At 36.4% G+C, this 57,671-nt stretch carries 54 protein-coding genes (2 of these 54 only partly in view); 47 read left to right on the forward strand and 7 right to left on the reverse strand.

Going from position 1 to position 57,671, the window contains the following annotated elements; all coding sequences use genetic code 11:
* Window positions 1-601, reverse strand: partial view of an MATE family efflux transporter gene (locus tag JDW14_01950; GenBank protein QQD65910.1) — the start only. Its footprint begins 773 nt before the window's first position; 601 of the gene's 1,374 nt are visible here — the first part of the coding sequence; it begins with the start codon at window positions 599-601; its stop codon lies off the left edge, out of view.
* A gap of 178 nt (window positions 602-779) precedes the next feature.
* On the opposite strand from JDW14_01950, the gene gorA reads away from it, so the two are divergent.
* Both gorA and JDW14_01960 read left to right on the forward strand, forming a co-directional pair.
* On the forward strand, window positions 780-2,126 hold the full coding sequence (gene gorA / locus JDW14_01955) for a glutathione-disulfide reductase (protein QQD65911.1): 1,347 nt from the start codon (window positions 780-782) through the stop codon (window positions 2,124-2,126).
* A gap of 159 nt (window positions 2,127-2,285) precedes the next feature.
* On the forward strand, window positions 2,286-2,528 hold the full coding sequence (locus JDW14_01960; protein QQD65912.1) for a GlsB/YeaQ/YmgE family stress response membrane protein: 243 nt from the start codon (window positions 2,286-2,288) through the stop codon (window positions 2,526-2,528).
* A gap of 81 nt (window positions 2,529-2,609) precedes the next feature.
* On the opposite strand, the gene JDW14_01965 is transcribed toward JDW14_01960, so the two are convergent.
* The gene (locus JDW14_01965) at window positions 2,610-3,455 is read right to left on the reverse strand and encodes a DegV family protein (GenBank protein QQD65913.1); all 846 of its coding nucleotides are present in this window, start codon (window positions 3,453-3,455) and stop codon (window positions 2,610-2,612) included.
* Between the two features lie 359 nt (window positions 3,456-3,814).
* Between JDW14_01965 and JDW14_01970 the strand changes: the two genes are divergently transcribed.
* The 20 genes from JDW14_01970 to glgA all read left to right on the forward strand — a co-directional run bounded on the left by JDW14_01970 (window position 3,815) and on the right by glgA (window position 26,964).
* Window positions 3,815-4,438, forward strand: a complete 624-nt coding sequence (locus JDW14_01970) for a hypothetical protein (protein ID QQD65914.1) — start codon at window positions 3,815-3,817, stop codon at window positions 4,436-4,438.
* A gap of 220 nt (window positions 4,439-4,658) precedes the next feature.
* Window positions 4,659-5,330, forward strand: coding sequence for a YutD family protein (locus JDW14_01975; protein QQD65915.1), 672 nt, complete (start codon window positions 4,659-4,661; stop codon window positions 5,328-5,330).
* 28 nt (window positions 5,331-5,358) lie between these two features.
* Window positions 5,359-6,135 (forward strand): TIGR01457 family HAD-type hydrolase, encoded by a 777-nt coding sequence (locus tag JDW14_01980; GenBank protein QQD65916.1) that lies wholly within the window; start codon window positions 5,359-5,361, stop codon window positions 6,133-6,135.
* Window positions 6,132-6,746, forward strand: coding sequence for a TIGR01906 family membrane protein (locus JDW14_01985; protein ID QQD65917.1), 615 nt, complete (start codon window positions 6,132-6,134; stop codon window positions 6,744-6,746). Before JDW14_01980 ends, JDW14_01985 begins: the two co-directional genes overlap by 4 nt.
* 79 nt (window positions 6,747-6,825) lie before the next feature.
* Window positions 6,826-7,863, forward strand: a complete 1,038-nt coding sequence (locus JDW14_01990) for a Gfo/Idh/MocA family oxidoreductase (GenBank protein ID QQD66473.1) — start codon at window positions 6,826-6,828, stop codon at window positions 7,861-7,863.
* A 51-nt stretch (window positions 7,864-7,914) separates the two neighbouring features.
* Window positions 7,915-9,177 carry a DEAD/DEAH box helicase gene (locus JDW14_01995; GenBank protein QQD65918.1) on the forward strand — a complete coding sequence of 421 codons (1,263 nt, stop codon included), beginning with the start codon at window positions 7,915-7,917 and terminating at the stop codon, window positions 9,175-9,177.
* Window positions 9,178-9,253: 76 nt separating this feature from the next.
* A complete protein-coding gene (locus JDW14_02000; protein ID QQD65919.1) occupies window positions 9,254-9,946 on the forward strand; it encodes a response regulator transcription factor in 693 nt (230 codons plus the stop codon).
* Entirely contained in the window at window positions 9,939-11,252 is a 1,314-nt protein-coding gene (locus tag JDW14_02005; protein ID QQD65920.1) for a GHKL domain-containing protein, read from the forward strand. The genes JDW14_02000 and JDW14_02005 overlap by 8 nt, the downstream gene beginning before the upstream one ends.
* Window positions 11,253-11,387: 135 nt before the next feature.
* Window positions 11,388-11,963: a PepSY domain-containing protein gene (locus JDW14_02010; protein ID QQD65921.1), complete on the forward strand. Its 576-nt coding sequence runs from the start codon at window positions 11,388-11,390 to the stop codon at window positions 11,961-11,963.
* A gap of 144 nt (window positions 11,964-12,107) precedes the next feature.
* Window positions 12,108-13,100 carry a LacI family DNA-binding transcriptional regulator gene (locus JDW14_02015; GenBank protein ID QQD65922.1) on the forward strand — a complete coding sequence of 331 codons (993 nt, stop codon included), beginning with the start codon at window positions 12,108-12,110 and terminating at the stop codon, window positions 13,098-13,100.
* 194 nt (window positions 13,101-13,294) lie between these two features.
* Window positions 13,295-14,215: a sugar ABC transporter permease gene (locus tag JDW14_02020; GenBank protein ID QQD65923.1), complete on the forward strand. Its 921-nt coding sequence runs from the start codon at window positions 13,295-13,297 to the stop codon at window positions 14,213-14,215.
* Window positions 14,216-14,226: 11 nt separating this feature from the next.
* Window positions 14,227-15,114: a carbohydrate ABC transporter permease gene (locus JDW14_02025; GenBank protein QQD65924.1), complete on the forward strand. Its 888-nt coding sequence runs from the start codon at window positions 14,227-14,229 to the stop codon at window positions 15,112-15,114.
* A 30-nt stretch (window positions 15,115-15,144) separates the two neighbouring features.
* Window positions 15,145-16,749 (forward strand): ABC transporter substrate-binding protein, encoded by a 1,605-nt coding sequence (locus tag JDW14_02030; GenBank protein QQD65925.1) that lies wholly within the window; start codon window positions 15,145-15,147, stop codon window positions 16,747-16,749.
* A gap of 11 nt (window positions 16,750-16,760) precedes the next feature.
* The gene (locus JDW14_02035) at window positions 16,761-18,185 is read left to right on the forward strand and encodes a glycoside hydrolase family 32 protein (protein ID QQD66474.1); all 1,425 of its coding nucleotides are present in this window, start codon (window positions 16,761-16,763) and stop codon (window positions 18,183-18,185) included.
* 181 nt (window positions 18,186-18,366) lie between these two features.
* Window positions 18,367-19,233 (forward strand): ROK family protein, encoded by an 867-nt coding sequence (locus JDW14_02040; GenBank protein ID QQD65926.1) that lies wholly within the window; start codon window positions 18,367-18,369, stop codon window positions 19,231-19,233.
* 132 nt (window positions 19,234-19,365) lie between these two features.
* A complete protein-coding gene (locus tag JDW14_02045; protein ID QQD65927.1) occupies window positions 19,366-20,829 on the forward strand; it encodes a glucose-6-phosphate dehydrogenase in 1,464 nt (487 codons plus the stop codon).
* Window positions 20,830-21,262: 433 nt separating this feature from the next.
* Window positions 21,263-23,170 carry a 1,4-alpha-glucan branching protein GlgB gene (gene glgB, locus JDW14_02050; protein QQD65928.1) on the forward strand — a complete coding sequence of 636 codons (1,908 nt, stop codon included), beginning with the start codon at window positions 21,263-21,265 and terminating at the stop codon, window positions 23,168-23,170.
* Window positions 23,171-23,221: 51 nt separating this feature from the next.
* Window positions 23,222-24,379: a glucose-1-phosphate adenylyltransferase gene (locus JDW14_02055; protein QQD66475.1), complete on the forward strand. Its 1,158-nt coding sequence runs from the start codon at window positions 23,222-23,224 to the stop codon at window positions 24,377-24,379.
* Window positions 24,366-25,508, forward strand: a complete 1,143-nt coding sequence (gene glgD, locus JDW14_02060; GenBank protein ID QQD65929.1) for a glucose-1-phosphate adenylyltransferase subunit GlgD — start codon at window positions 24,366-24,368, stop codon at window positions 25,506-25,508. The genes JDW14_02055 and glgD overlap by 14 nt, the downstream gene beginning before the upstream one ends.
* 16 nt (window positions 25,509-25,524) lie before the next feature.
* Window positions 25,525-26,964 (forward strand): glycogen synthase GlgA, encoded by a 1,440-nt coding sequence (gene glgA / locus JDW14_02065; GenBank protein QQD66476.1) that lies wholly within the window; start codon window positions 25,525-25,527, stop codon window positions 26,962-26,964.
* A 50-nt stretch (window positions 26,965-27,014) separates the two neighbouring features.
* Here glgA and JDW14_02070 read toward each other — a convergent pair whose 3' ends face one another.
* Complete coding sequence (locus JDW14_02070) at window positions 27,015-27,788, reverse strand: gamma-glutamyl-gamma-aminobutyrate hydrolase family protein (protein ID QQD65930.1); 774 nt, start codon at window positions 27,786-27,788, stop codon at window positions 27,015-27,017.
* Window positions 27,789-28,025: 237 nt separating this feature from the next.
* Here JDW14_02070 and holA point away from each other — a divergent pair, with 237 nt between their 5' ends.
* Window positions 28,026-29,039: a DNA polymerase III subunit delta gene (gene holA, locus JDW14_02075; protein QQD65931.1), complete on the forward strand. Its 1,014-nt coding sequence runs from the start codon at window positions 28,026-28,028 to the stop codon at window positions 29,037-29,039.
* 81 nt (window positions 29,040-29,120) lie between these two features.
* Complete coding sequence (locus JDW14_02080) at window positions 29,121-30,104, forward strand: diaminopimelate dehydrogenase (protein QQD65932.1); 984 nt, start codon at window positions 29,121-29,123, stop codon at window positions 30,102-30,104.
* Window positions 30,105-30,153: 49 nt separating this feature from the next.
* Here the strand turns inward: JDW14_02080 and JDW14_02085 are convergent, their stop codons facing one another.
* The gene (locus tag JDW14_02085; GenBank protein ID QQD66477.1) at window positions 30,154-30,975 is read right to left on the reverse strand and encodes a kinase/pyrophosphorylase; all 822 of its coding nucleotides are present in this window, start codon (window positions 30,973-30,975) and stop codon (window positions 30,154-30,156) included.
* A gap of 62 nt (window positions 30,976-31,037) precedes the next feature.
* Here JDW14_02085 and JDW14_02090 point away from each other — a divergent pair, with 62 nt between their 5' ends.
* The 20 genes from JDW14_02090 (at window position 31,038) to upp (ending at window position 50,897) form a co-directional block, all read left to right on the forward strand.
* Window positions 31,038-31,517, forward strand: coding sequence for a transcriptional repressor (locus JDW14_02090; GenBank protein QQD65933.1), 480 nt, complete (start codon window positions 31,038-31,040; stop codon window positions 31,515-31,517).
* 285 nt (window positions 31,518-31,802) lie between these two features.
* The gene (locus tag JDW14_02095) at window positions 31,803-32,432 is read left to right on the forward strand and encodes a DivIVA domain-containing protein (GenBank protein QQD65934.1); all 630 of its coding nucleotides are present in this window, start codon (window positions 31,803-31,805) and stop codon (window positions 32,430-32,432) included.
* Between the two features lie 87 nt (window positions 32,433-32,519).
* Entirely contained in the window at window positions 32,520-32,945 is a 426-nt protein-coding gene (locus tag JDW14_02100) for a hypothetical protein (GenBank protein ID QQD65935.1), read from the forward strand.
* A 141-nt stretch (window positions 32,946-33,086) separates the two neighbouring features.
* Window positions 33,087-33,260 (forward strand): 30S ribosomal protein S21, encoded by a 174-nt coding sequence (locus JDW14_02105; protein QQD65936.1) that lies wholly within the window; start codon window positions 33,087-33,089, stop codon window positions 33,258-33,260.
* 637 nt (window positions 33,261-33,897) lie between these two features.
* Window positions 33,898-35,007 carry a pyruvate dehydrogenase (acetyl-transferring) E1 component subunit alpha gene (pdhA, locus tag JDW14_02110; GenBank protein QQD65937.1) on the forward strand — a complete coding sequence of 370 codons (1,110 nt, stop codon included), beginning with the start codon at window positions 33,898-33,900 and terminating at the stop codon, window positions 35,005-35,007.
* Window positions 35,007-35,984: an alpha-ketoacid dehydrogenase subunit beta gene (locus tag JDW14_02115; protein ID QQD65938.1), complete on the forward strand. Its 978-nt coding sequence runs from the start codon at window positions 35,007-35,009 to the stop codon at window positions 35,982-35,984. The genes pdhA and JDW14_02115 overlap by 1 nt, the downstream gene beginning before the upstream one ends.
* A 232-nt stretch (window positions 35,985-36,216) precedes the next feature.
* Window positions 36,217-37,830 (forward strand): 2-oxo acid dehydrogenase subunit E2, encoded by a 1,614-nt coding sequence (locus tag JDW14_02120; GenBank protein ID QQD65939.1) that lies wholly within the window; start codon window positions 36,217-36,219, stop codon window positions 37,828-37,830.
* 10 nt (window positions 37,831-37,840) lie between these two features.
* Complete coding sequence (lpdA, locus tag JDW14_02125) at window positions 37,841-39,247, forward strand: dihydrolipoyl dehydrogenase (GenBank protein ID QQD65940.1); 1,407 nt, start codon at window positions 37,841-37,843, stop codon at window positions 39,245-39,247.
* A 328-nt stretch (window positions 39,248-39,575) separates the two neighbouring features.
* Complete coding sequence (locus tag JDW14_02130; GenBank protein QQD65941.1) at window positions 39,576-40,154, forward strand: thymidine kinase; 579 nt, start codon at window positions 39,576-39,578, stop codon at window positions 40,152-40,154.
* A gap of 12 nt (window positions 40,155-40,166) precedes the next feature.
* Window positions 40,167-41,246: a peptide chain release factor 1 gene (gene prfA, locus JDW14_02135; protein QQD65942.1), complete on the forward strand. Its 1,080-nt coding sequence runs from the start codon at window positions 40,167-40,169 to the stop codon at window positions 41,244-41,246.
* Window positions 41,230-42,096 carry a peptide chain release factor N(5)-glutamine methyltransferase gene (prmC, locus tag JDW14_02140; protein QQD65943.1) on the forward strand — a complete coding sequence of 289 codons (867 nt, stop codon included), beginning with the start codon at window positions 41,230-41,232 and terminating at the stop codon, window positions 42,094-42,096. The genes prfA and prmC overlap by 17 nt, the downstream gene beginning before the upstream one ends.
* A gap of 4 nt (window positions 42,097-42,100) precedes the next feature.
* Window positions 42,101-43,129 carry a threonylcarbamoyl-AMP synthase gene (locus JDW14_02145; protein ID QQD65944.1) on the forward strand — a complete coding sequence of 343 codons (1,029 nt, stop codon included), beginning with the start codon at window positions 42,101-42,103 and terminating at the stop codon, window positions 43,127-43,129.
* A 139-nt stretch (window positions 43,130-43,268) separates the two neighbouring features.
* Window positions 43,269-44,486, forward strand: a complete 1,218-nt coding sequence (locus JDW14_02150) for a serine hydroxymethyltransferase (protein ID QQD65945.1) — start codon at window positions 43,269-43,271, stop codon at window positions 44,484-44,486.
* Between the two features lie 187 nt (window positions 44,487-44,673).
* A complete protein-coding gene (gene tnpA / locus JDW14_02155) occupies window positions 44,674-45,129 on the forward strand; it encodes an IS200/IS605 family transposase (protein QQD65946.1) in 456 nt (151 codons plus the stop codon).
* A gap of 277 nt (window positions 45,130-45,406) precedes the next feature.
* Window positions 45,407-46,279 (forward strand): ABC transporter ATP-binding protein, encoded by an 873-nt coding sequence (locus JDW14_02160; GenBank protein QQD65947.1) that lies wholly within the window; start codon window positions 45,407-45,409, stop codon window positions 46,277-46,279.
* Between the two features lie 18 nt (window positions 46,280-46,297).
* Window positions 46,298-47,026, forward strand: a complete 729-nt coding sequence (locus tag JDW14_02165) for an ABC transporter permease (GenBank protein ID QQD65948.1) — start codon at window positions 46,298-46,300, stop codon at window positions 47,024-47,026.
* Complete coding sequence (locus tag JDW14_02170) at window positions 47,026-48,120, forward strand: sensor histidine kinase (GenBank protein QQD65949.1); 1,095 nt, start codon at window positions 47,026-47,028, stop codon at window positions 48,118-48,120. The genes JDW14_02165 and JDW14_02170 overlap by 1 nt, the downstream gene beginning before the upstream one ends.
* A gap of 38 nt (window positions 48,121-48,158) precedes the next feature.
* Window positions 48,159-48,758, forward strand: coding sequence for a response regulator transcription factor (locus tag JDW14_02175; GenBank protein ID QQD65950.1), 600 nt, complete (start codon window positions 48,159-48,161; stop codon window positions 48,756-48,758).
* Window positions 48,759-48,903: 145 nt separating this feature from the next.
* Window positions 48,904-50,082 carry an acetyl-CoA C-acetyltransferase gene (locus tag JDW14_02180; protein ID QQD65951.1) on the forward strand — a complete coding sequence of 393 codons (1,179 nt, stop codon included), beginning with the start codon at window positions 48,904-48,906 and terminating at the stop codon, window positions 50,080-50,082.
* 176 nt (window positions 50,083-50,258) lie between these two features.
* Window positions 50,259-50,897 (forward strand): uracil phosphoribosyltransferase, encoded by a 639-nt coding sequence (upp, locus tag JDW14_02185; GenBank protein ID QQD65952.1) that lies wholly within the window; start codon window positions 50,259-50,261, stop codon window positions 50,895-50,897.
* Window positions 50,898-51,716: 819 nt separating this feature from the next.
* Here upp and JDW14_02190 read toward each other — a convergent pair.
* Window positions 51,717-52,340 (reverse strand): hypothetical protein, encoded by a 624-nt coding sequence (locus JDW14_02190; GenBank protein QQD65953.1) that lies wholly within the window; start codon window positions 52,338-52,340, stop codon window positions 51,717-51,719.
* Window positions 52,341-52,442: 102 nt separating this feature from the next.
* Here JDW14_02190 and JDW14_02195 point away from each other — a divergent pair, with 102 nt between their 5' ends.
* Window positions 52,443-53,075: an HXXEE domain-containing protein gene (locus JDW14_02195; GenBank protein ID QQD65954.1), complete on the forward strand. Its 633-nt coding sequence runs from the start codon at window positions 52,443-52,445 to the stop codon at window positions 53,073-53,075.
* A gap of 70 nt (window positions 53,076-53,145) precedes the next feature.
* Here the strand turns inward: JDW14_02195 and JDW14_02200 are convergent, their stop codons facing one another.
* The gene (locus JDW14_02200) at window positions 53,146-54,108 is read right to left on the reverse strand and encodes an asparaginase (protein ID QQD65955.1); all 963 of its coding nucleotides are present in this window, start codon (window positions 54,106-54,108) and stop codon (window positions 53,146-53,148) included.
* A gap of 70 nt (window positions 54,109-54,178) precedes the next feature.
* Entirely contained in the window at window positions 54,179-55,525 is a 1,347-nt protein-coding gene (locus tag JDW14_02205; protein QQD65956.1) for an aspartate kinase, read from the reverse strand.
* 144 nt (window positions 55,526-55,669) lie between these two features.
* On the opposite strand from JDW14_02205, the gene JDW14_02210 reads away from it, so the two are divergent.
* Together JDW14_02210 and JDW14_02215 are read left to right on the forward strand one after the other, a co-directional pair.
* Complete coding sequence (locus JDW14_02210; GenBank protein QQD65957.1) at window positions 55,670-56,851, forward strand: homoserine dehydrogenase; 1,182 nt, start codon at window positions 55,670-55,672, stop codon at window positions 56,849-56,851.
* Window positions 56,852-56,853: 2 nt separating this feature from the next.
* A protein-coding gene (locus JDW14_02215) for a homoserine kinase (GenBank protein QQD65958.1) crosses the window boundary here: on the forward strand, window positions 56,854-57,671 show its 5' portion. Its footprint extends 55 nt past the window's final position; 818 of the gene's 873 nt are visible here — the first part of the coding sequence; the start codon lies at window positions 56,854-56,856; its stop codon lies off the right edge, out of view.

Here is a 57,671-nt window from a genome sequence, read left to right on the forward strand (position 1 = left end):
CCATGTCCAATCCGGGTACATTGATAAGTGGGATTGTTTTAAAAATTAATAATGGGTCGAGAATAACATTGAGTAAAGAAGAAATGGTACTAATAGCAGTAATCATTTTTGTTTGACCCTCAGCATTTAAGACTGCTTGATAGGCAAAATAACCAAAATCAAAAAATAGACCGATAAAATTTATTTTTAGATAGGTAATGCTTTTTGTTGCAAATTCTCCGGCGCCTCCCATCCACTGGACAAAGAGTGGAGAAGCAAAATAACCAATGACTGAAAAAATAAGGCCGATAACTATTGAAAGATTGAGAGCATTTTGTGCATATTGATGTGCTTGCTGTTCTTTTTTAGCTCCTAAATTTTGAGCAATTAGTGTGGTAGCACCGACACCAATCCCCATACCCAATGAGATAAATAAGAAATTTAATGGCCAGACAAATGCAGTGGCTGCAAAATCGTCTGAAGATAGTTGGGCGACGTATAGGCCGTCTGTCAAGTTGTATAGTGTTCGAATTAAGTTATTAAGCATTAAAGGTGCCGAAATCGTTAAAATGGTTTTCGTAATCGGCCCCTCTAACATTAAATTGGGTTTTGTTTGTTTCATATTATTAATCACCAACGAGTATTATAACAACTTCGATAATTATTTGCACGTGTTAAATATTATAGTTCGCTCGGATTGGCTTGACGTCCACTTCTTGAAGTGCTTTGAGCAAAATGGTTTTTGATACTGCTGGCTTGTGTTACATTATTAATAGTGCAAAAAGGAAGAAGGAATAACAATGCGAGAATATGATTTAATTACAATTGGTGGTGGTAGTGGTGGAATTGCGACTGCTAATCGTGCAGCACAATATGGAGCTAAAGTAGCTGTAATCGAAGCCAATTTAATTGGTGGGACTTGTGTTAATGTTGGGTGTGTTCCCAAAAAAGTAAGCTGGTATGCAGCTAAAATCAATGAAGCCATTCATCATTATGGCCCTGGCTATGGTTTTACAGTAGAAAATGCTCAATTTGATTTTCAGCAATTTTTAGCAGCACGAAACGGTTATGTAGAGCGTTCACGCAATAGTTATGATAATGCCTTTACTAATAATGGGGTTGAAGTCATTGACGGTTATGCGACTTTCGTTAATCAAAATGAAGTAGAAGTAAATGGTGAGCGTATCCGTGCTAAACATATTGTAATTGCAACTGGTGGAAGACCGAGCATGCCAGATGTAAAAGGAATTGAATTAACGGATAATTCCGATGATTTCTTTGAATGGCAAGCATTGCCAGAGTCAGTATTAGTTGTTGGGGCTGGATATATTGCCGTTGAGTTAGCCGGAGTATTGCATTCGCTTGGTGTTGATACTAAATTAGCTGTACGTTATGAGCGACCACTACGCACATTTGACCGTATGTTAACGGACGGTTTAGTCGAAGCAATGGAGAAAAATGGGCCGACTTTATTGACGAATACTACGATTGATGAGTACCGAAAAAATGGGGATAAAATTGAATGTTTAATGCAGGGGAAAGTAGTGGCGACAGTAGATAAAGTGGTTGTTGCGATTGGTCGCAAACCGAATGTGGAGCATTTAAAATTAGAAAATGCAGGTGTTGCCTTAGATGAACGTGGATATATTCAAGTTGATGAACAACATCAAACTTCTACACCTGGTATTTATGCGATTGGGGATGTCATTGGAAAAGTTGATTTGACCCCAGTAGCGATTAAAGCTGGACGTCAAGTATCGGAGTATTTATTTAATCAAGCGTCAACGGCGAGTATTTCGTATGAGTTAATTCCAACGGTTGTCTTCAGTCATCCACCGATTGGTACGATTGGTTTAACAGAAGAAGAGGCATTGAAACAATTTGGCGAAGCGGATATTAAAATATATCGTAGTAAATTCTTCTCAATGTACGCATCGGCTAGTGGACATCGTGAACCTTGTTATTTTAAATTAGTATGTCAAGGACCAGATGAAGTTGTAGTTGGGCTTCATGGGATTGGTGAAGGGGTCGACGAAATGATTCAAGGATTTGGTGTTGCCATGAAAATGAAAGCCACGAAAGCAGATTTTGATGCAGTAGTAGCGATTCATCCGACTGGTAGTGAAGAATTTGTGACCATGCGTTGAGTGGATAATGAAATAAATGACTTGTCCAGTTTTAGCATAGAGAAGTGTATGCGAGTGTATATTATTTGAAAAGTCTTAAGAAATATTTTAGAATTAATATAATTAATTGATGATTTTTAGTTTTTGCAGATATATTATCGCAATAAAGGAGTGAATGAAATGATTGGATCATTAATCGTTGGTGGTATCTTAGGTTGGTTAGCCGGTGTTATTTTAGATCGTGATGTTCCAGGTGGGATTATCGGTAATATTATTGCCGGTTTCCTAGGTGGTTGGATTGGTAATCAATTATTCGGTCCGATTGGTCCGGTATGGGGTGGCTTTAGCGTGGTTTCAACTCTGCTAGGAGCTATTTTATTACTTATTGTCATGAGCTATTTATCTAGACGTAAACGTCGATAGTTTGAAAAATGGTTTAACTTACGCAATAACAAAAACATCGAGTATCACTACGGGTACTCGATGCTTTTTGTATTGAAAAAATTATGCCTTTTGATAACCAATCATTAAACCACCACGTTGTGCGTAGTAGCTGCATAGACCACTTGTTTGATTAATTTCAATGTCAGCTTGTGGATATTGTGCTAATACTAATGTTTTAAATTCTTCTGCAATAGTTTCGTTTAAACAATGTGATACGATAATTTTACCATTATCATAACCTTTTTGTTTTAATTCTTCTAATAATAATTTTAATGCACGTTTTGAGCCTTTCGACTTATGAATAACTTCAATTTGTCCTACTTCACTGCGTTCTCCGATTAAGCGAATACCTAATAAACCAATCATTGAACCAACTAGCTTATTAAGACGTCCATTTTTAACTAGATTATCTACTGATTCTAACATGAATAACAATGCTGTTTTTTCATGATAGGCTTTCAATAAATTCACTACATTGTCAAAATCTACATCACTTGTTGCTAATTCAATGGCTTTGTTAATCAATAAATCAACTTCAGAACCTGCAGAAAGCGAATCAAAAATGAAAATATTTTTTGTAGGGTCTTGTTCTAATACTGTTTCTTTGGCTAACATGGCACTATTATAACTGCCTGATAAGCCACTTGATAGAGTGAAACAAATAATATTGTCAGCATCAGCAAATGCTTTTGCATACGTATCTGGTGCAGGGCAAGCACTCGAAGAACCGAGTTTACTGCTTTCCATGGTATCCATTAAGTATGGGATTTTTTCTAGGTCATTATCGATAAATAATTCAGTACCAATATTAATTAATAATGGTACAACTTCAAAACCAACTTCTTCATTAATTTGTGAATTTAGGCGAATATTTGCGCCTGAATCTGTAACAATTTTCCATTTCATTTTGTCTACCTCCTATTTTGGATAGCTCGGGCTAACTCGGTGTCCACTTCATAATATACTCTTGTGCATTATTCGCACAATGATATTTTGCCTCGCACTATGTTCTAAGATGCGGCAAAAATGAGTATCATAGCTAAGAACACTCATTGATTATTATAAGACGTTCTTTATGAGTCATGCTCAATTTTTAGGAAACCTTTTTACCTAGTATATAAGACTTATTGTTAAACTGCAAATATTTTGAAAGTATTTACAGTGAATTTATTGAAATTGTTTTCATTTACCGTTACAATAGGCTTATAAATGTTTTTATTTGTTTAATGAGCATTTTAAACGGTGCTTAAAGGAGGAAAAGTGTCATGCTTTTAGGAGATTTGCATCCATCAAATTTACTTTTGGTATTATTTTTATTTTTTGGAACGATTGCTGTTGGATTTGCAACAATTGGTGAAACGCATTATGCGATTATTTCACTTGTATTAGCTGCGATTATTCATTTTTTCAATGATTCTTATGCGAATGCTAATCAGCGTGAGGACGCTCAAGTTGCATTTGGACTAGAATTAGAAGCATTAAGTAAAATGGTCACATATGGTTTAGCGCCAGTTAGCTTATTAATTCGCATTACAGATGGTTCTGTGGCTGCATTGGTGATTAGTGCGTTTTATCTCTTGGCTGTTGCTGTGAGAATTGCACATTTTAATCGTCCAATTGAATTGCAAGGCGAGTTAGAATTAGGAACAATTTATGGCTTACCACTTGTTTCAATTGCAATGGCATTACCGATTTTGTCATTGATTAGTTGGGCTATACCACTCAATATAGCAAGTATTCTTTGGTTACTTGTCTATGCTGTATTGTTGGTGGGATTTGTGATTAAATATCCATTACCAAAAATTCCGGCAAAGTATAAGTTTGCTTTACTGGGCTTAGGTTTGGTCGCTGTTATTTTATTAATTATTCAAGGAACGTTAATTAAATAGTTAAGTTTTACATCAAAAAAAAGTTATGGTACTCATTTTATGTAATGTGTATCATAACTTTTTTTGATGTAAAGAATAGGTTCGAAACTATATCTTCATTTATGAACGGCTAACTGTTATAATGGTAAAGAAACATGGAAGAAGTATCGGTTAAGAAACTACCTATATTGAATGATAAATTGAACAAAACGATACTTAAAGTATAAGGAGGCTGTCAATAATGAAGCATCGACCAGTTGATACAATTACGACGCAAATCGAATCGATTTTAACATCAATTACGACGGAAGCAACAGAATCTGAAAAAAATGTCTACTTAATTGATGACACAACAATACAAATTAATCAGCAAATTTATCGTGTAGTGAAAGATTATCGTGAGGGTTTTGATTTTGTGGCATTTGAAGCACGTTATCAAGATTACTTTGAAAAATTTGATTTTATTGTGGGCGATTGGGGATACGAACAATTAAGATTGCGTGGATTTTATCAATTAAATCGTCGTAAAGTACCACGTGAGCAAACGATTGATTATTTAGAAGATTACTTAAAGGAATATTGTAATTTTGGATGTAAATACTTTGTGTTGGCGAAAGAAGAGGCATTATTGAAATATAATCAATTAACGCAAGCACCAACTCAATCTACGAAACAATTAACTAAAGCTGCGACTAAACAAATTCAAACACGCAGCACGAAAGAACAAGAAATTGTTCCGTCAGTCAAAGTGAAACCAGCTAAAAAAGCTAAAGCACGAGATAATTTTCAAATTAAGCAATCGAAACACAAAAAAACACAGGCAGAGCAGTCACCGAAACCAGTTGATAATAAAGTATCGGTAGTGGCACAAACAAATAAACGTAAGTTTGTAATTAAACAACATTCAAAATAATATATAGAAACATTAAGGTGGAAAAGCGTTGAAACAGTATAAAGCATATTTAATTGATTTAGACGGAACGGTTTATTTTGGTAAAAATCGTATTCCAACAGCTGAACAGTTTATCAAAAAATTATTGGCAGCGGATATTCCATTATTATTTATGACTAATAATGCGACGAAAAGTCCGCAAGAAGTTGCTGATAATTTAGTCACTAACTATGATTTGCCAGTGACGGCAGAGCATTGTTATACTTCGGCTTTAGCATTAATCGATTATTTGAATGCACATCATTCAGATGCCAGAGTGCATGTGGTGGGGGAACCGTCCTTGGTTAATTTGATTAAAGAAGCGGGCTATACTATCGACCAAACGAATCAAGCAGATGTAGTGGTACAAGCATTAAATCGTCAAGCAACCTATGAATCGCTCGCAATGGCAGCTCAAGCGATTCGAAATGGGGCTGCTTTTCTTGTGACGAATACTGACCGTAGTATCCCAACGGAAAATGGCATGATGCCAAGTTCCGGTGCTTTAACGGCATTTTTACAATACACAACACGTGTCGAGCCGGTGGTTATGGGTAAGCCGTATCGTCCAATTTTAGATGGTTGTCTGAACCGATTAGGTCTGAATGTCGAAGATGTTTTAATGATTGGTGACAATTATGAAACGGATATTCGAGTGGGATTAGATGCTGGAATGGACACCTTATTAGTGTTAACAGGGGTGACGACAGCTGCTGATGTTTCAAATTTTCCTGTAGCACCGACCTATGTATTGAATAATTTATCGGAGTGGGAGTTGGGTGAATGAATCAAATCAGATATGCAGTAGCAGCTATTGTGAAGAGTTTGGTGATACTCAGTTTATCCATTTCGTTAGTAGTTTTGACGGGTCAGTGGAGTTACCGTTTGTTTACGACAGTCTATGATGTTGCGACACCTATGGGATTGAGCAACACTCAATTGTTTGTTAATATCGACCATTTGATGCATTATTTAATTTCGCCATTCCAAGCGACTTTGTCCTTTGCTAATTTTTCCAGTTCAGCTGGGGGATTACAGCATTTTGTAGAAGTGAAACGATTGATGCAGTGGAATTTTATGCTAAGTATTATCGGTATCGTTTATCTAATTTGGTCATTGAGAACGAAGCGAACAAAACGTATTGCGTATTATGCACAACAATGGTTAAAATTAACAGCATATTTTCCATTGATTTTACTCTTTTTTATTGTGATAGCCTTTGATAAATTGTTTGTGCTATTTCATCAATTGTTTTTCAGAAATGATTTATGGTTATTTAATCCGAATACAGACCCAATCATTAATGTGCTGCCACAATCATTGTTTATGATGTATTTTGTTTTAGCGATTATTGTCTATGAAGTGATTGTGTGGCTATATCGTAAGAGTATTAAGTAGAGATAAATTCAGTAATGTGTAAATGAGATGACCGAGTGTTATCAAGATGATTAAAAAAATTGAGAAAGAAAGGTGTATTATGCTGAATGTTGGAACCATTGGGACTTCCTGGATTACAGAACAATTTATACAAGCATTGAAATTGACACGACGGTATCATATTAAAGGTGTCTATTCTAGGAATGCTAATAGTGCCCAAGACATTGCAACCTTTTATCATGCAGATTATTATACTGACCAGCTAAATAATTTATTGTATGACCCTGAAATTGATGTCATTTATATAGCGAGTCCGAATAGTTTGCATTTTGAACAAGCTATGGCAGCCATTCGTGCTGGCAAACATGTGATTGTTGAGAAACCTGCATTTTCTTCAGTAAGAGAATGGCATGAAGCACATGAATTTGCTAAAGAACAAGGTGTTAAAATATTTGAAGCAGCGCTGCATTATCATAGTCGCAATTATCGCCGTTTGCGACAGTTAGTGCGTAATTTACAAAAAGGGCATTCACATCCTTTCGTGGGAGCTAATTTCAATATCGGGCAGTATTCGTCTAAGTATGAACAATATGTTGATTCGATGAAAGGAAAAGTGGAAGAGCCGAATGTTTTTAATCTTGATTTTTCAGGGGGCTCGTTAATGGACATCGGTGTGTATCCATTATATGTGGCATTGGACTTGTTTGGTATGCCAGAAGCAGTGAATTATCATACAGTAAAGGGTGCGAATTTAGTTGATTTATTTGGAATGGCAATTTTGACGTATCATAAGTTCCAAGTGAATATTTTTATTTCAAAAGCAGTACATTCAGTGATGCCAAGTGAAATTTATTTTGATGATGAAACGATTGTTATCGAGGGAATTACACGAATTGCGAGTGTGCGACTGATTAATAAATCGGGTCAAGAGGCAAAAGTAATTGAGTATCGTCCAGAAAATGTGATGTACGATGAATTGATTGCATTTAGTGAAATCATTGAAGAACCGGATAATATGCAGCAACAAGTGCGGTATGAAGACTGGAAACAATTGAGTCTGCAAGTAGCACAAGTAATGGAACAATTACGTCATTCTGCTGGTATCTATCTAGGGTCTGAAGAAAATTATTTAGGCTAGATATTGATGCAGTGGGCGTAAGGGATAGTCGATAAGTTCAAGGAGAAAAATATGTTGGAACAATTAAATAGTGTGTTAAAGACACATTGGCAAAACAAAGGGTTTGAGTCCGCAACAGCGATTCAAACTTTATTATATCAGCCGATTCAAGACGGAAAGTCATTAGTTGCCATTTCACCGACAGGTTCGGGTAAGACATTGGCTTATTTATTGCCAATTTTATCAACGGTTCAAGCTGACCAAAGTTTACAGGTTATCATTTTGGCACCGTCACAAGAACTTGTCAAACAAATTAGTACCGTTGTTCAAGAATGGGGCGAATTACTAGGTATTCATTGCTTGCCTATTTTAGGAAATGCTAATTTGAAACGTCAATTGGAGGCTTTAAAAGAGCGACCAGAAGTGATTGTGGCAACGCCAGGAAGACTGCAAGAGATTGCACAACAGTCGAGAAAAGTGAAGTTTCATCAAGTGAAAACAATTGTATTAGATGAGGGTGACTATTTACTAGAAGATTCGCAAGAAGAAGCAGTGAATGCGATTGTGAAACGTTTGATGCGTGATGTGCAAAAAGTATGGGTTAGTGCTACTTATGGTCCGGCATTGCAACGTATCGTTGAAGAACAGGGATTAGCATTGTATCAGCAATCTGATGAAAATACGATGAATATTAAGCATGTTGCCATTTTGACGCAAAATCGTCAGAAAGGTCAGCAATTAAAACGTCTTGCTCAAGTTGAAGGAATGCAAGCTATTGTATTTTTTGAACAGGTGAGTGAATTAGAAACCATTGCAGCGAAACTGATTTTTGAAAATGTATCGGTTGGGTTACTGCATGGGCAATTGTCAAAAATGGAACGTGAACGTTCGATTACAGCGTTTAGAAATGGCGAATTAACGTATCTGTTGACCACAGATGTTGCAGCTCGAGGATTGGATATTGCTGATTTACCGGCAGTAATTCATTTCAATCGAGTATCTGATGTTCGGACTTATACACATCGTTCGGGAAGAACTGGACGTATGGGCAAACAGGGGATGGTTATTTCATTGGTCAATGAGCAAGAATTACGTGATTTGAATGAAATGCTCGTTTCAGAAATGATTGCATTGGAACCTTATACAACGTATAAAGGGGCTTTGATGTCGGAATTAGAGCGTAATCAGTTGCGTGACGAAGAGATAAATAAGCCAGTTAAAGTGGTTAAGAAAGCAACGAAAAAACGACCAGTGGTCACTACTAATGAAAAAGTAAAGAAAAAAAATCGCCGTCGTGATACTAAAAATAAAGGTAAGCGACGTCCTAAGCAATAGATAATGAATGGAGTGTGGCTGTACGTAGTGTTGGGCTCACTCTTTTTTATCGAAATTTGAATCATGCGAGGAGGTTATGTGCGTGAAATTATTAGTTATTGAAGATGAGTTAAGTTTAGCTGCTTTTATACAAAAGGAATTGATGTTTGAAGGGTACGAAACGCATGTGATTCATGACGGTAAGGAAGCATGGGAATATATCCAAACGCATCTTGAAGAAATTGATATTTTATTGTTGGATTGGATGTTACCAGGTTATGACGGTGTGACATTAGCTCGACGTATCCGAAAAATTAGTGTGATACCGATTATTATGATGACAGCACGTGACCAGACGCATGATATTATTATGGGATTAGATTCAGGTATTGATGATTATTTGACGAAACCATTTGATGTAGAAGTATTATTTGCTCGGATTCGTGTGATTGAGCGTCGTCTGCAAACGCAATCTAAAACACAATCGCAGCTGATTTATCAAGGATTGCTCTTGGATACAGCTAGACATCAAGTGTTAATCGATGATGTGACGATTGACTTGACACCAAAAGAATTTGGAATTTTATATGAATTGATGAAAGAACCAGAAGTGGTGAAAACACGTGATGATTTGTTGAATGCTATTTGGGGTTATGAGTATGACGGACAAACTAATGTGGTGGACGTTTATATACGTAATTTACGCAATAAATTGGGTGCAGACACCTATGGGCAATTACTAAAAACTGTTCGTGGTGTCGGATATGTTATGAGGAATGAAGATGCGTAAACCAATTCAATCTGTCAAAATTATTTTAGCCAAAAAATTGACTAAGATAATGGCACTTATTATTTTACTGACGAGTTTTGTATTTAGTAGTGTTGCATTGTTTAGTATTTATCGCTATATGGGTGAACAAGCTGAAACAATCGTGGAAGCAGTCGAAGTCGGTCAATCTTCAGGAGAAAATTGGTTGGCACTAATGAATGCGTATTTAGCACACGAAGACGACAATGTGATGATGATTGAGATGAAAGACGGTCGCCGTTATTTTTCTCGAGGTGCTAGAGAGACATTTCTTGCGTTAGCGTCTAAACGAAAGTGGGGGCATTTAGTTTTTCTTGAGCAGGGTGCTTACTATATTGTTCAAGATACAAATGATGATTACCGACTCAGTGTCGCTATTGAGGCGTCAGCGTTAATGACACTGTTTTGGCGATTGTTTTGGAGTACCTTATGTTTACTGATTGTATTAATGGTAGCTGGTGCAGGATATATTTACTGGAAATCACGTGACTGGAGTGAAGAAATGCTTGATTTAACTAATCGTATTAAGCAATTATCACCGTTGACAGACGAGCATTTACCAACAGATTATGCGATTGCTGAATTGAATGATATTGCGATTGCCTTTAATTCTTTACTACAAGCTCAACGGGCAGCCGTTTTGAGAGAGCAGACCTTTGTGGTTAATGCGTCGCATGATTTAAAAACACCGATTGCGGCGATACGAGGGCATGTTAATTTAATTAAACGACGTGGGGCAAAAAATCCTGAAATTATTGCTGAATCGCTTGATTATATTGACAATGAGTCGAAACGAATGGAACAATTAGTTCAGCAATTATTATCTTTAGCAAAAGCCGAAGTTGTACAGCCGAAACAAATGGAAGCATTAGGGCAATGGATTAAAGAAGAAGTGGTTCATTTGACTCGAAATGCGTCACAAACCATTCATATTCAAGTGGATGAAACAATCTATATGGAAACTTCATTGCACTATTGGCGTCCGATTGTGTCTAATTTGATTGAAAATGCTATTAATTATTCTAAATCGAGTGATATGATTATTATTCAATTTTATGAAGATGATAATCGTCTTTACTTTATTGTTTCGGATACAGGTGAGGGAATTCCGACAGATGAGAAAGAGCGTATTTTTGACCGTTTTTATCGTGGAGAGCATTCGCAGCGTCAAGGAAGTGGTATTGGTTTGTCGATTGTAAGGGCGATGACTGAACAATTGCATGGAACTATTTCAGTGAAAGATTATCAGCCAAAAGGTGTTTCGTTTGAAGTAGTGATTCCAAAATGAAGAAATCTTCATGTTATATTTATCAAAATGAAGAGCAACAAAATGCGTTCTACCATAAAATAGGATTATCAACTCAAACAGAGTAGAACAACGAGCGTCATTTTAGCGAGTTGGAAGTAAAGGAGAACGATAAATATGAAAAAATTAGTTTTAGCAGCGTTAATGACTGGAACATTCCTAATGCCAGTACCGAATGGTATGGCGCAAGAAGCGACAACACAAGCCGTAGCGAGCAGTAATGCTACGTTGAAAACGGACGTGTTAAAAGGATTGATGACCTTTGAAGAAGTGGTAGCAGCTTATCAAAAAGAGTTTCCAAATACTGATATTCAATCAATTGAATTAGAACGTCAATTGGATAAGTGGGTAGTGAGTGTTGAGGGCTTAGATAATGATAATGAGTATGACATAAAATTCAATGCGACAACAAAAGAAGTCATCTCTAAAGGAAGTTCTCCATTAGACACTGATGAAGCGAATGGAATTGAACGTGAAAAAGAAAAAATAGAGTTAAATAAATTAAGTTCATTTGATGATGCGGCACAAGTAGCATTAGCTGAAGTTACATCAGGCGAAGTGATGAAATGGGATTTAGAACGTGATAATGGTGTTACTTACTGGGAAGTAACGATTAAAGATGGGCAACAAGTATACGAAGTTCGTTTAGATGCATATAGTAAAAAAGTATTAGAAGTAGAGATTGATGATTAATCTCTATTAATCAAACAAAGTAAAGGATTGAGCAAATAATGTACTGACATGAACGGCTCAATCCTTTTTGTTTGTGAACAAATTGAAAAGCCCTTACATTTTTTTCATAACCGTGATATAATGGCGAAGAAGTGAGGTGATTATATGGCTACGATGAAAGATGTAGCAGAATTAGCAGGTGTTAGTTTAGGGACGGTATCACGTGTTATTAATCATGCACCCGGTATTAAGCCGATAACACTTGCAAAAGTAGAGGCAGCTATTCAACAATTAGCGTATGTTCCTGATGAATATGCACGTGGTATGAAGTTGAATCGAACTAATACGGTTGCACTCATTGTTCCGACTATTTGGCATCCGTTTTTCGGAGAATTTTCTTATTATGTTGAACGAGAGTTAAGTGCACGTGAAATTAAATTATTGCTTTGTAATAGTGAGGGTGCGACAAAAGAAGTAGAGTATATTAAGATGTTACAACAAAATAAGGTGGACGGTATTATTGCGATAACTTATTCGTCGATTGAAGAGTACTTATCATCGAATATACCATTTGTCAGTATTGACCGAATGTTTCCAGGTATGGAAATTGCTTGTGTAGCATCTGATAATCAATATGGTGCAGAATTAGCAGCTCAGACACTTATTGAAAAAGGTTGTCAGCATCTAGCATTTATTGGGACACATAATGATACTGCCAATGAAACGAAAAAACGTCGATTATACTTTGAAAAAGCAGTTCGTTCGGCGAATAAAAAAATCTCGATATTGGATTTGGAAGAGCCGATTGACAACTTATCACGACATATTGAGCGGTTTTTAACAGAGCATGAAACGATTGACGGTATTTTTGCAATTAATGATTTTGTTGCGTTAGATACATTAGCGATTATTCGAAAATTACAACGGAAAGTACCAGATGAGATACAAGTAATCGGATATGACGGCATTCGTTTGGCGAGCGAACGAGAATATGTAGTGTCAACGATTAAGCAACCACTAGAACAAATGGCAAAAAAAGCGATTGATATGCTACTTAATATTATTGACCAGAAACCACACATGCAACAAATTTTAATACCGGGGGAATATATTGAAGGCCCTACTACTAAATCGAATAAAATAATTGAGAAAAAGTAGAAAAAGCTGTTGACAAAAGACACCATTTTGTATACACTTACATTGTAGTCGGGAAGCGACAGCAAATTTTTTTAAAATAAAAATGAAACGTTTCAAAAATAGGTAGATTAGTCGTGTGTTGTTATGAAAATGAGGGCACACATTTATTATTAAAATAAAAATGAAACGTTTCAAAAAAACAAGGAGGAGTAGAAATGACGCAAGTGATGCGACGAAAAGAAACATTTCTGGATAAACTGAAAAGGCAGAAAGTCTTATTATTAATGTTATTACCGGGATTGTTATTAACTTTTATTTTTAGATATATTCCGATGTACGGTGTATTGATTGCGTTTAAAGATTATAATCCAATGCGTGGTATTTTAGGTAGTAATTGGGTAGGATTTAAAGAATTTACCAAGTTTTTATCAGCCCCTAATTTAGGCTTGTTAGTTGCCAATACCTTAAAACTAAGTGTGTTCGGATTATTATGGGGTTTCTTACCACCAATTATTTTAGCGATTATGCTAAATCAATTAGGTAGTGACAAGTTAAAACGTCGAATTCAATTAATCTTATACGCACCAAACTTTATTTCGGTGGTCGTTATTGTCGGGATGATTTTCTTATTCTTCTCGATTGACGGACCAATCAATCGTTTATTATCTACTGTAGGTATCAATATTAATTTTATGACAAATCCAGACTACTTTAGATCTTTATATATCGGAAGTGGAATTTGGCAAGGAATGGGTTGGGCTTCGACTTTATATACAGCGACACTCGTCAATGTTAGTCCGTCATTAATTGAAGCTGCCAAATTAGACGGTGCGAATATTTTCCAACGTATTTGGCATATTGATTTACCAACATTGAAACCGGTAATGGTTATTCAATTTATTTTAGCAGCCGGTAATATTATGAGTGTTGGTTATGAAAAAGCATATTTGATGCAAACATCATTGAACTTGACAGCATCGGAAATTATTTCGACTTATGTTTATAAACAAGGTCTTGTATCTGGTAACTATTCATACTCAACAGCTGTCGGATTAATCAATACAGTCATCAATATTATTTTATTAGTAATTGTAAATAAAACAGTAAAACACCTTAATGACGGTGAAGGATTATAGGAGGTAGACATATGAATTCAGCAATGCAAACAGATTTTGACCGTCGTGTCTTAATTATCAATCGAATTTTAATCGGCTTAATTGTGCTGATTACTTTTGTGCCATTAATTTATATTTTAGCTGCTTCCTTTATGAATCCAACAGCACTATTAAATAAAGGGATTAGTTTTGACCCACGTGACTGGACTTTAGACGGTTATCAACGTGTATTATCAGATTCTTCAATCTTACGTGGTTTTTTCAACTCAATCTTTTATTCTGTTACATTTTCAGTTTTAACGGTTGCTGTTTCAATGTTAACAGCCTATCCGTTATCAAAAAAAGATTTAATCGGACGTAAATGGATTAACTTATTCTTAATTATTACAATGTTCTTCGGTGGGGGATTAGTTCCTACTTACTTATTGGTAAAACAATTGGGAATGTTAAATACGGTTTGGGCGATTATTATCCCTGGAGCTGTGAATGTATGGAATATCATTTTAATTCGTACTTATGTGCAAACATTACCAGAGGAATTAATGGAAGCTGCCGTAATTGACGGAGCGAATGAATTTCAAATTTTCATTAAAATCATTGTGCCACTAGCAAAACCAATTATGTTTGTGCTATTCCTATATGCCTTTGTAGGTCAATGGAACTCATACTTTGATGCAATGATTTACTTAAAAGATCCAAACTTAGAGCCATTGCAGTTAGTATTGCGTAAAATCTTAATTCAAAACCAACCAAATCAAGAAATGATTGGTACAAATACAGCGATGATAGATATTCAACGATTAGCAGAAATGATTAAATATGCAACAATTGTCATTTCAAGTTTACCATTGTTGATTATGTATCCATTCTTCCAAAAATACTTTGATAAAGGTATTTTAGTCGGTTCATTAAAAGGATAAAAATTAAAAAATATTTAGGAGGAAATTATCATGAAAATGAAAAAAGTAGGTTTATTAATGGTAAGCACTATGGTGTTAGCAGCTTGTGGGAATACAGCTCAAGGGCCGTCAAGTCCAGATTACAAATTATCAAATGTGACATTGCCATTGAAAGATAAAGTAACATTGAAAATTACGACAGGTAGCTCACCATTAGCACCTGCTGACCCTAACGATAAATTAATCTACAAACGTTTAGAAGAAGCAACAAATGTACATATTGATTGGACGAACTATTCAACGGATTATGCTGAAAAACGTAATTTAGATATTTCAAGTGGTGACCTACCAGATGCGTTCTTAAATGCTAGTGCATCTGATGTTGACTTAATTAAATGGGCGAAAAATGGTGTAATTATTCCTTTAGAAGATTTAATTGACCAACATATGCCGAATTTGAAGAAAATCTTTGATGAAAATCCACAATATCGTGCAATGGTAACAGCTCCTGACGGACATATTTATTCATTACCATGGATTGAAGAATTAGGTGCAGATAAAGAATCTATTCACAGTGTTAACGACATGGCTTGGATTAATACGGATTGGTTGAAAAAATTAGGTTTAGAAATGCCAAAAACAACGGAAGATTTAGTAAAAGTATTAGAAGCATTTAAAAATGAAGATCCAAATGGAAATGGTCAAGCAGACGAAATTCCTTTAGCGTTCATCAACAATGGTGGAAATGAAGACTTCAAGATTTTAATGGGTGCTTTTGGTATCGGTGATAATGATGACCACCTTGTTGTTGGCAACGATAAAAAAGTTGACTTTACAGCAGATAATGAAGAATACAAAACAGGTATTAAATTCATGCGTGATTTGTATGAACGTGGTTTATTAGATAGTGAAGCATTCGAACAAGATTGGAATACATATATTGCGAAAGGTTCTGAACATCGCTACGGTGTTTACTTCACTTGGGATAAAGCTAATGTTACAGGTATGAATGATAGCTATGATGTATTACCAGTTTTAGAAGGACCTACTGGTGTGAAACATATTACACGTACAAATAACTTTGGTTTCCAACGTGGTCGTGCCGTTATTACAAGTGCGAATAAAAACTTAGAATTAACTGCGAAATGGTTAGATCAAATGTATGTTCCAATTCAATCAGTTCAAAACAACTGGGGTACATATGGTGATGAAACACAACAAAACATTTTTGAGTTTGATGAAGCAACACAATCATTGAAACATTTACCATTAGACGGTACAGCACCAGGTGAATTACGTCAAAAAACAGAAGTTGGTGGACCATTAGCAATCTTAGATGAGTACTATGGTAAAGTGACAACAATGCCAGATGATGCAAAATGGCGTCTAGACTTAATGCACGCAACTTATGTGCCATTTATGAATAATGACTACAACTACCCACGTGTATTTATGGAAGCAGAAGATTTAGAAACAATTGAATTGATTGAAGCTGACTTAATGGAATATGTGAACCGTAAACGTTCAGAATGGATTGTAAATGGTAATATTGATGCTGAATGGGATGAATATTTATCTGAATTAGAACGTTTCCGTTTACCAGAATGGTTAAAAATCAAACAACAATACTTTGATGCTTATTTAGCAAATCAATAATAAGAGGAGGACTGGGCGTGACAGAAGTATATAGTGTTGAGAGAGCAAATGAATTTATTGCTCAAACTAAAGGAAATATCAATACACAATATCGACCTAAAGCGCATTTTGTTGCGCCAGTTGGTTGGATTAACGATCCGAATGGCTTTGTTTATTTCCGTGGAGAATATCATTTATTCTACCAATATTTCCCATATGATAGTGTTTGGGGGCCAATGCATTGGGGACATGCAAAGTCAAAAGATTTAGTGAATTGGGAACATTTGCCGGTAGCCTTAGCGCCAGATAAGCCATATGATATTAGTGGTTGTTTTTCTGGTAGTGCAATTGTCAAAGATGATACATTATGGTTAATGTACACAGGACATATTGTACGAGAAGACGGAACGGTTCGCCAAGTGCAAAATATGGCATATTCAAAAGATGGTATCCACTTTGAAAAATTGGCGAGCAATCCAGTATTAGATGAAAAAGATTTACCTGATGAAATTGACCCAGCAGATTTTCGTGACCCGAAAGTATTTGAACGTGATGGTAAATATTATGCAGTCGTTGCAGCGAAATATCGCAATAATGGTGGCTGTATCGTATTGGTTGGTTCAGAGAATTTAGTTGATTGGCAATTTGAGTCTATTTTCTTAAAAGGCAATCCAGAGCATGGTATTATGTGGGAGTGTCCAGATTATTTCAATTTAGACGGTGAAGATTGCTTGGTAATGTCGCCGATGCAAGTAGCACGTGACGGCTTGAAACATCATAATATTAATACTACATACTTTATGCGTGGAAAAGTCGATTGGCAGACCAAAACATTTGAGCCACAGATGATTGAAGAAGTGGATAGTGGCCATGATTTCTATGCACCACAGTCATTGCAAGATGATAAAGGACGCCGTATTATGATTGCTTGGATGCATACTTGGGGACGCCGTAATGTGACGAAAGAATTGGAACATCAATGGGCAATGGCGATGACAATCGCTAGAGAGGTTCGTATTCAAGAAGGTAAAGTAATACAAACACCGGTATTGCCACCATTAACGACGCCTGTATCATTAGATGAAGTGGTCAATCAAGCAATCGTTGTTGATGTGGATAATCAACAACAAGCGAGCTTTGAATTACATTATGGTAGTGACAATGACTTTATTAGTATTCGTTATCAAGAGAGTGATAGTGCAGTCTATATTAATCGACAAGGCTTAAAAGAACAGTTGTTGGGAGAAGAAAAAATTCCGGTTATTGAACGAGGAGTAGTTGTTAAAGAAGCAACAGTTGAAGGTTTGCGTCTAGTAATTGATACGCATTCGATTGAAGTATTTGTTAATCAAGGCTCATCAGTTTTAACTTCGAATTATTTCTTTGATTCAGCGACGCAACCACGATTACAAGTTGTAAGTGGTGAAGTTGAATTGACCGGATATATGTTAAGTTAATAGATATAAGGTGGTGTATAGATTTCTGAGTATTATTGAGAAATTTATACACCATTTTTGTAGAAAAAATAATCGCATTTCAAATAAAAATCGAGTAAAATAGTGATAATGTGCTTTAGGGTGGATAGGATAAATTGATAGATGTTCACCCAATGGAAACGAAATAAGGAGGAAAAGATAAATGATAGGAGCTTTAGAAGCTGGTGGCACAAAATGCGTTTGTGCGATGTTTACAGAAGAAGGAGAATTAATTGAGCGTGTGAGTATACCAACTCAAACGCCAGACCAATCAATTCCAGCAATGATTGAATTTTTTAAAAAATACCCTGAAATGCGTGCTTTAGGAATCGGTTCTTTCGGACCGATAGGAGTTAATGAATCATTGGATAATTATGGCTATATTACAACTACACCAAAAGCTGGTTGGCAAAATTTCAATTTTGTTGGAACATTTAAGAAAGAATTTGATGTGCCGATTGCATGGACAACAGATGTGAATGCTGCTGCCTATGGTGAAATGATGCAAGGGGCTGCACAAGGCTTAAAAAATGTTGTTTATTTAACTGTTGGTACAGGAATCGGTGGTGGATTTGTAGTTGACGGCAATATTGTCAGTGGCTATGGTCACCCTGAGTCGGGACATATTTTAATTCGTCGCCATGAGAAGGATACATTTGAAGGGACATGTCCTTATCACAAAGATTGCTTAGAAGGCATGGCTGCTGGCCCGGCTATCGAAGCACGTTGGGGTAAAAAAGGCTTTGAGTTAGAAGAAACACATCAAGCATGGGAAATTGAAGCAGATTATATTGCACAAGCCTTATACAATTATTATGTTATTTTAGGTAGTGAAAAATTCATTTTAGGTGGTGGCGTGATGAAGCAACGTCAATTATTCCCATTGATTAAGCAACGTTTTGTTGAGTTAAACAATGGCTACTTAGAAATTCCAGCGATTGAATCATTCATCGTTCCACCGGCATTAGAAGATAATGCTGGGATAACAGGTTGCTATGAGTTGGCGAAAAAACTAGTTGCATCAGCATAATTTATGCTATTGGGTAAGGTAGTAAAATCTGCCATACCCGATTTTTTTTGGCGTGATATAACCGAAAAATGAGTGATAGATTTGTATAAATTAAAATCAACATGATTGAGTTCTAAAAAAAATTAGCATATAATGAGAGAGATAGAAAAACTGGAGGGAATTGATGTGACAGAGAACCGTTTAATTTTAACTTTATTTGGTGCAACGGGTGATTTAGCTGCACGTAAATTATATCCTGCCTTGTATCGTTTATATAAAAATGGACTAATTTCAACTCATTTTGCATTAATTGGAACAGGAAGAACTGAGTGGACACATCAAGAGATGCGTCAGCGTGTATCTGACAGTGTAAAAGGTGAAGTTGAGCAGGCAGAGCATTTGAAAGAATTTTTATCTCATGTGTATTATGTATCGCATGATGTGAATGATACAACGCACTACCAACGTTTGAGAAATTTTCAAGAAGAATTGGATCAACAATATGAAACAATGGGGAATCGTATCTTCTATATTTCTTTATCCCCTAAATTATTTCCAACGATTACCGGACATTTGCGTGACCAACAGTTAATTACGGAAAATGGTTATAACCGTTTAATTATTGAAAAACCATTCGGGCATGATACAGCTTCAGCAAAGGATTTACAACAAAGTTTGAACCGTACATTTAATGAAAATCAAATATTCCGTATCGACCATTATTTAGGTAAAGAAATGGTACAAGCGATTCGTAATATTCGTTTTGATAATCGTGTATTTGCAGATAGTTGGAATAATCAAGGAATTGATAATATTCAAATTAGCTTACTGGAAGAAGTAGGAGTCGAAGATCGTGGTGAATATTATGATACTTCAGGTGCAACACGTGACATGATTCAAAATCATGCTCTACAAATCTTGGCAATGCTCGCTATGGAACAACCGAAAGAAGCGACAGCAGAAGCGATTCAAGAAGAAAAAATCAAAGTATTGGCATCGCTATATTATCCACAAGACGAGAAAGAAGTAAAAGAAAAATTTGTTCGTGGGCAATATGGCCCAAGTGAGCAATTGAAAGGCTATCGTCAAGAAGATAAAGTGAGTGCCACATCGGCTACTGAAACTTATTTTGCTGCTTGCGTCGAAATTGATTTACCACAATGGAAAGGTGTACCATTCTTTGTTCGTACTGGTAAACGACTTGATAGCAAAGCGACAACGATTGATGTGCAGTTTAAGCCGACTCAAGCAGGAGTACCGGGCAATCAATTGCATATTGAAGTTGCACCAAAAACAGGTTATCGTTTTACTGTTAATCAAAAGAAAATGGGTTATTCACATGAAACGGAAAGTATTCCATTAGAATACTATTATACGCCGGAGCAATTGGTAGCAACTCCACATGATTATGAACGTTTGATTTATGAATGTATATTAGGGGATAAGAGTCATTTTGCGCATTATTTGGAAGTAGAACATGCATGGAAATATATTGATCATCTATTTAGCTATTGGGATAAAGAGGTGCCAGAATTTCCAAATTATGAAGCAGGAAGTCGAGGTCCTGTAACTGCTGATGAGCTATTAGAGCGTTTTAATACGGCTTGGCAGCAATAATTAAAATAAGTGAGTCTGAGAAAGTCATTTTCTCAGGCTTTTTTGTATAGTAACTGAGCCAATTTTTTGACAGAATAGTTTTGGAAAAACATTAAAATTTATTGAGAAATTTAATGCGATTTAATAACATTACTGTATGTGTTGCTTAAATATTTAACTGCACCTAAAAACATATTTAATGTTTATGAGAACGTTTGCATGAAAGCGTATTATATGTTATAATATTAGCATCAACAATACAGGAAGCGTGTATTAAAAGCACTTTTTGTTGTCGAATAAATGAGCGAATTTTTTTCGATGTTATAGTGTTTCAATATTAATAAAAAAGGCAAACGTTCTGAAAAAAATATTAGATTATTTTAATAAAAACATTTGAATATTATGGCCGCATGCTATAATTAAGAAAAAAATTATGTTGGTAAGGAGGATGAGAATGCAAACATCAATCGGGTTACCGCATTTTAAGGAAGATATTTATATCTTTAATACGGGGCAACACCGTGAAGCCTATCGTTTTCTTGGAAGCAAGAAAGCTCAAGTTGGAGATATAATGGGATATCAATTTAGTGTATGGGCTCCGAATGCAGCAAATGTTTTTTTGACAGGAGATTTTAATTATTGGGGTCGCACACCGATGACGTGGCAAGAAGGTGGCGTGTGGACTGTTTTTGTATCAGAAGCACACGAAGGGCAATGCTATAAATATGGTATTGACCATGGAAATGGCTATATTGAATATAAAATGGATCCATTTGGACATCGTTTTGAAATTGCTCCTAAAGATGCGAGTATCGTGGCAGATATTCCTGAGTTTGAATGGAATGATGCAAAATGGCTGAAAAAACGTGCGAAACGAGATAAATTTAAAGCACCACTTTCGATTTATGAAGTTCATGCATCGAGTTGGCGACAGCATCCAGACGGACGGTATTATACTTTAAGGGAGTTAGCAGATAGTTTAATTCCCTATGTTGTATCCATGGGGTATACCCATATTGAATTGATGCCTTTAATGGATCATCCTCTTGAAGCATCGTGGGGCTATCAGATTACAGGGTACTACGGACTGGCTGGACGTTTTGGTACAATGGCAGAATTAAAATATTTAGTCGATTTAGCACATCAACATGATATTGGGGTGATTTTGGATTGGGTGCCAGGTCATTTTTGTCGTAATGCCTATGCACTGGCATATTTTGACGGTACACCGACTTTTGAATATCAAGATGTCAATCGTGCCAATAATATTGGCTGGGGCACTTTGAATTTTGATTTAGGAAAAACACAGGTTCAGAGCTTTTTAATTTCCAATGCCTTATTTTGGTTAAAAGAATTTCATGTTGACGGTTTGCGTGTCGATGCTGTAACGAACATGCTGTATTTGGATTTCGATGCTGGGCCATGGACGCCAAATGAATTAGGGACTAATGAAAATTTACAGGGAATTGATTTTCTACAAAAACTCAATACAACGATTCAAGAAGAATTGCCAGATGTATATATGATTGCAGAAGAAAGTTCAAATCGTGAGGGCATTACAGCACCGGTAAGTGAGGGTGGACTTGGTTTTGACTATAAGTGGAATTTAGGTTGGATGAATGATACATTACGTTTCTTTGAATTAGAACCTTATTTACGACCTAAAAATCTTACTTTGATTACCTTTGTGTTCATGTATCAATATAATGAACGATTTATTTTGCCTTATTCGCATGATGAAGTGGTACATGGTAAGCACTCTTTACTTGGTCGCATTCCAGGAAATCGCTTTGAACAATTTTCAACATTGCGATTAATGCAAGCTTACATGGCAGCACAACCAGGAAAAACATTGAATTTTATGGGGAATGAGCTAGGACAATATTTAGAATGGCGTTATTATTCAGAATTAGAGTGGATTGATTTAACAAGAGAATACAATCATGAGTATCAACAATTGGTGGCAGATGTTAATTGTTTTGTGAGAGATACAAAAGCGATGCATGAGTGGGATCATGAGCGTGACGGTTTGCGTGTTTTGGAAGCTGATGCGTATGATGACGGTTATTTAACGATGATTCGTCAAGGTTCTTCGCCACGAGATTTTGTTATTGTAGCGTGTAACTTTGAAAATAAATGGCAGCATAAAGTACCTGTTGGTGCACCGTATAAAGGGCAATATAAAGTCGTGTTAAATACGGATGATGCGAAATATGGTGGCTCCAATGCTTTACAAGAATTGGAGTATAAAACAAGTGAGCAAGAGCAAGACGGCGAGCCGTTTATGTTAACGCTGGACTTGCCACCATTATCAGTATTGTATTTGCAGCCTAAACGTATTTATGGAACAAAAACAAAATAAATGAAAAAACTGAAATAAGGAAGGAGAGCGGTTGCTATTGAGCAATCGAATATTGAGATGAAACAAGAAATGATTGCAATGATTCTCGCCGGTGGACAAGGGACGCGTTTAGGTGTGTTAACAAAGAAAACAGCGAAACCAGCAGTTCCGTTTGGAGGAAAATATCGGATTATTGATTTTGCGTTAAGTAATTGTATTAACTCAGGTATCAAAACAGTAGGAGTGGTGACGCAGTATCAACCACTTGAGTTGAATGAACATATCGGTAATGGTTCGGCTTGGGGCTTAACTGGGCGCAATAGTGGTGCTACAATTTTGCAACCTTACTCAAGTTCCGACGGTGAAAAATGGTTTAAAGGAACAGCTCATGCGATTTACCAAAATATTGCTTATATTGATTCAATCAATCCAGAATATGTATTGATTTTATCGGGTGACCATATTTATAAAATGGATTATAGTGAAATGCTAGAAAATCACAAGAAAAATCAAGCGAGCTTAACAGTGGGGGTTATTCCGGTTCCAATTAAAGAAGCGTCTCGCTTTGGTATTATGAATACGGACCATTCAGGTAGAATTATTGAGTTTGAAGAAAAACCTGCTAATCCGAAAAGTAATCTTGCCTCTATGGGGATTTATATTTTCAACTGGCAAACGTTAAGACGCTATCTTGTAGAAGACCAAGCGAAAAATCGTGAAATGGAAGATTTTGGTAAAAATGTTATTCCAGCTTATTTAGAAAATGCTGAAAATTGCTTTGCTTTTGCATTTGACGGCTACTGGAAAGATGTTGGAACGATTGAAAGTCTATGGGAAGCAAATATGGAATTTTTATCTCCAGAGCACCCATTGCATGTGAGCGAAGATAGCTGGAGAGTTTATACAAATAATCCAATTACACCACCACAATTTTTAACGGAAGATGCCGTATTGAAAAATGCTTTAGTTGTCGACGGTTGTTATGTTGCTGGGACAGTTGAAGATTCTATTTTATCATTGGATGTTAGAGTAGGTGAAAATTCTACGATTAATGACTCGCTATTAATGGCGGGTGTAACCGTAGGTAAAAATTGTAAAGTAGAGTATGCAATTATTGGTGAAAATGCCGTATTAGCAGACGGGGCAAGTGTGATTGGAACGCCAGAAAATATTGCAGTTGTAGGGTATCAAGAAGTGATTGGAGGACCGAAAAACGATGGTGAAGAATAAATTATGTGCGATTGTTAATTTAACTGAAAATGAGGAACCGTTAAGACCTTTGACTAATGGGCGTCCGGTTGCAGCCTTACCATTTGCTGGACGTTATCGTGTCGTAGATTTCCCATTATCGAATATTGCACACGCCGAAATCGATTCTTGTGCATTATTTATTTCAGAATCTGGACGTTCGATTTATGACCATATTCGTTCAGGTGATTCTTGGAATTTTGATTCTCAAATCACAGGAGGAATCTTTACTTTTTCACAACAAAATTGGAAATTGCGTCATTTACAAGAGAATGCCGGAGGTCATTTTTATGATGACCACCGACTCTATATGAAACGTTCTCATGCGAATTATGTTTTTGTGTCAGGGAGTAAAATTATTGCGAATGTCGATATTCGTGCCATTTATCGTCATCATTTATCAAGTGAAGCAGATGTTACAGTAGTGTATAAACCGATTGTGTTAGAAGAAGCACGTCGCTATTCTGAAGATATGAATTTAGTGCTTGATAACTATGGGCAATTATTAGATGTGGTGCCTTTGCGTGAAGCTGGAGAAGCTGAACGAGTGAATGTTAACTTAGGTATGTATATTTTAAGTGTCGATAAGATGAATGAATTGATGACACGAGCAGAAGCTGAAGGACGTTATGGTGAAGTGGATAGTGTCATCGAAAGCTATCTGTTAGATCAAACAGTCAATGTTTACGAATATACAGGTTATACAGCCAATGTTGAAACGATTGACCGTTATTATCAAGCACATATGGATTTATTGGATCGTGCCAAATATAATGCCGTATTCCATACAAGTCAGCCGATTTTAACGAAGAGTAAAAATGGAACGCCGACATATTATGCACCACATTCTGTTGTTAAAGATTCGATTTTAGCAACGGGTGTTACAGTAGACGGTGAAGTATGGCGTTCAGTTATCAATCGTAAAGTGCATATTGAATCGGATGCTAAGGTGAAACATAGTATTATTTTCCAAGGGACCAAAGTTGAATCAGGTGCTGTAGTAGAATACGCTATTATCGATAAGAATTGTGTCATTAAAGCTGGTGCTAGAGTGATTGGTACACCGGATAATTTGGTTGTTATTGGTAAAAATACTGTAGTAGAAGTATAGGAGGCTTTCTTAAATGATGAAAGTACTATTTGCTGCAGCAGAGGCTGCACCCTTTTTCAAAACCGGTGGACTAGGGGACGTTGCCTATGCACTACCAAAAGAACTAGCCAAACAAGGTGTCGATATTCGTGTTGTTTTACCGAACTACACGCAAATGCCAGCGACCTATCAAGAACAACTTCAAGAAATTGCGCATTTTCGTTTTCAATTAGGGGACAAAAATGTCTATTGTGGTATTAAAACATTAGAGTTAGACGGAATTACTTATTATTTTATTGATAATTTAAGTTATTTTGACCGTAAGAGCTTATATGGCGAGTGGGATGACGGCGAACGGTTTGGATTCTTTTCAACGGCTATTATTGAAATGCTAGAAGTGATTGATTGGATTCCTGATGTGATTCACTGCAATGATTGGCATACTGCCATGGTGCCGGTATTATTAGTTGACCGTTATCATTGGAAAAATCGTCTGCGTCATATTCGTAAAGTATTTACCATTCATAATTTACGTTTCCAAGGAGTTTTTGCTCCCAATATTTTAGAACGTGTTTTCGGTACGCATTACAATGCGTATACGCAAGATGGTTTACAGTGGAAAGATTGTGTTAATTTTATGAAAGGTGCGATTAATTTTTCGGATATTGTGACGACAGTGAGTCCAACTTATGCCCATGAAATTATGACACCTGAATTTGGTGAACAACTTGAAGGGACCTTACTATATAATCAGTGGAAAGTACGTGGAATTATTAATGGGATTGACTATGATTTGAATAATCCAGAAACTGATACATTAATTCCGCATCATTTCTCGGCTAATCAACTTGCTGGAAAATATGAAAATAAACGAGCTTTACAGGAAGCAGTAGGCTTACCTGTGCGAGAAGATGTACCGATTATCGGTATGGTGAGTCGTTTGACTGACCAAAAAGGATTCCAATTGGTCGAAGAACGTCTTGAAGAATTATTATCGCAAGCAGAAGTTCAAGTGGTTTTATTAGGTACCGGAGATGAACGTTTTGAACATTCTTTCCGTTACTTTGAATCTAAATATCCACATAAAATGAAGAGTTTAATTAAGTTTGACTTAAAAATTGCACAATTGATTTATGCTGGAAGTGATATGTTCTTAATGCCGAGTGCTTTCGAACCGTGTGGCTTATCGCAGATGATGTCGATGCGTTACGGCACATTGCCAATCGTTCATGAAACAGGTGGGTTAAAAGATACGGTGCAGCCATATAATCAATTCACCGGTGAAGGAACAGGTTTTAGTTTTTATGGTTTTAATAGCTGGAATTTATTATCCACTATTTATAATGCTTTAACCGTTTACTATCAACGTCCAGAACATTGGCAAGGATTAATGCATCAAGCAATGACACGTAATTTCAGTTGGGAAAATCCGACAAAAGAATATTTAGCAATTTATCAACAATTATTAGCTGAATAAATAAGCACACCCCTACTATCGTTTCAATAGTAGGGGTGTTAATTTATGAATTAAATTAAATGGTAACCCAGCTCATTTTGTTGGTTGATATGATGACGTGCTTTGTTCGCACGTTGTACTAAGTCCTTGAAAATTGCTAAACTTTGTTGATTATTCATAATTGCATTAAGTTCCGGATGCCATTGTAAGCCGAGAATACTCTGATGATTTTCAAATAATTCAACAGCTTCTGGTACATTATCAGGGCTCCAAGCTGTAATAGATAAACCAGGTGCGATGTCTTTTAGCACTTGGTGATGAAATGAATTTACATAATCGCCTGTTTTAAAAATAGACGCAATATGAGAATTTTCTTTTACCACAATTGAATGCGTCGGATGATGTGGTTTTGTTTTTTGCACATGTTGAATAGTGATTTGTTCATTTTCTGATAAGTCTTGATACAATGTTCCGCCTAAGACCACATTAATTAATTGCATTCCACGACAGATACCTAAAATCGGTTTGTTTTGTCGCATTGCCTCTTTCATTAATAAAATTTCGCTACGGTCACGCTCCGGAGAAGTTGCACCGATGACCATGCGTGGTTCTTCATTATAAAAATGAGGTGATACATCTTCGCCACCAGTTAAGAGTAAGCCGTCAACAATCGAAATGATTGCCTCAGCATTGTCTTCATTCATAATTGGTAAAATAATTGGTGAGCCACCAGCTAATTCAATGGCTTGGCTAAATCCAAGTGGTGAATAGTTAACAGTTAATGGTGCTCCTTGATTGCCAGATAGTTGTGAAATGTTTCCAGTAATTCCAATAACAGGTTTCATCGAAAACCTCCTTAAATACGTTCATTTTTAGGGGATAACATTGCCCCACTTGTGTAATGTTCTTTATGAATGTATATTATAATACATGAATGCAAAAAAGTTAAATGAAATATTAAAAAAATATAATTTTACTTAATCATTTTTCATTTTTATTTCTGGTTGAGTGTGTTGAACTTGGAAAAGTTTGATATAATGGAACGGCAGTTAAGATTGCGAGCAAAGGATGTGATTCGATAAATGGAGTTTCAAAAAGTAATCCAAATGATTCGTCAAAATCAAATTGCCTCGAACTATTTATTGCAAGGAAATGAAAGTTATTTGCAAAAACTCTTTTTAGATACATTGGTTCAAGTGGTCGGAGAAGAGGAGATAGATCGTGTACATTTTGATTTAGATGAAGTCAGTATAACGCAAGTACTCGATGAGGCAGATACTTATGCCTTTTTTACGCAATACCGTTTAATTATTATTGATAATGTGACCTTTTTAAATGCACAAACGACACAAAAAATTTCAGATGAAGAAACGAATCGTTTATTAGAATATCTTACGAATCCGAATCCGTCTTCGATTGTCATTTGGCGTGTGGAAAGTGAGCAATTAGATAAGCGAAAAAAAGTATCGAAAGCCTTTCTAAAAGATGTAACAGTTGTAGATGCCACTGCAATGAAACAAGACGAAGTTGAACGCTTTGTCACGCAACATGTAAAAGGACTATCTTTATCGATGACTGATGATGCGAGAAAAGAGTTATTACAACGTGTTCAATATCGCCTGAGTGATGCGATGAATGAATTAAATAAATTAGAACAATACGCACTATCGGGTAAGGCGATTAACAAAGATGTCGTGCGACAACTTGTGCCACGCTCACTCGAGTCCAATGTGTTTGAATTATCGAATGCGATTATGGCGAAACAATTAGCAAATGCAACCCAAATTTATGAAGATTTATTATTAATGCGTAATGAGCCGATTGCTTTACATGCACTAATGATTAGTCAATTCCGTTTACTTATTCAAGTGAAATTATTGGCAGCAGCTGGACGTCTAGAACATGAAATTGCGACACAATTAGGTGTCCATGCTTATCGTGTCAAATTAGCACTGCAATTAGCTCGTCACTATCCATTGGCACAATTAACAGCATTTTACGAGCAGTTGATTAAAACGGATTTTCAAATGAAAACGAGTTTTGGAGATAAAGAAATTCATTTTTATTTATTGGTCACGCAATTTATGACGATTTAAATAATGATATTTTATTGAAATCTCTTGTAAAAAATAATAAAATGATTAAAATTACATTATAAAGGAATGGAGTGGAAATGAATGAGTAAAATAAGGATTGGTATTATTGGTTATGGAAACTTAGGTCGTGGAGTAGAATATGCGATTGCACAACAACAGGATATGGAATTGGTCGCTATTTTTACCAGGCGAGGACCGAGTAGTGTAACGCCTGTTAATCCGAGCGTATCGGTGTATCACGTTGATGAGGTAGCACAATTTGTCGATAAAATTGATGTGATGATTTTATGTGGTGGGTCAGCGACAGATTTACCTGAACAAACTCCTGCTTTTACTAAATTATTTAATACAGTAGATAGTTTCGATACTCATGCGAAAGTGCCAGAACATTTTGCAGCAGTGAATGAAGTGGCTCAAGCCAATAATAAAGTAAGTGTGATTTCTGTCGGCTGGGATCCAGGTTTATTTTCGATAAATCGTGTATTAGCTGAAGCGGTACTACCAGAGGGAGAAAGCTATACATTTTGGGGTAAAGGTGTTTCGCAAGGACATTCAGATGCGATTCGTCGTATCGAGGGAGTTTTAGATGCTAAGCAATATACGATTCCTGTTGAATCAGCGATTGATGCAGTGCGTCAAGGTACACAACCTAATCTCTCGACACGTCAAAAGCATAAGCGAGAATGTTTTGTCGTAGCAGCTGAAAATGCTAATCGTCAACAAATTGAGCAGGCAATTGTGACTATGCCAAATTACTTTGATGAATACGATACAGTGGTTCATTTTGTGACACAAGCTGAATTAGACGAACATCACGCTGGTTTACCACATGGCGGCTTTGTGATTCGTAGCGGTAAAACAGGTGAGGCGAGCAATGAAATCATGGAGTTTAGTTTAAAATTAGATTCGAATCCAGAATTTACAGCGAGTGTATTGATAAGCTATGCTCGTGCAGCTCATCGTTTAGCAGTGAAAGGGGAATATGGTGCTAAGACAGTGTTTGATATTCCAGTAGGATTGTTGTCACAACATAGTGCCGAAACATTACGTGAACAATTTTTATAGAACAAAAAAGACTGGGCAAGTTTGTCCAGTCTTTAATGTGTATTGAAAATTATGCACGAATCGGTAAATTTAATTCTTGAATAATAATGGAGGCTGTTTCTTCGATACTTCGTTCAGCTGTGTTAATAACTAGGCAATTAAGTTTTTCATATAAATCATGAGCAAACTTCAATTCGTGATTAACACGTTCCATTGATGCATATTTAGTACCACTCGGCATTCCGTATTCACGCATACGATTTTCACGATGTAAATTTGCTACTTTATCAAATGTTGTCAGTCCAACGATTTTATTAGCATCAATTTCAAATAAGATATTAGGCACTTGATTTTCAGGTATCAAAGGTAAATTTGCGACTTTATAGCCGAGATTGCCTAAGTACATACTGAGTGGTGTTTTGCTTGTGCGTGATATACCTAAAAGTACAATATCTGCTTCGATAAAGCCTTTTGGATCTTTACCGTCATCATACATCATACAAAATTCCATTGCTTTAACACGATTGAAGTATTCTTCTGATAAATCGTGTTGTGCTCCGATTTTATGAGTAGGTTCTAAGCCAGTTCGTCTTGCGATTTCTTCAGTCACCGGCTGGATTAAATTATAAAGGAAAATTTGATGTTCTCGACAAAATTCTTCGCTTAAATTTGAGAGTTCAGCATTAGCTAAAGTCAATAGCACCATACCATTGTTTGATTTTGCATCTTCTAGTACAGGTATTAAAGCATCTTTATTTGAAATAAATACAAATTTATGTAATACTGTATTTGCTGTGGGGAATTGCGCAAGTGCTGCTTTGGCAAATTTTGTTGTAGTTTCACCAATCGAATCAGAAATAAGATAAATGTGAAGGGTAGTATCGATTGTCATCATAAAGCACTCCTTTTTGATTGATTTCTTTTACTATACCATATAATGAAGGAGGATTGTATATGGAACATGAACATCACCACGCTCATTGTAGCCATCATTCAACAGAAAAACAAACACCAGCTGAAGTAGTGGAGCAGTGCTTAAAAATATTGAAGAATGCGGGATTCAAGATGACCAAAAAACGTGAGGAAATTTTGATGTACTTTGCAGAGTCAGATCGGTACATGAGTGCACAAGATATTCATCGCATGATGGCAGAAAAGTACCCTACCATGAGTTATAACACTACCTATCGCAATATTTATGATTTTGTAGAAAATGGATTGCTTGAAGGAACAGAATATAATCATGAACAAATGTTTCGTATAAGTTGTGGCGAACAAAGTCATCACCACCATCACTTCATTTGTACTAGGTGTGGCATTACGATTCCGTTAGATGCTTGTCCAATGGAACAAGTAACGACAGATTTATCAAAGGTCAAAATTGAATCACATCGTTTTGAAGTGTTTGGTAAATGTGAGAATTGTCAAATGTAATTTTTGTGGGAATGCTTACGGGTATTAAAAGTATTTAGGTAAACAGTCATACTAAGCCACTTCATAGGGAGTGGTTTTTTATTTCGAAATATCGGTATTTTGTCAGTCAAAGTCGTTGGAAAAGCTAGAGTTCTGTCAGTTGTTTTGATATAATTAAAAGTAAAATAGTAGCAATATGAATAATATTCTAGTGAGTGATTCGATTGTAAGGAAAAGGCTAATTTATCAAATGGCGAGTAATGTTAATGTGTAGATTAAGTATGGGAAAATAAGGAGGTAGCACCAATGGGGAGTGCAGAACAATTAAGAAAAACATTGTTTTTTGGTTATTCACGAGCTTCTGTGGAGGAGAAAATTCAGCAGATGCATCGAGAACAAAAAATGTTGAAAGATACGGTCAAAAATCAAGAAGAAACAATCAATGATTTAAAAGAACGTTTAGCACGTTTTGAAAGTAAAGAATTGTTGATTTCAGAAGTAATTGTTGAAGCAAAAGATTTAGCAAAAAATGTGATTAAAGATGCACATGCTGAGGCGTCAGACATTCGAAGTTCAACGGAAGAAGTAGTAACGAATCGTCTTTCTAATTTTGAATTATCCATGGCAGAGCTAGAAGCTATTAAACGAGAAATCGTACTCCAAGAAAGTTACTTAAAAGGGGAGTTGAAATCCGTTTTACAAAAGCACATGGACTTCTTGGAAACAATTGATTTATCTACTTTTGGAAAAATTAAAGAAGAACTTGATAGAAGTATGGATTTGGCAAAAACTGTCAAAGAAGAAATTCAACAAACCGAAACGGAAAAGCAAGAAAATAATAATCGCAAAATTATTGACCTTATTCCCAAGAGTAAAGTAGTTGAAGTAGAAGTGGACGAGATTCCCACTTATAATTTTGAGCAATTGAGGTTTTAAGTAGTGTGTATAGAGCGCCAGTGAGCGAAATGAATTAGTAAAAGAAGTCATTTCAGTTAATGGGAGCTAGAATAAGGAGGGACGTTAATGGATTCTATTAATAAGGCATTTAATGAATTGTTGCTTGAACGGTCATTTCCACTGAAACAAGAGAATATAACTGGTGGAATTATGTATAAAGGACAAATGGATTTTGGTACAAAGACGGTTCCTTTTGCCATTTCTTTGATATCCGAACAAGATCAAGGGATTGCCCAACTTGCCTTTTATTCTATCGCACAGTGTATATCCGAAGACCAACGAATAAAATGGCTTCATTTTATCAATGAATGGAACGACATATATGGTACTGGTTATTATCTATGTTTAGGTCGAGATAATCAAGTTTATATGCGTTATGTTTTATCCGTGTCGGAGCAGTCGGTAGAACAGATTTTTCGAGGGGTTATTTTAGGAAGCACTCTTGTTAAGCAGGTTGTCACTGAGATTGAGATACAATTTAGTGAGAATTAAACGGTTTAAAAATGAAAAAAGTGAGAAAAATTTTTTCAATAAGAGTTGTAAAGTTTACAAGATTTGCTATAATAAAACAAGGACTGATTTAGATGAATATCTAATAGAAGGTTACTAACAAGTTGGAGGGAGGGGAATCATATGTCAAAAACAGTAGTTCGTGATAACGAATCATTGGATGACGCTCTTCGTCGCTTCAAACGTAACGTTTCTAAAACAGGTACTTTAAGAGAAGCTCGTAAACGCGAGTTTTACGAGAAACCATCTGTAAAACGTAAGAAAAAATCAGAAGCAGCTCGTAAGCGTAAGTTCTAGAAAACGTATTGAGCGATAAGCCAAGACAAATTAAAGTTTTAAACTTTGCAAAAAAACCATTATCCTTTGTTGGATAGTGGTTTTTTTGTTGGAGATTAGTACGAATCGGTTGCTTGTGATGATGAATATTTATAAATAACACTAAAATAAGCAAGGAAGATTGTCACAGCATCTTGTCTAAAATAAACAGAATTTAAGTATTGAAATCGAAGTATTGATTATAGTTTCCGAGAGGGAAATACTAATATAAATGCCTAAAAATACTTGAAAACCTTAACATATATTTTAAATCACAAACTATTATAATATTTAAGTTTTTGTATAAATAGCAAAGAATGTGTACTATATAAAAATTAATAAAATAATACAGTTTAATTGATGTTTTATAACAGAACATAAAGAGTATTATCATAAAAATATGAAAATATTAGTGAAATTACTAAAAATAGATAGCGTAAACATCATTTTGAACAACGTTTCACAAACCGTAAAAAACCTTGATTGTATCGGATGAAAAAGGCTTTTTCACTTGCATTTGCATAGGGTTAGTGATACATTAGGTAATGTAAATAAGGAGTTAAACAGAAATTCGGGCTGTTTTATTCTGATTTAAAAAAAGGAAGGAATGTGTGCACATATGGCAAAGAAAAAAGAAGCTGTGACAATCGAAGCATTGTTGGATCCAAATAACTTCGATTTTAGCACGGTACAAGTTATCAATGAAGAAGGTGAAGTGGTAAACGAAGGTTTATTACCAGATTTATCTGACGAAGAACTCGTTCAATTAATGGAAGATATGGTATGGTCTCGTATTTTACATGAGCGTTCAACAGCATTAAACCGTCAAGGACGTTTAGGTTTCTATGCACCTACTGCTGGTCAAGAAGCATCTCAATTAGGTTCAATCGCTGCTATTGAAAAGACTGACTTCATTTTACCTGGATATCGTGATGTTCCACAATTAATTAAACATGGTCTACCATTACACCAAGCATTCTTATGGTCACGTGGTCATGTAGCAGGTAGTACATATGAGCAAGATTTATTAGCTGTTCCACCACAAATCATTATCGGTGCACAATACATTCAAGCAATGGGTGTTGCATTCGGATTGAAACGTGACGGTAAAAAAGCTGTTGCTGTAACATGGACAGGTGACGGTGGTTCATCTCAAGGTGACTTCTATGAAGGTATTAACTTTGCCGGAGCATATAAAGTGCCAGCAATCTTCTTCATTCAAAATAATGGTTGGGCAATCTCAACACCACGTGAATTACAATCTGCAGCACCAACATTAGCTCAAAAAGCAGTAGCTGCTGGTATTCCTGGTATCGTAGTTGACGGTATGGACGTTTTAGCTGTTTATGCTGTAACAAAAGCTGCACGTGAATACGCAATCGCTGGTAATGGTCCAGTCTTAATCGAAACATTATGTTACCGTTTTGGACCACATACATTATCAGGTGATGATCCAACTCGTTATCAACCAGAAGGTGTTCAAGATGAATGGCAAGCTAAAGATCCATTAATCCGTTTCCGTAAATATTTAGAAGCAAAAGGTTTATGGTCTAAAGAAAAAGAAGATGCTGTTATCGAACGTACACAAGAAGAAATTAAAGAAGCGATTAAATTAGCTGACCAAGAGCCTAAACAAAAGATTTCTGGTTTCTTAAAAAATATGTATGAAACACCAGATGTGTTTACGCAAGAATTTATTACAAAATACGAAGCAAAGGAGAATAAATAATGGCTCAATTAACGATGATCCAAGCGATTACTCAAGCAATCGCAACAGAATTACGTAATGACAACCGTACATTAGTTTTCGGTGAAGACGTTGGTAAAAACGGTGGGGTATTCCGTGCAACAGAAGGTTTGCAAGATGAATTCGGTGAAGAACGTGTATTCAACACTCCTTTAGCAGAATCAGGTATCGGTGGTTTAGCTGTTGGTTTAGCATTAACAGGTTACCGTCCAATTCCAGAAATTCAATTCTTAGGTTTCGTATTTGAAGTAATGGACTCTGTAGTAGCACAAGCTGCTCGTTACCGTTACCGTATGGGTGGAACACGTAATATGCCAATTACATTCCGTGCACCTTTCGGTGGTGGGGTACATACACCAGAATTACATGCTGATAACTTAGAAGGTTTATTAGCACAATCACCTGGTATTAAAGTAGTTATTCCTTCAGGGCCATACGATGCGAAAGGTTTATTAATTTCTGCAATTCGTGATAATGACCCAGTATTCTTCTTAGAACATATGAAATTATACCGTTCATTCCGTGAAGAAGTCCCTGAAAAAGAATATACTATTCCTTTAGGAAAAGCTAATGTTGTTAAAGAAGGTACAGACGTATCAGTAATCACTTATGGTGCAATGGTTCGTGAAGCGATTAAAGCAGCTGAAACATTAGAAAAAGAAGGTATTTCAGTAGAAATCGTTGACTTACGTACAGTTCAACCATTAGATATTGAAACAATCTTAGCAACAGTTAAGAAAACAAATCGTGTAGTAGTTGTTCAAGAAGCACAACGTCAATCAGGTGTTGGTGCACGTGTTATGGCTGAAATTTCTGAACGTGCTATCTTAGACTTAGAAGCACCAATCGGATTTGTTGCAGCTCCTGATACAATCTTCCCATTTGGTCAAGCTGAAAAAGATTGGTTACCAAATGCGACAGATATTGAAGCTCAAGTACGTGAAACTTACGCATTCTAATTTAGTAATATAATATTTGACTTGGGTAGTGGTGGCAACTTTATTAATAGGGGTGTCATGACTGCCCTAGGTCAAGTAGAATGTTTGTGTAAATAAAGAAAAGCAAATAAAAAATGATATACATAGTGTGAGCGAGGGTTTCGGGTTTGAATCACTGGAGAAAAACTTTCCAAGTATTTTGTGAAGTGAATGTCAAGCCAACCTAAACAAACTAGAAAAGGAGATATAAATCATGGCATTTTTATTTAAATTACCTGAGCTTGGCGAAGGAATTGTAGAAGGCGAAGTAGCATCATGGCCAGTAAAAGAGGGCGATGAGATTAAAGAAGACGATGTCTTAGTTGAAATTCAAAATGATAAATCAGTTGAATCAATTCCATCACCAGTTTCTGGGAAAATCTTAAAAATTCATGTTCCAGAGGGAACAGTAGCAGTTGTAGGTGATGTTTTAGTTGAAATTGATGCACCAGGACACGAGTCAGCATCAGAAGCAGCTGCACCAGCCGCAGCTCCTGCACCAGTTGCAACTGAATCTGCACCAGCAGCGGCAGCAGGTGTTTTCCAATTCAAATTACCTGAATTAGGTGAAGGAATTGTAGAAGGTGAAGTAGCATCATGGCCAGTAAAAGAGGGCGATGAAATTAAAGAAGACGATGTTTTAGTTGAAATTCAAAATGATAAATCAGTTGAATCAATTCCGTCACCAGTTTCTGGTAAAATTACTAAAATTGTGGTTCCAGAAGGAACAGTAGCAGTTGTAGGTGATGTATTGGTTGAAATCGCAGTAGAGGGACATGTTGCGGCTCCAGCAGCATCAACACCAGCAGCTCCAGTAGCGGCACCGACAGCAGCACCAGTTGCAAGCAAACCAGTTGAAGCAGCTGATCCAAATCGTCGTGTATTAGCAATGCCATCTGTTCGTAAATTAGCACGTGATAAAGGTATTGATATTTCATTAGTGGTAGGTACAGGTTCAAATGGTCGTGTAACAAAAGCTGATATTGAAAACTTCAATGGTTCAGCACCAGTTGAAGCAGCAGCATCTGCTCCAGCTCAAGCGGCAGCACCAGTAGCGACACCAGCAGCACCAGTTGCTAAAGCAAGTGCAGCACCGGCAGCACCATACAAATCAGCAGCTCCTGAAGCTGAAGTTCGTGAACCAATGAGTGGTATGCGTAAAGCAATTGCAAAAGCAATGGTTAACTCTAAACATACTGCACCTCACGTAACACACTTTGATGAAGTTGAAGTATCCGCTTTATGGGATCACCGTAAGAAATTTAAAGATATTGCAGCAGGACGCAATACTAAATTAACATTCTTACCATATGCAGTAAAAGCATTAGTTGCGACATTGAAGAAATTCCCAATCTTAAATGCGTCAATTGACGATGCTACAAGCGAAATCGTATTTAAAAACTACTTCCATATCGGTATCGCAACTGATACAGACCGTGGTTTATATGTACCAGTAATTCGTGATGCTAATACTAAATCAATGTTTGATATTGCAGATGAAATTACTGAATTAGCTGAAAAAGCACATGCTGGTAAATTAGCAGCTAACGAAATGGGTAATGCATCAACAACAATCTCAAATATCGGTTCAGCTGGTGGTAAATGGTTTACACCAATTATCAATCACCCAGAAGTAGCTATTTTAGGATTTGGTTCAATTGTTCAACAACCAATTGTTAACGAAGAAGGCGAGTTAGCTGTAGGTCGTGTTATTAAATTATCATTGAGTTATGATCACCGTATTGTTGACGGCGCTACTGCTCAAAAAGCGATGAATGAATTCAAACGTTTATTGGCAAACCCAGAATTATTATTAATGGAAGGTTAAGGTGTAGAATATGGTAGTTGGAGATTTTGCAATTGAACTAGATACAGTCGTAATCGGTTCAGGACCTGGAGGATACGTTGCAGCGATTCGTGCAGCACAATTAGGTCAAAAAGTATCAATCATCGAAAAAGAATATATCGGTGGAACATGTTTAAACGTTGGATGTATTCCATCTAAAGCGTTAATTAGTGCAGGTCATACCTATCATAACGCTAAACATGGTGACCATTTTGGTGTTCATGCTAAAGATATTACAGTTGATTTCAAACGTACTCAAGAGTGGAAAGACAAAGAAGTTGTTGGTAAATTAACTGGCGGTATCCGTATGTTATTGAAAAAAAATAAAGTGGAAATCATTGAAGGAGAAGCATTCTTCGTAGATGACCATACATTACGTGTTGTGACAGAAGATTCTGCTCAAACATATTCATTTAACAATGCGATTGTTGCAACAGGTAGCCGTCCAATCGAAATCAAAGGATTCAAATATAGCGAACGTGTGATTGATTCAACAGGTGCGTTAGCATTAAAAGAAATTCCAAAAGAAATGGTTGTAATCGGTGGTGGATACATCGGTAGTGAGTTGGCAGGTGCTTTTGCTAACTTCGGTACTAAGATTACAATTTTAGAAGGTTCTAACCAAATTATCCCAACATTCGAAAAAGATATGGTGGCATTGGTTGAAGCTGACTTCAAGAAAAAAGGTGTTGACATTGTAACAAATGCAATGGCATTAAATTCAGAAGTAGTTGGCGACCGTGTGAAAGTAACTTATGAAGTAGGTGGTAGTCAACATACTATCGAAGCGGATTACTGTTTAGTAACAGTAGGACGTCGTCCAAATACTGATAACTGTGGTTTAGAAGTTGCAGGTGTAGTAGTTGGTGAACGCGGATTAATCAATGTTGACAAACAAGGTCGTACAAATAAAGATAATATCTTTGCAATTGGGGATGCTGTTCCAGGAGCTGCATTAGCGCATAAAGCAAGCTATGAAGCGAAAGTTGCTGCAGAAGCAATCAGTGGTAAACCAAGTACAATTGATTATGTTGCTATGCCAGCAGTATGTTTTACTGACCCTGAATTAGCCTCAGTTGGTTACACAGTTGAACAAGCTAAAGAAGCTGGTTTAGATGTTAAAGCGTCTAAATTCCCATTAGGTGGAAATGGTCGTGCATTATCATTAAATGCTACAAACGGCTTTGTACGTTTAGTAACTACAAAAGAAGATAATGTTATTGTTGGAGCACAAGTTGCTGGTGCGAACGCATCTGACTTAATCGCTGAATTAACATTAGCTGTTGAAGGTGGATTAAATGCTGAAGACATCGCCTTAACAATTCACTCTCATCCATCATTAGCTGAAACAGTAATGGATGCAGCTGAATTAGCATTAGGACACCCAATTCATATTTAATAATATAGTGTGACAATGAGCGTTTTGAAATGAATCACTGGAGCAGAGAACGCAGAAGTGCGTAAGCACTTCAAGAGCTATGCGAAGTGGACGTCACTTTAGCTCATGAAATCAAAATCAAAGTTGATAGGGGAAACTCTGTCAACTTTTTTTGTGGGAAAAGGTAGTTTTCAATAAAAGAAGTCATATTTGGTAGTAGCATTTATACGCTGAAATAGGCTATAATAAGAACATGTGAATTCTACAAAAGATATTTCTTAACATGAAGTGAGCATTTGAAAAGATTTAGTTTTGCTTACAAAAAAATTGAGAAAAGGAGACCATAGTATTGGCACAATTCTTTTTTAAATATGGCGCAATGAATAGTGGCAAATCACTTGAAATTATTAAAGTAGCGCACAACTATGAGGAACAAAATAAACCAGTTGAAATCTTTACGAGTGCATTGGATAATCGTACTTCTGTGGGAACGGTAGCAAGTCGAACTGGTTATCAGCGGCAAGCGATTCCGATTACTGATGATATGGATTTATTTGAAACTATTAAAGCGATGGGACGTCGTTACTGTATTTTAATTGATGAGGCACAGTTTTTAAAAAAAGCACAAATTTTACAGTTGGCACGTGTTGTAGATGAATTAAATATTCCTGTCATGGCTTTTGGTTTAAAAAATGATTTCACGAATGAGCTGTTTGAAGGTTCTAAATATTTATTATTATATGCAGATAAGATTGAAGAAATTAAAACAATTTGTTGGTTTTGTGATAAAAAGGCGAGTATGAATATGCGTATGGTGGACGGCAAACCGGTTTATGAAGGTGAACAAATCCAAATTGGTGGTAATGAGTCTTATTTACCAGTATGTCGTAGATGTTATCATAATCCGAATAGAATCGATAATCATTGAGAGGAGACTATCATGTTTGAACAATTAGATACATTAATCTTTCGTTTTGAAGAGGTACACGAATTATTAAGTGACCCTGCAGTCATTGCAGATACGAAACGTTTACGTGACTTAACGATTGAAGAGAGTGATTTAAGACCGAAAGTAGAGAAAATTCGCCGTTATAAGCAAGTGGAACAAGAAATTGTTGATACTGAAGAAATGCTTGGAGAAGGTTTAGATGCTGAAATGGCTGAAATGGCAAAACTTGAATTGTCTGAGTTGAAATCTGAAAAAGAATCTCTACAAGAAGCGATTCGTGTCATGATGTTGCCAGAAGACCCAAATGACGGCAAAAATATTATTATGGAAATTCGTGGTGCAGCAGGTGGTGATGAGGCACAGTTATTTGCTGGTGACTTATTAAATATGTATACTCGTTATGCCGATAGTCAAGGCTGGAAAGTGGAAGTCCTAGATGCGAACATAACAGGTATTGGTGGTTATAAAGAAGTATCGTTAATGATTACTGGTCATAAAGTGTATAGTAAGTTAAAATTTGAAAATGGTTCGCATCGTGTGCAACGTGTACCGGAAACTGAATCACAAGGTCGTGTTCATACTTCAACTGCAACGGTCGTAGTAATGCCTGAAGCAGAAGAAATTGAATTTGAATTAAATGACAATGATATTCGTGTGGATATTTACCATGCATCAGGTGCCGGTGGTCAGCACGTTAACAAGACAGCGTCTGCAGTTCGTTTAACGCATATTCCGACGAATACAGTGGTTGCAATGCAAGATGAGCGTTCGCAATTAAAAAACCGTGAAAAAGCGATGAAAGTATTGCGTGCTCGTGTTTATGATAAAATTCAATCCGAAGCACAAGCAGAATTTGATTCGGCACGTAAGTTAGCTGTGGGAACAGGGGACCGTTCAGAACGTATTCGTACCTATAATTTCCCTCAAAATCGTGTGACGGATCATCGTATTGGTTTAACAATTCAACAATTAGATGTTATTTTAAGTGGTAAATTAGATGAAATTATTGACGGTTTAGTCATGTTTGATCAAACACAAAAATTGGAGGAGCTCAATGCGCCTAAACTCTAAAATGTCACTGGCTGAAGCTTTTAAACAGGCTTCAGTTTTTTTACAAGAGCAAGGAATTGAGAATGCGTCAGTACGAGATTATTGGTGCCAAGTTTTTGACCTGCAGCTAACAGATGTTGTACTTCGTTTGCAACAGAAGATTACAGAGGAGGAAGCACAACGCTTTTGGCATGTATTAACACGTTTAGCACAACATGAACCAATTCAATATATTACACAAAAAGCTTATATAGGCGATGATGTGTTTAAGGTGACGTCAGATACATTAATTCCACGTGAAGATACTTATGGTTTGGTTGAAATGGGTAGCCAGTATTTGTCCTTGTACCCACAAGCTCAAGTGTTGGATATTGGTACTGGAACGGGGTATATTGCTATTTTATTAGCGAAAAATGCACCGGCAGCAACGGTGACGGCAGTGGATATATCAGCAGCAGCACTTGAAGTGGCAAAAGTAAATGCACAATTACATCAAGTAACGGTGGAATTTGTACAGAGCGATTTGTGTCAGCAATTGCCGAACGATAAGCGTTATGATTTAATTGTGTCTAATCCACCGTATATTGCTGAAGACGAGTTGAGTTTAATGGACGAATCGGTTAAACGTTTTGAACCAAAATTAGCCTTGTTTGCTGAAGATGAGGGGCTAGCGATTTATAAGCGATTGGCTGCAACATTGCCGAACTATTTATCAAGTAAGGGACAAATCTTGCTTGAGATTGGCTTTAGACAAGGCTTAATGGTACAAGAAATATTTCAAGTAGCATTTCCACAGGCAATGATTACCATTCATCAAGACTTGAATGGATTGGATCGTTATGTCAAAGTAAGTTTAAGAGAGAAAGAATGATGAAATGGAAACACAAGTATTTTTATCCGAACAAATCACTCAAGCAGCAGAGCAATTGCGTTTGGGACAAATTATCTCATTTCCAACAGAAACGGTCTTTGGTCTAGGGGCGATTGCAACAGATGAACAGGCTGTCAGTCAAGTCTTTGCAGTGAAAGGGCGACCGAAAGATAATCCTTTAATTGTCCATGTTTCGAGCATTGAACAGGTGCATTCCTATGTTGAATCTATTTCTCCGATAGCCCAACGATTAATGGATGCTTTTTGGCCTGGGCCGTTAACGATTGTTTTCCCACAGAAAAAAGGTGTATTAGCACCGAGCGTTACCCCTGGAAAAGATACAGTTGCGATTCGTATGCCAAATCAAGCCGAAACATTGCGTTTAATTGAGGCAACAGGCATTCCATTAGTAGGGCCGAGTGCTAATAAGTCTGGGAAACCAAGTCCAACGGCAGTGGAACATGTGTTACATGATTTTAATGGTGAGATTGCTGGTGTTTTAGCTCCAAAAGAAACTTTATTAGCAGTTGGCGTGGAGTCTACAGTAGTTATGCCACAAGGAGAGCATGTTTATATTTTAAGACCGGGTGCGATTACCTTGCCGATGATTGCAGCATTAGGCATTTCAGTCAGCGAAAAAAGTGCAACTGAACAATTAGCTGACCCAAAATTGATTTCGCCAGGAGTTAAGTATACACATTATAGTCCGGTGCAACCGGTTGAAGTATTGGTTACGGACGAAGTGACACATTTTATAGAGCATATTCAACATGAGCAGCGAACGATTGGGGTTTTAGCACAAGCCGAAATTTTGGAACAAATTCAAGAAATTCTGTCTGTTAAGGCTGTCTATTCTTATGGCAGACAAGGTGATTTACAAAGTGCTACGCAGCAATTATATGCAGGATTGCGTGCGTTAGAATCAACCGATTGTGAAGTGATTATCGCACAAGGATTTGCCGATACGCCGGATAGTCACGCTTTGATGAATCGATTATCAAAAGCAGCCGATAAACTTTATCAATATGAATAATTAATGAATATAGAGAACAAAGAATTGAATAGATATGGTGAGAGCAAGGTTGCTCTGACTTGAATCACTGGAGAAAACTGACAACGTGCGTGAAACGCACAAAGAACGTTTTTGATAAAATAAGTGGAGGTTTTAGAAGATGATAAAAGATACAGCGATTTTTAATTTAATTGAAAAAGAAACACAACGTCAGCAACAGGGGATTGAGTTAATTGCGTCAGAAAATTTTGTATCGCCACAAGTGTTACAGGCACAAGGAAGTATTTTAACGAATAAATATGCTGAGGGCTATCCAAATCGCCGTTATTATGGTGGGTGCGAGTGGATTGATGAAATTGAGCAACTGGCAATTGACCGAGCTAAAGAATTATTTGGTGCTGAATTTGCAAATGTGCAGCCACACTCTGGTTCATCAGCGAATATGGCAGTGTATCGTGCCTTTTTGACGCCAGGGGATAGAGTTTTAGGAATGGATTTATCGCAAGGAGGACATTTAACGCATGGTTCGCCAGTTAATTTTAGTGGACAATCGTATGAAATGTATAGCTATGGTGTAGATGAGCAAGGATATATTGATTATGACGAAGTAGAGCGGATTGCAGAAGAGTGCCAGCCGAAAATGATGATTGCGGGAGCGAGTGCGTATTCACGAATCATTGATTTCAAACGCATGAGTGAAATTGCAGCAAAAGTGGGAGCAGTATTTTTTGTAGATATGGCACATATCGCAGGATTAGTTGCTACTGGTTTGCACCCTAATCCAGTTCCTTATGCAGATGTTGTGACAACGACGACACATAAGACATTACGTGGTCCACGTGGTGGGTTGATTTTAGCTAAAAAAGAACATGCGAAAAAAATTAATAGTGCTGTCTTTCCTGGTATTCAAGGCGGCCCATTAGAACACGTGATTGCAGCTAAAGCAGTTGCTTTTGGTGAGGCATTAGAACCGGAATTTAAAGAGTATGCAGCACAAATCATTAAAAATACGCAAGCAATGGCGAGTGTTTTTGAAGCAAGTGAATTGCATGTTGTTTCAGGTGGAACGGATAATCATCTTTTCTTATTAGATGTTACACCATTAGGTATTACAGGTAAATGGGCACAAGAACGCTTAGACAAGGTAGGAATTACGGTCAATAAAAATTCAATTCCTAACGATACACAATCATTTGTGCAAACAAGTGGTATTCGAATTGGTGCAGCTGCGATTACGACTCGTGGAGCTAAGGAAGAAGATGCGATTCAAATTGCTGAATTTATTTTAGCAGCCCTTAAGGCACCGGAAGAAGAATTAACGGAATTGCATGAAAAAGTAATGGCTTTTGTGCAAGAATGGCCGATGTTTGCTTGGTAGAATAATTTGATTAAGGCGATAGCAATATCGTCTTTTTTTGTTGTGACTTTAGTCGGTCACGCACCGTAAGGTGAGTGACAAATAAACCACCCGCTATGCGGGTGCGCAACGACGGTTATACCAAAAAACTCCAAACGCGATACAATAGTGGTGTTCAAGCCAACTGTAAAGTGAAAGGAGAAAACGCATGGCACATAGTTTATCGCACACAAAGTGGATGTGTAAATACCACATTGTGTTTACCCCAAAGTATAGACGAAAAATCATCTATAATCAATGTCGCAGTAGTTTAGGAGAAATATTTCGACGATTATGTAGTTATAAAGGAGTCGAAATTATAGAAGGACATCTGATGCCGGACCATGTACATATGTTGGTCAGTATTCCACCAAGAATAAGCGTATCGAGTTTTATGGGATATTTAAAAGGTAAGAGTGCGTTAATGATGTTTGATAAACACGCAAATTTGAAATATAAATTTGGGAATCGACATTTTTGGGCAGAAGGATATTATGTGAGTACGGTGGGATTAAACGAAGCCACGATAAAGAAATATATTCAAGAGCAAGAGAAACATGATATAGCCTTGGATAAATTGAGTGTGAAGGAATATGAAAATCCCTTTAGGGATAGTGGTAAGTAATACAAACGCCTCTTTGAGAGGCGAGTGACGGGTCAAGAGCAATAAGGCTTGAACAAAGTGAAAGCCAGCGTCTTTAGGCGCTGGCTGGCTTTTTGGGCTTATAGCCCCTGTTCAAACCACCCGTTAGACGGGTGGTTATGATTGCAATAAAATATAGCCACATATGACAAATGTCATCTTTATAAAATGACATTGCTTACTAATACTGTCAGCCAATAGGTAGTATATTTTATCTATCAAAACAAAAGGTAGCTGAACCAGAATAGGAGTGAACAACATGATTGAAGTCAATAAATTATACAAAACAATCAGAGGGCAAGATATTTTAAAAGATATTTCCTTTACAATTAATAAAGGAGATTGTGTGGCTTTGATTGGGCCAAATGGGGCTGGAAAAACAACTCTGATGTCATGTATGATAGGCGATAAATTTATTTCAAAAGGACGATTAATGATTGAAGGTGTTGCAGCAATGGACTCAACATTAAAAACCAAAGTAGCGATTTTGCCACAAGAGAACGTAGCACCAGAAAACTTAACAGTAGCTGAATTGATAGCTTTTTTCCAAAAAATTCATCGCAATGCTCTATCAACAGAAGAAATTGATGCACTATTAGGTTTTTCAGCCGAACAAAAAAATCAACTCACTGAAAAATTATCGGGTGGGCAAAGACGCTTAATGTCATTTGTTTTAATACTAATTGGTAAGCCGAGTATTTTATTTTTAGATGAGCCAACAGCAGGTATGGACACTTCGATACGACAACGATTTTGGGAAATTATTAACCAATTAAAAACGATAGGAACGACTATTGTCTATTCTTCTCATTACATAGAAGAAGTGGAGCATACAGCAGATAGAATCTTAGTGCTACATAAAGGAGAACTGTTACGTGACACGACACCTTATAAAATGCGTTCTGAAGAACGAGAAAAACAGTTTAATATACCGATTGCCTATCAAGAAAGTATTCAAACACTCGATATGATTTATGATATAAAAATATCGCATGATATAGTAACATTTATGACAAAAGAACCACAAATAGTTTTTGACTATTTACAAAAAGCAGGGTGTCCGATTGATGATATGGAAATGTTAAACAAAACCTTGTTAAATACATTATTTGATAATACGAGTAAAGAGTAAGTTGTAGGAGGGGAAATTATGCGAGCCTTATTAAAAATGGAATTTATTTTAACAAAACGCAGTCTGTTTACGTTCATTATGGGAATTGGCATGCCAGTTTTATTTTTCTTATTATTTTCATCAATGTTTGATACAAGTTATGGTGATACGAGAATTTTGACACGCAATTATTTGATAACGATGACTGCATTTAGTATGAGTAGTTTTGCACTATTCAGTTTTCCAGCTTTGCTTGAAACTGATAAGAAGAATAATTGGCTGATTCAAATACAGCATTCTCCCATTTCGTTATCACAATATTATACTGTAAAAGTGATACGTGTATTTGTGTCATTTATCATTTCGATTATTATCAATTTTATCGTCGGATTTTTGATTCGAAATGTGACAATGAGTACATCACAGTGGCTTGTCAGTGCTTTATTATTGCTAGTTGGAAGTTCTGCTTACTTAGCAATTGGTTTATTATTAACACTGTTTAACAATACACAAACCATGTCCGTATTTGCTAATATTTTATATTTTGTTTTAGCGATTTTTGGTGGCTCTTGGATGCCATATGAAGTATTACCCAAATGGATGCAACAAGTAGCTCACTTTACGCCGAGTTATCATGCGAATCAATTAGTATTGGGTTATCTAAAAAACAATAAAGTAAATAGCTTAACTTTACTGATTGTCCTGGCTTATGCGATAATAGTAGGAGGAATAGCACTTATTTTGAGCAAAAAACAGGAGGTGAGATAATGTCGATTTTCAAAAAAATACACCCTATGTATTTTGGCTCACTTATTTATCTTATTTTTCCAATTTATTATGTTTTGTCAGGAGAGTATCCTTTGTGGACTTTACCGTTAACCATTCTGTTTGCGATTGCGTATTTATCGCTCACATTAGTCAAAAAAGAGTGGGTTAAAATAGTATTATTTCTCTATCTATGTGTGTATATCGTGCTATTAACCTTATATGGAAGTATCATGGCAACATTATTTATTTACTATGTTACAAATATATTGACATGGCATTTTCAAGAAGATACGATAACGAGCAAACGCTATATTATTTTTTATATTACTTATGCTATATTGCTTTATTTTATCTCTCAAGTAAACGACATTGAAACCATTGTCTTTCTGTCAATTTTACATGTGGTAGCCATTGGCATGATGTATGTGATGAGAAAAAATTTACAGGAGGAACGATTAAAGCGTGTTCTCCAAGAGAAAAATGAGTCGATTAATTTGCTATTAGCTGAAAATGAACGAAATCGTATTGGGCAAGATTTACACGATACATTGGGGCATGTATTTGCGATGTTAAGTATCAAAAGTGAATTGGCAGTAGCACTCATGGAAAATAAAGAGTATGACAAAGCTAGAAAAGAAATCGAAGAATTGAGAGCTGTCACGACTACATCTATGAAAGAAGTTAGGCAGATTGTTCAATCGTTGAAACGTCATACGGTGGCAGAAGAATTGCAGATTTTACATAATATGTTTACAATGGCACAAGTAACTTTAGCAGTGACAAATCGTGATTTAACCAGGTCATTATCAGAGTCAGTACAATCCGTTGTTACGATGATATTAAGGGAATGTGGCAATAACTTACTTAAACATAGTCAAGCAACACATTGTCATATTGGATTTGAGCAAAAAAACAACCAAATGATAATAACCGTAGAAGATAATGGAGTTGGATTTGAAACAGTAACAGGAGAAGAATTGCATTCGATTCGAGAACGCTTGACTACAATCAAAGGACATTTAGACATTACCATATTGAAAAATCCAACTCAAATTACAATGTGGATACCATTAAGTACGAATGATAGGGTCTGACCTACAAGTTAAACTGAACGAGTAAAGGAGAGTGTGGTATGAATATATTAGTTGCAGAAGACCAAGTGATGTTACTAGATGCGATGTGTCAACTACTATCCATGCAAGCGATTGTTCACCAAGTTCATCAAGTATCTAATGGTAAATTGGCAATAGAATGCTTAGAAAAAGAACAGATTGATGTCGCCATATTAGATATTGAAATGCCACACATGACAGGCTTAGATGTTTTAGAATGGATACGTCAACAACAGTTGAGTACGAAAGTGATTATTGTGACGACTTTTAAACGACCTGGGTATTTTCAAAGAGCTGTCAGTGCAGGTGTTGATGCCTTTGTATTAAAAGAACGGAGTATTTCAGAGTTAATGTCAACGATTCAAAATGTTTTGCAAGGACAAAAAGAGTATTCGCCGGAACTTATGGAAATGATATTCACGAAAGAAAATCCATTGACAGAACAAGAAAGGCTATTGTTAAAACAAGTAGCGTTAGGCTTATCGAATAAAGATATTGCACAAAAAATGTTTTTATCAAATGGAACTGTGCGAAATTATATGTCAACGATTTTATTAAAATTAGAGGCAACGAATCGTACTGAGGCAGTAAAAATCGCTGAAAAAAATGGTTGGATTTGAAAATTAGGTAGGCAGCAGCAGTGCTGTCTTTTTGTGTGTCAGCATTGTAAGATAATGTCTATTGCAAGTTTCTATACAGCTTGGGGTGATTTAAGGTATAATTCACTTTGAATACTTAAAAAGAATTTTTGAAAGAGGTATCGATATGAGAGAAGCAGTCATCGTATCGGCAGTGCGAACTGCCATAGGTTCATTTGGTGGTTCGTTAAGGGATGTTTCGGCTGTCGATTTAGGCGTAACCGTCGTGAAAGGTGCAATTGAACGGGCTGGGCTTAAACCTGAGCAAGTAGATGAAGTAATTATGGGAAATGTATTAAGTGGTGGTCTAGGTCAAAATATTGCACGTCAAATCAGTGTGAAATCAGGTATACCGATTGCGACACCAGCCTATACGATTAATAAGGTATGTGGTTCTGGCTTAAAATCCATTCAATTAGCGATTCAATCTGTTTTATTAGGCGATGCTGACATCATTGTCGCAGGTGGTACTGAAAATATGAGTCAAGCCCCTTATGTGTTACATAATCAACGTTGGGGTGCTCGTATGGGGGACGCTAAAGTCGTTGATACGCTATTAAGTGACGGATTGGTGGATGCATTTGATGAGCAGCATATGGGAATTACAGCTGAAAATGTTGCAGCCAAATATGGTATTACACGTGAACAACAAGAATTATTTGCGATAGAATCGCAACGCAAAGCAATAGCTGCCGTCAAATCTGGTCGCTTTATTAATGAAATTGTACCTGTTGAAATTCCACAACGTAAAGGCGAAGCGATTATGTTTGATATTGACGAGTATCCACGTGAAAATGTGACATTAGAGAGCTTGAGTAAATTGCGTCCTGCCTTTCAACAAGGTGGAACGGTTACAGCCGGCACATCTTCAGGTATCAATGACGGCGCTGCTGCCGTTGTGGTTACGACTCGTGAAAAAGCGGAGACATTAGGATTAACTGTATTAGCAACAGTAAAATCGTATGCAAGTGCGGGATTAGAACCAGAGTATATGGGGTGTGGGCCGATTTATGCGACACAAAAAGCATTGGCTAAAGCAGGTCTGAGTATTTCTGACTTAGATTTAGTCGAATCAAATGAAGCTTTTGCTGCGCAAGCCTGTGCAGTCACTAAAGAATTAGGCTTTAAATCTGAAATTGTGAATGTGAATGGTGGTGCGATTGCACTAGGGCATCCAATTGGAGCGTCTGGGGCTCGGATTCTAGTCACGTTATTGCATGAAATGCAAAAACGTGATGCCAAATATGGTTTAGCGACATTATGTATCGGTGGTGGCATGGGTACGGCTCTTATTGTAGAAAGATAAGATACTGAAATTAGTCGTAAATTAATAAATTAGTAAAATGATATATCGAAATTATACTTTACGAGCTAATAAAAAAGTTGTATGATAGGGAACAGAAAATAGTAGGTGTAGTGCAAATAAAAGTGCGAGGTTGCTTTTATTTGATAGGCAAAAGAGCAGAAAAAGGAGTGCAAATTATGGCAAAATTTACAGTAGTAGAACATCCACTTATTCAACACAAATTGACGATTATTCGTGATAAGAATACGTCAACCAAAGCATTTCGTGAAGTAACTAATGAGATTGCGATGTTAATGGCATATGAAATTACACGTGATTTACCATTGGAAGATGTTGTCATTGAAACTCCTTTGGTTACTACCACGCAAAAACAAATCGCTGGTAAAAAATTAGCGATTATTCCAATTTTACGTGCTGGTTTAGGAATGGTTGACGGCATTGTTAATTTAATTCCAGCTGCTCGTATTGGACATATTGGTTTGTATCGTGACCATGATACGCTTGAAGCAGTTGAATATTTTGCTAAATTCCCACAAGATATTAGTGAACGTCGTTTATTTGTAGTTGACCCGATGTTAGCAACAGGTGGTTCAGCGATTGCAGCCCTTGATTTATTGACGAAAAAATATAATGTTTCCCCTGAAAATATTGTTTTTGTGTGTTTAGTTGCTGCGCCAGAGGGTGTTAAAGCTATACAAGAAGCACATCCTGATGTTGATGTATACACAGCAGCATTAGACGAACGTTTAAATGACAAAGGCTATATCTTACCAGGATTAGGAGATGCCGGCGACCGAATCTTCGGAACGAAGTAATATAATAGTGCGACAACATGCGCTTTGAAATGAATCACTGGAGAAAGCCGCCGGAATGCGTGTAACGCATATAGGTGGCTTTTGAAGTGGATGTCATTTCAGCATGTTGGAGCCGGAATAACAAGGTGTGAGCGAGGTATTCTGTCTCAAAATACAATAGCAAAAGCTGGGTGTTGTTAGCCCAGCTTTTTTGAGACCAACAACTTTTCTAGTGGATTGGTGTTACAACAACTTCTAGTGAGGGACACAAATTCCCCACCAGAAGTTATAGTACTATAGATTATTCAAAAATAAACTCCTAAGTGGATATCTATCGAATTTTCAGCAGGAGGTTACTATATGTATCCTTTTGAAGATAATAAATTGTTGATTGCTCATTTATCAAATTTTAAATCGCGGACTAGCAACAAAGGCTATATTTTAAGTTGTTTTCTATTTGGTTTTGTATCAAAATCGGTATCTTTTTCACTTCTCATACAACACAGGAAAATTCTTTAGAGAAACATCCTGTTCTCTAAAGAATTTTCCCCAAACATCCCCTCTAGTATCAACCTTTTTCTATCGACCGGTTTCCACACAATGTACTTTTCTTCAAATAACGATAGCTATTGAATTAGCCTTTATTTACAGAACTTCATCTACTTCGTGGATACGTCCTTTGATATAAATACCCTATACTCCACACGAGCGAATAACAGAGGTCAATACTTATAGAACGAAATTAAGCTTTAGGATATACTGTGGAGCTAATTATTATCATAAAAGTAGGTTAACAAGTTACAAATCTATTTATTCGAAAAAAATAAAAATCAGAATTTATCATCTATGCAAATTCTGATTAGTTTCTAGAAAACTATTACTATGTGCTACTGATATCTTCTTCATTGTTGAAAGCATCGATTTTCCTATTTCCGACGACACAAGTCTTAACATCAAAAGCGGATTATTCTCAATCTCTTGACTTCCCAGAGTAGTTACAATACCTGAAAAAATAAAATCAATTTGCAATTTCTCCTCTGTTGTCATACGCTCTTCATCAATAGAAAAAGAATCCAACCATATCTCCTTTAAATAGTCATTGACCAATTGTTTCAGGTATGTTGACTCACTTCTAGCACACAACATGACACGCCTCGAATTTGGTAAAATAGACATATCAATATCTGAAATTTTTTCTTCACTTTGACACTTTAAGACAGTTAAAATTGACGAAATCATCATTCTCGAGGCATCGTTACTTGTATTATTCTTAAAAGCTTGATAAGCCAAATCATCAATATCTCTATAATGATAATAAAAAGAATTACGATTAACCCCAGAATCTTGAACAATTCTAAGAACAGTAATATCCGTATATTTTTCCGTCTCTAAAAGTTTCCAAAAAGCATTTTCTATTTTTACTACAGCCCTATTTGTAAAATCAGTTTTCCTTGGACGCGCCATATTGCCTCCTATAATTAGACACTTTACACTCTATTGTCGGTTTTATTTTACACCGTGTCATATTATAATTCAATTATAATAAGTAATTGAGAGGTGCTTTCTATGAAAAAAATGATAAATAATTGGTATAACATTTCTGTATATCTCGCTGGTCTAATTGCTCTGCTTACAATCTTTTTACCAGTAACTGAGGTGCAAAAATGTCTTTTGGCTTCCATTTGTATTTTGTTTCTACATTTTTTTGAAGAATTTGGTTATCCAGGAGGATTTCCACTACTCGGAGTAAAACTACTCCTCGGTACCAATGAGATGGATAAAACCAAGTGGGACTGTAACAATCTCAGTAGTATGTTCGGAAACTGGACATTCTTAATTTTAGTTTATGTACTCCCACTGTTACTACCTAATGTGCGTTTTCTAACATTATCAGCCATGTTGTTTCTTTTAATGGAAGTCATTATGCATTCAATATTTAATTTAAGGTTAAAAAGCATTTACAATGCTGGACTAATTACCGCAATTTTAGGACTAGGTCCTATTGGTGTATACTATTTCATCAATGTATTTGATAGTAAAATGTATAACTTGTATGATTATGCCCTTGCTGTACTTTGGCTTATTATCGTATTTTTATTCTGTTTTCGCTCTAAAATTTATTGGGGACTTGGCAAGAAAGACGGATATGTACTTACTGATCAAACTGCATTTGGTGTAACAAATTTAACAAAAAACTAATCTGAAATATATAAAAAGTCTTGCCAGATTTGCTCTGACAAGGTTTTTTATATTCATTTTGTCGTAATCATTAAAATTGTGTAAATAGGTTAGGGAGTTCGGATAATGGTTGCTCAGCATTAAGCGTGACAATTAATTTAATGCGTGCCTTGACACCACTTAAACCTTGAGTGAACAGAATACCCATTTGTTTTAATTGTTTGCCTCCACCTTTGTAATCATAGACATCTTCGGTAATTCCATTAAATGCACGAGAAACCATGACTACTGGAATATTCAGTGCCAGCAATGCTTGTATGCCATCTAATGTATTTGGTGGAACATTTCCAGCTCCTAATCCTTCGATAACCACACCGTCATAGTGTTTAGCTACTTCAAAGACATCGCTTTCCATGCCAGCATAGGCTTTGATTAAAATAACACGTTTGTCGGTGCGTTTTAATGAATAGTGTTGCTCACGTGAAAAGGCTTGGAAATACAGCACATTGTTTTTTGATACAATTCCAACCGGTCCAAAGGTAGGTGTTTGAAAAGTAGCAAGATTAGTTGTGTGCGTTTTGGTGACATAGCGGGCAGCATGAATTTCTTCGTTCATCACGACTACGACACCATGCTTGGCTGTGTTATCGTCTAAGGCAACGAATAGGGCACTGCGTAAGTTGGCTAAACCGTCTGAACCAATTTCATTGGCAGAACGCATAGCACCTGTCATCACAACTGGAATCTTGGTATCTAATACTAAATCTAAAAAATAAGCTGTTTCTTCTAGTGTATCTGTTCCATGTGTAATGATAATGCCATTAAAATGTTCAGCTTGTGATTGAATAAATTGGCTTAATTCATACATGCGTTCAATCGTCATATGTGGGGAGGGGATATGAAATAAATCAGAAACAGTAATGTGGGCAAATTGCTCGAATAGATGACTTTGTTGTGTTAATGGATTTTCATCGCTAGGAGAAACTTTCCCAGTCGTTCTATCTTCGCTCATTGCGATTGTTCCACCAGTGTTAATAATTAATATATGTTTCATTAGACACCTTCTTTACTAAATATTAAAGTAAAACTAAGCAAGTCGGTTTGAAATGCTTAGTTTTATTGTTTTATTCAAAATACGCCCGATACATCGCCTGAAGTGCTGATAATTTATCTTTCATGCGAATCGTAAAGAACATACTGATTTCAGATGCTCCTTGGTTAATCATTCGAATACTAATTTTTTCTTTAGCTAATGCTTCAGTTGTTTTGTTTGCCATACCATGTGCAGCAACCATACCCTCACCAACAACGACCATAATCGCTAAATCATCTTCAACTTGTAAAGTATCTGGCTCTAATTTTTCTTGAATATCTTGTAAAATCGAATCTAGTACACCCTCTAAATAAGCTGAACGTACGACAACGGAAATATTATCAATCCCAGTTGGAATGTGTTCGATTGAAACATTATGGTCTTCAAAAATTTGTAATAAGCGGCGTGTAAATCCGAGCTGACGGTTTAATAGATATTTACGAATTGAAATAGAAGTAAAACCTTCGTCACAACTAATACCGACTACTGGGAGTTCTTCTTTATATTGACGCTGTGCTACAATTTTAGTTCCTTTAATTTCAGGCTGATTTGTATTTCGAACCATTACAGGGATATTTACTTGGAATAAAGGTTCCAATGCTTCGTCGTGGAAAATACCGAAACCAGAGTAAGCTAACTCACGCATTTCACGATAGGTAATTTCTTTAATCGCATAAGGATTGTCAATAATACCAGGGTGTGCTGCATAAATATAACTTTGGTCAGTAAAGTTTTCATAAATATCTGCTTGGACACCACGAGCAACAATTGCTCCTGTAATATCACTACCACCACGTGGGAAAGTCACAATATTTCCCTCAGTAGAGTATCCAAAGAAACCAGGAATAACGAGAATCGCATCATTATGACGGAATTGTGCCATTTTTTCGTATGAAGTAGGTAATAATTGTGCATTACCAGGTTCGTCCGTTACCATAATTCCAAAATCTTTTGGTGAAATATATTGTGCTTTTAAGCCAAGGGACGTTAAGTATTGACTGAATAATTGAGCATTAAAATCTTCACCGCAAGCCTTTAGTGCATCAAGTAAACGATTGCTGTCGGAAATGGTTGCGATATAGTGACGTAATGTCTCTTCAAAATGCTGAATAATATCAGCTGAAAGATTTAACTCATCAACCATTGTGGCAAAGCGTGACAAAATAGTGTCTAAAGTTGGTTGATAATCTTCCTGTACCATCACATGTTGGTGCAATGTAATTAATAAATCCGTTACTTTAATATCGGATTCTTCGCGTTTTCCAGGTGCTGAAACGACGACAAATCGAATAGCATCGTCCTGTTTAATAATATTGGCTACTTTTGTTAATTGTGTGGCATCACTTAAAGAACTTCCACCAAATTTTGCTACTTTCAATTTATGTCATCACCCTTACAAATAATTTAATCTTTATTACAATATCATACATGAAAAGATGGTAAAATTAAAGTCTTTGTTGTAAAATGAGAATCGTCTTATTAAATAAATATTGAAAAACTATGGCTGGGAGGCTATAAAATTATGAAAATTGCATTATTAGGACTTGGTACAGTAGGTGGAGGTGTATTGAAAATACTTCAAAACCAACCGAAAACGTCACATATTGAGATTGAATACATTTTTGCACGTGAAATAAAAGATAAATCACTTAATTTAAATAATATTAAAGTAACAGATGATATTAATGAAATATTAGAAAGTGATGTTGATTTAGTTGTTGAAGTATTAGGAGGAGTAGAATTTCCTTATGACATTCATCGTAAATGTTTAGCTAAAGGAAAGCATGTGGTGACAGCAAATAAAGATTTATTAGCATTACATTTAGATGAATTAGCTGAATTAGGTAACCAACATCAAGCACAAATCGGATATGAGGCAAGTTGTGGTGGTGGGATTCCAATTATTCAAGTGTTGGAACATCATTTGACGGCTAATCATATTACTCGTGTAATGGGGATTTTAAACGGTACGACTAACTATATTTTGACACGTATGACACAAGAAAATTGGTCGTATGAACAAGCATTAGCAACGGCTCAAGAGTTAGGTTATGCAGAAAAAGACCCAACGAATGATGTGGCTGGGTTTGATACAAGACGTAAAATTGCATTATTATCTCGATTGGCTTATCGCAAATCTGTTGATGTTGAAGATATTTCAGTTAGAGGAATTGATAATGTTGAATTTAAAGATATTGAAATCGCAAAAGCGTTTGGTTACACAATGAAATTAGTTGGTCGCAGTGAATTTGATAGCGAAAATGTATCAATTTCAGTAGAGCCTTTACTATTGGCAAATTCGCATACATTAGCGCATGTTAATGATGCTAAAAATGCGATTTTTGTTGAAGGTGATGCTGTTGGTGAAACAATGTTTTATGGGCCAGGAGCAGGAAGTTTAGAAACAGCTTCAGCCGTTGTAGCGGACATCTTATTTATTGAGCGCTTTGGTTTTATGGGAAACTTAATAGCAGACAAAGTGGCTGTTAGTGCACAGGAAAATGCGAAAAAAGCGTATTATTTCCGTGTAAATAATCAATTAGAGCAAGTAAAAACTGCCTTGAGTAATCTAGATGTGGCAGTAAGACAGTGGCATGAATCAGCGGAAGTAAGTTTCTTAACACAACCGATTACAGCTGAGCAATTTGAACAAATCAAGCTGCAATTAGCAGTTGCTGCTTACTATGGTGCTGAGGGAGAATAATCATGGAGATAACAATTAAAGTTCCTGCTACAAGTGCCAATCTTGGATTAGGTTTTGATTCAATGGGGATTGCTGTCAATAAATTTTTAGTAGTATCAGCGACACCGGCTGAACAATGGCAGTTTGAATTTGAAACGGATTTTTTAGAAATTTTACCGAGAAATGAGCATAATTTAGTGGCACAAACGGCTATTCAAGTAGCAGCAAAGTATCAGCAGACAATGCCACCATTAGCGATTAAGATGAGCAGTGAAATACCATTGACGCATGGATTAGGTAGTTCTTCAAGTGCGATTGTTGCAGGAATTGAATTAGCAAATTATTTTTGCCAATTGAATTTATCAGAGGAAGAAAAAATAACAATTGGTAGCGAATTTGAGGGACATCCGGATAATGTTGGCCCATGTATTACTGGTGGGGTATTTATCGGAGCGTATGAACATCAGATACTAGAATATGAAAAATTATCTATGGAAAATGTGGCGGTAATTATTAGTGTACCACCGTATGAATTAAGCACTGAAGTAGCACGCAAGGTGTTGCCACAGCAATACTCCAAACAAGATGCTGTAATGCAAAATGCACTGAACAATGTAATGGTTGCAGCTCTTTTAAAGGGAGACTACAAAAAAATGGGAGCATTGATGATGCGTGACCGACTGCATGAACCGTATCGTCAACCATTGATTGCAGAATTTGAAATGGTGCGTGAAACGTCGCTATCACAAGGTGCTTACGCATCGGTAATTAGTGGAGCAGGTCCAACTATTTTAACATTGTGTGAAGTGTCGAAAGTGGCGGAAGTCATCCGACAATTAGA

The organism is Aerococcaceae bacterium zg-252, from assembly GCA_016237705.1.
Lineage (GTDB): Bacteria > Bacillota > Bacilli > Lactobacillales > Aerococcaceae > Globicatella > Globicatella yangjingiae.

Bases quoted from the DNA above. Each gene is read 5' to 3' on its own strand.
- glgB (QQD65928.1), top strand. From the start codon at position 21,263: ATGCAAACATCAATCGGGTTACCGCATTTTAAGGAAGATATTTATATC.
- JDW14_02170 (QQD65949.1), top strand. From the start codon at position 47,026: ATGTCGATTTTCAAAAAAATACACCCTATGTATTTTGGCTCACTTATT.
- JDW14_02175 (QQD65950.1), top strand. From the start codon at position 48,159: ATGAATATATTAGTTGCAGAAGACCAAGTGATGTTACTAGATGCGATG.
- JDW14_02025 (QQD65924.1), top strand. From the start codon at position 14,227: ATGAATTCAGCAATGCAAACAGATTTTGACCGTCGTGTCTTAATTATC.
- holA (QQD65931.1), top strand. From the start codon at position 28,026: ATGGAGTTTCAAAAAGTAATCCAAATGATTCGTCAAAATCAAATTGCC.
- JDW14_02070 (QQD65930.1), bottom strand. From the start codon at position 27,788: ATGAAACCTGTTATTGGAATTACTGGAAACATTTCACAACTATCTGGC.
- glgD (QQD65929.1), top strand. From the start codon at position 24,366: ATGGTGAAGAATAAATTATGTGCGATTGTTAATTTAACTGAAAATGAG.
- JDW14_02085 (QQD66477.1), bottom strand. From the start codon at position 30,975: ATGACAATCGATACTACCCTTCACATTTATCTTATTTCTGATTCGATT.
- JDW14_01970 (QQD65914.1), top strand. From the start codon at position 3,815: ATGCTTTTAGGAGATTTGCATCCATCAAATTTACTTTTGGTATTATTT.
- JDW14_02010 (QQD65921.1), top strand. From the start codon at position 11,388: ATGAAAAAATTAGTTTTAGCAGCGTTAATGACTGGAACATTCCTAATG.
- JDW14_02105 (QQD65936.1), top strand. From the start codon at position 33,087: ATGTCAAAAACAGTAGTTCGTGATAACGAATCATTGGATGACGCTCTT.
- JDW14_02100 (QQD65935.1), top strand. From the start codon at position 32,520: ATGGATTCTATTAATAAGGCATTTAATGAATTGTTGCTTGAACGGTCA.
- JDW14_01960 (QQD65912.1), top strand. From the start codon at position 2,286: ATGATTGGATCATTAATCGTTGGTGGTATCTTAGGTTGGTTAGCCGGT.
- JDW14_02045 (QQD65927.1), top strand. From the start codon at position 19,366: ATGAGAGAGATAGAAAAACTGGAGGGAATTGATGTGACAGAGAACCGT.
- JDW14_02030 (QQD65925.1), top strand. From the start codon at position 15,145: ATGAAAATGAAAAAAGTAGGTTTATTAATGGTAAGCACTATGGTGTTA.
- gorA (QQD65911.1), top strand. From the start codon at position 780: ATGCGAGAATATGATTTAATTACAATTGGTGGTGGTAGTGGTGGAATT.
- upp (QQD65952.1), top strand. From the start codon at position 50,259: ATGGCAAAATTTACAGTAGTAGAACATCCACTTATTCAACACAAATTG.
- JDW14_02095 (QQD65934.1), top strand. From the start codon at position 31,803: ATGGGGAGTGCAGAACAATTAAGAAAAACATTGTTTTTTGGTTATTCA.
- JDW14_02080 (QQD65932.1), top strand. From the start codon at position 29,121: ATGAGTAAAATAAGGATTGGTATTATTGGTTATGGAAACTTAGGTCGT.
- lpdA (QQD65940.1), top strand. From the start codon at position 37,841: ATGGTAGTTGGAGATTTTGCAATTGAACTAGATACAGTCGTAATCGGT.
- JDW14_02180 (QQD65951.1), top strand. From the start codon at position 48,904: ATGAGAGAAGCAGTCATCGTATCGGCAGTGCGAACTGCCATAGGTTCA.
- JDW14_02190 (QQD65953.1), bottom strand. From the start codon at position 52,340: ATGGCGCGTCCAAGGAAAACTGATTTTACAAATAGGGCTGTAGTAAAA.
- JDW14_02195 (QQD65954.1), top strand. From the start codon at position 52,443: ATGAAAAAAATGATAAATAATTGGTATAACATTTCTGTATATCTCGCT.
- JDW14_02040 (QQD65926.1), top strand. From the start codon at position 18,367: ATGATAGGAGCTTTAGAAGCTGGTGGCACAAAATGCGTTTGTGCGATG.
- JDW14_02015 (QQD65922.1), top strand. From the start codon at position 12,108: ATGGCTACGATGAAAGATGTAGCAGAATTAGCAGGTGTTAGTTTAGGG.
- JDW14_02120 (QQD65939.1), top strand. From the start codon at position 36,217: ATGGCATTTTTATTTAAATTACCTGAGCTTGGCGAAGGAATTGTAGAA.
- JDW14_02090 (QQD65933.1), top strand. From the start codon at position 31,038: ATGGAACATGAACATCACCACGCTCATTGTAGCCATCATTCAACAGAA.
- prmC (QQD65943.1), top strand. From the start codon at position 41,230: ATGCGCCTAAACTCTAAAATGTCACTGGCTGAAGCTTTTAAACAGGCT.
- prfA (QQD65942.1), top strand. From the start codon at position 40,167: ATGTTTGAACAATTAGATACATTAATCTTTCGTTTTGAAGAGGTACAC.
- JDW14_01985 (QQD65917.1), top strand. From the start codon at position 6,132: ATGAATCAAATCAGATATGCAGTAGCAGCTATTGTGAAGAGTTTGGTG.
- JDW14_02145 (QQD65944.1), top strand. From the start codon at position 42,101: ATGGAAACACAAGTATTTTTATCCGAACAAATCACTCAAGCAGCAGAG.
- JDW14_02210 (QQD65957.1), top strand. From the start codon at position 55,670: ATGAAAATTGCATTATTAGGACTTGGTACAGTAGGTGGAGGTGTATTG.
- JDW14_01975 (QQD65915.1), top strand. From the start codon at position 4,659: ATGAAGCATCGACCAGTTGATACAATTACGACGCAAATCGAATCGATT.
- JDW14_01965 (QQD65913.1), bottom strand. From the start codon at position 3,455: ATGAAATGGAAAATTGTTACAGATTCAGGCGCAAATATTCGCCTAAAT.
- JDW14_02115 (QQD65938.1), top strand. From the start codon at position 35,007: ATGGCTCAATTAACGATGATCCAAGCGATTACTCAAGCAATCGCAACA.
- JDW14_02005 (QQD65920.1), top strand. From the start codon at position 9,939: ATGCGTAAACCAATTCAATCTGTCAAAATTATTTTAGCCAAAAAATTG.
- tnpA (QQD65946.1), top strand. From the start codon at position 44,674: ATGGCACATAGTTTATCGCACACAAAGTGGATGTGTAAATACCACATT.
- JDW14_02200 (QQD65955.1), bottom strand. From the start codon at position 54,108: ATGAAACATATATTAATTATTAACACTGGTGGAACAATCGCAATGAGC.
- JDW14_02165 (QQD65948.1), top strand. From the start codon at position 46,298: ATGCGAGCCTTATTAAAAATGGAATTTATTTTAACAAAACGCAGTCTG.
- glgA (QQD66476.1), top strand. From the start codon at position 25,525: ATGAAAGTACTATTTGCTGCAGCAGAGGCTGCACCCTTTTTCAAAACC.
- pdhA (QQD65937.1), top strand. From the start codon at position 33,898: ATGGCAAAGAAAAAAGAAGCTGTGACAATCGAAGCATTGTTGGATCCA.
- JDW14_02150 (QQD65945.1), top strand. From the start codon at position 43,269: ATGATAAAAGATACAGCGATTTTTAATTTAATTGAAAAAGAAACACAA.
- JDW14_01990 (QQD66473.1), top strand. From the start codon at position 6,826: ATGCTGAATGTTGGAACCATTGGGACTTCCTGGATTACAGAACAATTT.
- JDW14_02020 (QQD65923.1), top strand. From the start codon at position 13,295: ATGACGCAAGTGATGCGACGAAAAGAAACATTTCTGGATAAACTGAAA.
- JDW14_01995 (QQD65918.1), top strand. From the start codon at position 7,915: ATGTTGGAACAATTAAATAGTGTGTTAAAGACACATTGGCAAAACAAA.
- JDW14_02160 (QQD65947.1), top strand. From the start codon at position 45,407: ATGATTGAAGTCAATAAATTATACAAAACAATCAGAGGGCAAGATATT.
- JDW14_02000 (QQD65919.1), top strand. From the start codon at position 9,254: ATGTGCGTGAAATTATTAGTTATTGAAGATGAGTTAAGTTTAGCTGCT.